Origin of the sequence: Albirhodobacter sp. R86504 (assembly GCF_042466415.1) — a bacterium.
Taxonomy (GTDB): domain Bacteria; phylum Pseudomonadota; class Alphaproteobacteria; order Rhodobacterales; family Rhodobacteraceae; genus Albirhodobacter.
In genome coordinates this window covers 230,687-287,099 of sequence record NZ_JAXHCH010000002.1, presented here as the reverse complement: position 1 = coordinate 287,099, position 56,413 = coordinate 230,687, and the positions used below count along the sequence as shown (strand labels likewise).

The following is a 56,413-nucleotide window of genomic DNA, read 5'->3' as shown; positions in this document are numbered from 1 at the left end:
GGTGACATGACAGGTCACCCCCTTGACCTTGGGATCTTCAAATGCCTCGACGATAATATCGTTGCCCAACCAATCGACATCAACCTTGCCGATCACCTCCGCCTGCGCGCGCGCAAAAGTCAGGGTGGTGAATATCGCGCCCAGCGCCACAGTCGCGATGAGATGCCGGACACCTGATAGGGTTTTGGCGCGCGCGGTTGCCGATGCGGCCGGATTATGGATCGGGTGGTGACGGGTCATTCAAGCATCCTTTTCACAACACAAAGTCAGATCACCTGCCGGCGCCCGACCAACTTACGCCGCCATCCGGCTCGGGGGGTGAGCCAAATGGCGGGCCAGCTGCGCGCTGAAGTTACCCTCCTCAGGCAGGCGGTATTTCCGTCAGGCCCGAGAGCGGCGCGCAGAGATCAAAGGTTAAACCCCCAACCGGATAGGCAAGTTCCGCCGTCCCCGAGAAATAAGCAGGCAGAGCTTGTTCGATCATCATGCTGCCAAAGCCGTTGCGCGAGGGTTTGCGCACCGCAGGCCCGCCCGTCTCGCGCCACGTCAGCGTAAACACCTCGTCTACCACGTTCCAGCGAATGCAGATCAAGCCCTCAGCCTGCGAAAGCGATCCGTATTTGATCGCATTTGTCGCAAGCTCATGCAGCGCCATCGTCAAGGCCAAGGCCTGTTTTGCCGAAATTGGCAAATCCGGCCCCTCAATAACGAACCGCCCCTCGCCCGTGCGATGCGGCGCGAGGGCGCTGTCAACGACGATGCGGATGCGGGTGTCCGTCCAAGTCGCGCTCACCAACCGATCATGCGCGCGCGCCATCATCGAGATCCGAGATTGCAACAACTCGCGGGCATCCGCCATAGTTTCTGCCTGCCGGAGCGTCTGCATCACGGTTGCGTTCACCATCGACAGGATGTTTTTCACACGGTGGTTCATTTCGCCCAGCATCAACTGGCGTTGTTCCGCGACAAGCTTGAGTTCCTGAATATCGGTGCATGTGCCAAGCCAGCGCACGATCTCCCCGCGCGGGTTTCGCACCGGTTGCGCGCGCCCTAGAACCCACCGGTACTGCCCCGAGTGATGCCGCAAGCGATATTCGATTTCGTAAAGTTCGCCGGTTTCCAATGAATGGCGCCAACGCTCCCACGCGCGGTCTTGATCATCGGGGTGGAAGATATCGCTCCACCCCTCGCCATCGGTCGAGCCCTCCGGCACACCGGTAAATTCGTACCAGCGCGCGTTGTAAAAATCGTGATACCCGTCGGGCAAGGTCGCCCAAACGATTTGTGGCATTGCTTCGGTGATGGTGCGGAACTCGGCCTCGCTTTTGCGCAGCGCGTCTTGCGTGCGCTTTTCGGCCGTCACATCGCGGAAGATCACAGCGAAACGCCCCCGCGGCAAAACGGGGGTTGCAAACACATCAAACCAGCGCCCCATCGCCTCCGAGCCGTCCTCGAACCGCACCGTTTCGCCCTCGAGGGCGACGCGGCCGTAGATTTTCGCCCATTTGTCTTCGAGGTTTGGAACGAGATCCAACATCCGGCGGCCGGTGGCGCTTTGCAGGCCTGTCATCTGCTCGAACTTCGGATTGACGTCGATGAATTCGTAATCGACCGGCTCGCCCGCCTCGTTACAGATGATTTCAGCCACGCAATACCCTTGATCGAGCGCCGCAACCACCGACTGCAGGCGCTCCTCGCTCTCGCGCAAGGACTCGCGATCACGATGCTGCTTTGTGATGTCGATCACAACGCCGAGAAAATGATCGGGCTGTCCATCGGCGTCGGGCAAACACCGCCCCCGCGCGAGAACATGACGCTGCGCGGTGTTGGGCGATGCGATGCGGAACTCTTCCCAATACTCGCCCCCGGTTTCGACGGCGTGTTGCACCGCCTGCGCCACTCTTGGGCGATCCTCGGGATGGATCGCTTCAAGGAACGTGCCAAGCGGCAAGCGATCACGGGGCTGCGAGGGATCGATCCCGAACGCCTGCATGAAGGTCTCATCGACGGCAATTGTATCGATCCGCGTGTCCCAATCGAAGATGCCAATGCCATCACTGATTTCGAGCGCGAAGGCCAATTGACGGGCGGTGGACTCGGCTTGCGAACGCGCCTGAACCTGCAGCGTGACATCAATTGCAAAGCTCATCACGCCTGCGATCACGCCCGAATGATCGCGCCATGGTTGTAGCGAAAAACGATAGAGAAGGCGCTGTCCGTTGTGCACGATCAACACCTCGGGGATCTCGACATGCGCCCCTGTGGTGAACACGGCGTCAAAGGTTTTCACCACCCCTTGCCCCTCAAATAAGGGGAACACATCAAGGAGCTTACGCCCCGTGGCGGGCCCTGCGATCAAGTCATGCGCAGGGTTTGAATAGCTGCACAGGTGGTCGCGCCCCTGGAACACTGCGACCAGCGCAGGCATCGCATCGAACATCTGTTGAAAAGGTGCCTGCCCTACCAAGGGCGGCGCGCTTTCAACGGTAGCACTGTGGGACTCCGTAGCGATCATGCTTTTTGCTTTCGAGATGTCGGACAACGCGTCACTTACCACACGACCCCGTGTAATCTACCCTAATGGATAGGGTAATGCGGTGCGTGTCCACAAAAATCCGCGCGCGGCGCTGATCCACGCCCGTCACCTGCATCCTCCGGCCACGTGACGTTGCGCAATGCGAGCACGCCCGCCCGCATGGCCCCGTCCTGCCCCGTCCTGCGCGGTCCTGCCCCGTCCTGCGCCGCGCTCGCCTGCGGATAAAGAACGCGCCCATGCCCAAATCGGACAGGCTGCGTAAGCCGCGGCCCGCGCGCAGACGACAGCTCTGCGCCGATCCGATCTGAGATTTTTTAGATTGCGGGTGCCCTTGAACGGAAGCCTTGAAAACAAGCGGGTAAATGCGGGGTGAGAGGTATTATCTTTGTTTTCAAAGCCTAAAATTTGAATATTTAAGATGTTTATTATGGAACACTCGCCAAACAAGCGCGTTGTCTCCCCGAACCTGCAGCGCAGCGATACCGCACCGCGCTGCATCCGAAACAGACGAGGAGGATACCATGAAACGCTTTTTGACCACGACAGCAATTGCCCTCACCCTTTCCGGCGCGGCGATGGCACAATCTGGCATGACAGGCTTTGGCGACGTGCAGATGCAAGAAGGCGACTTCTACGCCTCCGACCTCATTGGGATGCGCATTTACAATGCTGAAACACCCGTTGAGGCGGGGATGCAAATCGCCGATGGTGGCGAGGCAGAATGGGATGATATCGGGGAAATCAACGACATCATCCTTTCCCAAGATGGCCAAGTGAGCGCCGTGATCTTGGGCGTCGGCGGCGTGATGGGCGCGGGTGAGCGCGACGTGGCGGTATCGATGGATGCGATCACTGTCGTGAATGAAGAGGGCGACAGTGATGATCGCTTCCTCGTCGTCTCGACATCGCAAGAGGTCCTAGAGGCCGCCCCTGAATATGAGCGTGCAGCCGAAGGCACCGTCTACGGTGATCCGAACGCCGAGACCGCAGCGCCAGCAACTGATCCGGCGATGCAGGCAGAAAACCCCGCCAATGGCGCCCCGCAAGAGGGTGGGATGGTCGATGAAACCATGAACGAGGGCGCGCATTCGAGCGCCGATATGGCAACGAACGACCCCGCAACGCGAGACATGCTGACACGCCCTATGGTTGAACGCGAAGGGTACACGGAAGCCGATATGGCCACCGTTTCCCAGATGACGGCCGACGGGCTTGAAGGTGTCACAGTCTACGGTCCGCAAGACGAGAGCGTCGGCGACATCAACTCGCTGGTGCTGAGCGATGATGGCAAGATTGAAACCGTCGTTGTGAATGTTGGAGGGTTCCTGGGGATGGGTGAAAAATCCGTTGGCGTGACCTTCGACGAATTGCAGATCCTGACGCAGGATGATGGTGATGATTACCGCATCTACATTGATAGCACGGTCGAAGCGCTGAAAGCGCAGCCGGAATTTGACGTGAAATAATCGATTTTGCTGCACTTACGCGGGCCTGCCTCACCAGAGGCGGGCCCGTCTCACTTTACGGCTCTCACTGTGCGGCTCTCACTTTGGCGCTTTCACTTTGGCAATCTAGCTGCCTCTCTCAACTTTCTTCCCCCGCGCGTGATCTCGCAACCGCCCCGCCAGCACCGCTTGCCTGTGAGGGCGCATTGCGATTTTATCTTTACGAACGGCCGCCGCGCCCGTTGACCGGACAGCAGACTGATCTTCCGCGCGGCTCTTATATTCAAGGATCAGATATGAACGCCCTCTCCGACGCCCTCCTCCTCGCCCAAACATCGGGCCAGCGTATTCCTGCCGATGGTGCCATTTCCGCGCCTCACACTCTCGCGGAGGCCTACGCGATACAGGGCCGCGTCATTGAGGGGATGGATGCAGATATTTCGGGCTTCAAGACCGCGCGCAAGCCAGACCAGCCTTCGATCTGGGCGCCCATTGTGGCGCACCGCACGTGGGACAGCGGCGCGACCGTGCCGATGGGCGCACAAATGGGGCTTGAGTTGGAAATTGGCTGGCGGATCATGGCCCCCCTTCCCGCGCCCGAGGACGTTGATTTTGATGCGGCCCTGCTGCGCTGCATCCTTCCCGTTCCGGTGATCGAACTCGTCGAGACGCGGCTGAACGGAGCTATCGCCCAAGATCCCCTCGCCAAGCTGGCCGATTTCCAAATAAACCACGGCCTTATTCTTGGCACGCCGCTCACAACTTGGGACGGACGCGATTTTGGCATTGTCAACGCACGGATGACGATCCCAACAGGTACGATCTTGGACGGCGAAACCTCAGTGCCTGACGGCTCGGCTCTCACCACACTGAAAGCTCTGATCCGTTCGATTGGCAACCATTGCGGCGGGCTTAAACCTGGCCAAACCGTGATCACGGGGTCAATTCACCCCCTCACCTACACGCCGACTGCGGGCGACGTGTTCGGCCGCATCGATGGGCTGGGCGAGGTGAGCTGTCACCTCACCTGATCGGTCTCGCCACCACGAAACGGAGACCTCGCGCCAGAGGAAACACCGCCCTGCGCGCGAGGGCCCAAGGCTAAACGTATAAAATTGCGCTTCTTACGCATGTGAGTGTTAAGCACGCTTTAAGCTCTTGCGGGGTATCACGGTCCAAATGGGAGAGACCGATGCTACCTGAAACCCTCGCAATTAGCCTTGCCGTGCTGGCAGGCCCGATCGTGCTCCTCACGCGGGAGCCTTCGGCCGATGGTCCCTACATTGTGCTGACCGCTCCGTGGACTGATCCGGATGACATGCTGGCGAAGGCCGAAGCATGGGAAGTCGGGACAACCCCGCCCGCGATCGGCACGATGGCATGGGGAGAAGGACAGGACCTCTCCTACCGATTGGCGCAGGCAGGGGCCCTTTTCGTCCTCAGCGGCTCCCCCGTGAACTGGCTATGTGGTGGTGACCTATGAAGAGTGCAAATATGGACTTTAATCGCGGGGCGATTTTACGCTGGATGACCGGGGGCACCGTCATGATGGCGGGCCTGATCATTATTGTTGCGTTTCAAATTGGTAACGCCCCCCTCGCCGCGAGCATCATTGCCGTCGGCTTTGCCAGCATCGGCCTCATCGGGCTGCGCCTGTCGAATGGGCCGCGCGGAAGAAGCCTCGTCGCGCAAGGGCTTGTCGGGCAAGCGATCGCGGGCACTGCCGCTCTCACAGGTCATCCGTGGCAACTCGATTCCCATATGATATATTTCGCATTTCTCGCCGTACTGGTGGCTCTCGTCGATGTAAGGGCGATTATTCTCGCCTCGGTGACGATCGTTTTGCATCATGTGTCATTGTCGATCGTCCTTCCGAGCATGATCTATCCGTCGAGCGAGCTATGGCCGAATATTGAGCGCAGCCTGATACACGGGGCGATCGTCGCGATCGAGAGCACGGTCCTTGTCTATGCGGTTAGAAACAGGGTGAGCATGGCGTCCGCAATGGCCGAGCAGCTTGCGCAATTGCGCGTTGCATCCGAAGCGGCTGACGTGACCCGCGCCGAGGCAGAGCAGCGCGCCGTCGAGGCTTTAGCGCTCCGTGAGACTGCGGAACAATCAGCAAGCGCGGCAGAAGCGATGCGCCTTGCCGCCGAGAACACGGCACAAGAAATTGTGCGGGCTCAGACAGATGCCGCCAAGGCGCAAGAACAGCTGATGGAGGTGCGCGCTCAAACAGAACGCGAACAGGCCGAGGTCGTTGAAGCGCTGCAAGTCGCGCTGGGTGCGCTGGCGGAGGGGGATATTGGCGTACGCCTGAAACACTTCCCGCAACCCCATTACCAAGCCCTGACACGCGACTTCAATCTCGCCCTCGAACAACTTGCCGTCGCAGTCACCTCCGCAACAGGATGCTCCTTCGATATCCGGAGCCAGATCAGCGAGATCAACACCACCGCTGGCAATCTCCTGACTCGCACCGAAGCACAGGCGCACACTTTGGCGCAAGCGGCAGCCGCCATCAACGAACTGACAGTCTCCGTGCATTCCGCCGCGCAGGTCGCCTCCGAGGCCTCGAAAGCCTCACATGATGCCGAGACCGTGGCCCGCGAAAGCTCTACTCTGGCCGAGGAGTCGATCCACGCCATGATCCGCATCGAGGAGAGTTCAGACCAAATCGCGCGCATCACATCCGTCATCGACGACATAGCGTTCCAAACCAACTTGCTTGCCTTGAACGCAGGGGTCGAGGCCGCGCGCGCGGGCGAAGCAGGGCGCGGTTTTGCGGTTGTCGCATCCGAGGTGCGGGAACTGGCGCGGCGATCCTCCGCATCCGCGCGCGAAATCCGCGACTTGATCAGCGCCTCCGGTGTCCAAGTAAAATCCGGCGTCGATCTGGTGAAACGAACGGTCAGCTCTCTCGACATGATCGTCTCCTCTGTCGAAGAGATCTCGCGCCGCGTGGGAGAAATCGCGCGATCCTCGCAAGAGCAATCCACAGCCTTGAAGGAGATCAACGGATCTGTCGAACAGCTCGATCACGCAACTCAACACAACGTCGCAATGTTTGAAGAAACGACTGCGGCAACGCGCTCGCTGGACGAAATGGCAGAGGAGCTGCGTCGTTCGATGATGATCTTCCGCACGGACAGCGAAGAAAATAGCCTCATGACAGGGACATAACGCTGCGCGCCAAGGCATTGCAGGCTATGATATCTCTGGGAGGTGGCTCCCGGAGATATGGTTAGAACGGGCCACTTTTCGGGCAACATTTTCTGAGTAACAAACATCGCGTGACTGCGAGCGTTCGTTAGCCGTTCAAGAGAGCCAATGCCTGCGCGTAAATCTCGGCATTCGCAGCGGCCAGAATTTGGCCCCCCATATGCGCAGGCTGACCCTGCCAATTGGTCACCACTCCACCCGCCGCCTCAATCACCGCGATAGGCCCTTGCACGTCGTAAGGGTGCAAACCAGCCTCGACGACGAGATCGATCTGTCCGAGCGCGATCAACGCATAGGCATAGCAATCGGTGCCGTAGCGCGTAAGGCGAGCCTTCGCCGACACCGCAGAGAAAGCAGACCGCTCGGCCTGTGTGCCAACTTCGGGGAAGGTGGTGAACAGGATCGCATCCGTGAGCGCCCGCGCGGGTCTTGTTTTCAAGGCGCGCCGCCCTTGCGGGCCATGCATCTCACTCACGCCCAGCCCGCCCGCGAACCGCTCGCCGATATAGGGCTGATCAATAATGCCAAGGATCGGGCCGTTTGAATCAGAAACCGCGATCAAAACACCCCAAGTCGGAGTTCCCGATAAGTATCCGCGCGTTCCATCAATCGGGTCGAGAACCCAGGTTAAACCAGAGCTGCCCTCAGTGCTCCCGAATTCTTCGCCCAAGATACCGTCATCGGGTCGCAACTTGGCGAGGATGTCGCGCATTGCGATCTCCGCTCCGCGATCGGCCACGGTAACAGGGTCAAACCCGACATCGTATTTGTTCTCCGCACCCAATTCATCCGACCGGAAATGCCGCAGCGTTTCAATCCGTGCTGCATCCGCGAGCGCATGCGCTGTTTGCCAAAGATGTTCGGCGGTTTGCGCGGAAACATGTGTGTTCGGGGTAAGGGGCATCACTGTCTCCGGAAGCGCATGAGGCGAGAGATAAATTGGGATCGAGAAGACTGATCACTGACTCGGTAGCCCTCGCATGTAAAAGGGTCAACCCCTTGAACAGCCCTCGCGAAACTACCTCACGCCCGGCTTTCACCTGAGGCTAAAAAGGCCCCGCGCCAGAAATACGAAAGGCGGCGCCTTAAAAATGCGCCGCCTTTCGCAATACCAGAACCAAACAAGGCGTTTCGCCATCCGATCGCGCCTCCGGCGCGATCTTTTCGAGAAGCCGGAAATTACCGGATACGCCGAGACACCGATTAAGTCGTTGCTGTTATGCGTCGCTCAAAGCGCGTCACACCAGCTATCCACACGTTAAGCCGCTTCGGAAAGCACCTTCGCCAACTCCAACAAACGGCGGCGTTGCGCTTCGGGAATTGCGTAGAACGAGCGAACCAAATCGAGCGCCTCTTTATCCGCAAGCAGATCCCCGCGAACATCGCCCTCTGTCGCGACGCCTTCAGAGATCCCCGCGAAGAAGAAGGAGATCGGGAGCTCCATCGCTTCCGCGATATCCCACAGACGCGATGCCGACACGCGGTTCATACCGGTTTCATATTTCTGAATTTGCTGGAACTTGATGCCAACCTTGTCAGCCAGCTGTTGTTGCGTCATGCCGATCATCCAACGACGATGGCGGATGCGCTTGCCGACATGCACGTCCACAGGGTGTTTCATTCGTTTTTCCTCGAACCAATTGATTACAGAAAATGCGTAATTAACGTGATAGCAGGCTCAATTTTTTAAAACACCTGTCGAAATAGACATGCGTACAACACGCATAGCGGTAGTTTGCGCGCGTAAATGCACACTTAAACGCCTCAACTCCACACCGAAACACAGCATGCGTCATTCTGCCTAGGCGTGTTTTGCATTTTGCAAAATATTTTGCGACGACCCGATGCAATTCGACAGTCAAAGTGACGAATCGCGCCGCATCCGACCTGTGCCCGCCCAGTTAAATGCGGCGGCGAAAGCGAGCAGCCTATCCGATTTAAGCAAAAATCCGCCGAGCTTGTCGACTTTCCGCTCAAATCTCACGATTGCGTAATTTTATTGCCAATGCGGGCTAAATATAGTTCAAATATGTCGGACAAGACCACAGATGGACGATGCGTGACGATGAAAGCCTTTATGGTAACGGAGCATAATAGCCCGCCCGAGTTTATGGAAATCGAGATCACCCCACCCGACGCCGGTGAAGTCCAGATCGCGGTGCGAGCCTGCGCGCTCAATTTCGCGGATTTACTCATGATAAAGGGCACCTACCAAGCAACGCCCCCCCTTCCCTTCGTTTTGGGGATGGAGGTTGCCGGAGAAATCCTTGCCCCTGATGCAGATGCGCCGCTCCCCCTTGGGTGGCAGGCCGGCGACCGCGTTGCCGCGGTGATCGGGCACGGCGGTCTCGCGCAGCGCGCCAATATTCCGGCGGCTCTCGCCGTGAAAATCCCTGAGTCGATGAGTTACGAGCAGGCCAGCGCATTCCAGATCGCCTACGGAACATCGCACCTTGCGCTGGATCATCGCGCGGGCCTCAAGGCAGGCGAGACACTTGTTGTGTTGGGCGCTGCGGGCGGCGTCGGTTTGACGGCGGTGGAGATTGGCAAACGGATGGGCGCGCGGGTGATCGCTTGCGCGCGCGGCGCGCAGAAGCTGGCGATCGCGAAGGCAGCCGGCGCGGATGAGGTGCTCGATGTTACCCTTCCCGATCTGCGCGATCAGCTCAAATCGCTCGGCGGTGCCGATGTCATCTACGATGCGATCGGCGGTGATGCAGGCACGCAGGCGGCGCGGGCCCTGAATCGCGGCGGGCGATATCTGGTGATCGGGTTCGCGGCAGGCGGGCATCCTGACATTGCGTTAAACCATGCGCTGGTCAAAAACATCACGATCCACGGCGTCTACTGGGGCGGGTATAGCGAGCTTGCCCCACAGGTGTTGCGGCACTCACTCGCGCAACTATTCGACTGGTTTTGCGCAGGCGATTTGCGCCCCCACATCTCGGAGGTTTTCCCGCTCGATCAAGCGCATGAGGCACTGGACTATCTGCGGACGCGCAAATCGACGGGCAAAATCGTGCTGCGGGTTTAATCAGCGTATGCGGCGCGCAACGAATCCTTCAAGGCCGCAACGGCCGCGCCCGTCAGTTTGCCTTGATCATAGAGGCAGATTTTCGATTGAGGCAAATCGGGGAGACTGCCCTCGATCCAAGCGCATCCCTCGGGCAAGGCGGGATCCATCCGCACGGTGACCCCGAGATCAGCCGAAACATTTGCCTCAACGACGCTCTCACTATCACCGTCGAAGGTCATCTCCCATCCGATACCGGCCTCTGTCAGCGCGCCCAGCGCCAGCGGACGAAACAGGCAGGTTTCCTTGAACGCGACACGGAGCGGGCGATCAAACTGCGCGGTGCCGGCTGGTGCCCCGACCCAGCGCAATGCCCGCTCGGCCAGCACATCTGCCGCCCTGTCCGGTGTTTGCTCTGTGGTGATGATCAGGTCAAACGCGCCCTCCGCGAACCGGTTTTTCAAGATCCGCGTATAAGAGGACACAAGGTTGATGCGACTGTCCGGAAATCGCGCCGCCATCTCACGCAGCACGCGCGGGATCTGCGGGCTCACGATATCATAGGGAACGCCGAGCCTGATCTCGGTTTGAACGGGCGTTGCCGTCAAGCGCTCCACAGCCTCATCGTTGATCGCGCAGATCCTCCGCGCATATTGCGCTAAGGCCTCGCCGTCGCGTGTGAGGGTCATCCCGCCCGGCATGCGATCAAACAAGGCCGCCCCCAAGCCCTCTTCCAACCGCCGCACTTGCATCGAGACGGCGGATTGCGTGAGGTTCAATAGTCCGGCCGCCCGCGTCACAGATCCTGTCTCGGCCACGGTGATCAAAGCGCGCAGCGCCGCCATATCAAGATTTCGCGCCATATGGCCCCTCGTTTGGAACATCGGTCAAAGCGGTTTCGCATCGCCGCTTCCGGTTTCGCGCGGGTTCAATTGTAAAGCACACCCCGTATGATGCAAATGCTGTCAGGGTCTGAAAGCCCAAAATATCGACGTGAAATCGGGTTAAAAATCGCAAATATCGACAGCCTGCGTCTTGAAATCCCTGCCCTGCCTGCCAATATCGAGGTCACCGCTCGGCCCTGTTGCCGCGCCAGTGATTTTGGAGGCACACATGCTTAATTATGACACGACGCAGCGCACGGCCGGCATCCGCACAGCCGCGATTGACGAGGGCCTGCGCACGCACATGAATAAGGTCTACGGCTTGATGTCCGTCGGTCTCGCGCTCACGGGGATCGTCGCCTATCTGGTCGGCTCGAACCCTGTCTTGCTCGCGCAAATCTTCGGCACGCCGTTGAAATGGGTTGTGATGTTCGCGCCCCTCGCCGTTGTTTTCGCCTTCGGCGCGATGATCCACAAAATGTCCGAGGGCACGGCACGCGCTGTCTTCTTCGGTTACGCGGCCCTGATGGGTCTGTCGATCTCGTTCATCTTCGCCGTGTACACAGGTGTGTCGATCGCTCAAACGTTCTTCGTTACCGCGATCGCGTTCTCCAGCCTCTCGATCTACGGCTACACGACGAAGCGTGACCTCTCGCCAATCGGCACCTTCCTGATCATGGGCGTTGTCGGCCTGATCATCGCGTCGATTGTGAACATCTTCTTGCAATCGGGCGGCTTGTCCTTCGCGATCTCGGCGCTCGGCGTTCTGATCTTCGCGGGCCTCACCGCCTATGACACGCAAAAGATCAAGAACGAGTATCTTGAGATGGTTCATTCGGGCAGTGACTTCACAGGTAAAGCCGCCATCCTCGGCGCTCTCACGCTCTACCTCGATTTCATCAACCTGTTCATGTTCCTCTTGCGCTTCATGGGCAACCGCGAATGATCTGAGGCTAGCAGCCGCAGAATACAGAAACCCCGCTCAGCCGAGCGGGGTTTTTCTTTTGCCTAGCGCCGTCTCAACGCATCCGGAGCGCCATATCCAGCATCCGGTTGGAGAAGCCCCATTCGTTATCATACCACCCAAATACGCGAACCATCCCGCCCTGTGTGACCCGCGTCTCGGGCAATGCCATGACGATACTCTCGGGGCGGGCGCGCAGATCAGACGACACGAGCGGCAAATCCGTTACCCCGATGATCCCCCCAAGCGTGCCGCCCCGCGCGAGCGCGGCATTCACCGCGGCCGCATCCGCAGGTGTCCGGAGGATCACCGCCAGATCAACCGCCGAGACAGAGGCCACGGGCACCCGCACCGCCGACCCCTCAATCCGGCCCGCGAGATCGGGCAGAACCTGATCCACCAGTCGTTGCGCCGAGGTTGTCGTCGGCACCATTGACAAAGCCGCCGCCCGCGAGCGTGTAAAATCGTCAACGCCGCCCTTGCCACGCGGCGCGTCCACGGCCGGCTGACTTCCAGTATAGCAATGGATCGTCGTCATCGTGCCCGTCACAACGCCGAACGCCTCGTCCAGCAATCGCACCAACGGAGCAAGCGCGTTCGTGGTGCAAGAGGCGTTGGAAACGATCGGTTGGCCGGCGAGATCCCCCTCATTCGCGCCCAAGACAACGGTTACATCCGCCGAAGCCGACGGCCCCGATATCAGCACCCGCCCTGCCCCTGCCCGCAATCCGGCCTCCGCGATGTCGCGGCGCTCGGCGCGGCCAGTGCATTCCATCACGATATCCACATGCCCCAAATCCATCGCGCCCAAATCCGCCTCGCGTGTGAGGGGAATGCGGCGCCCGTCAATGACCAACGCGCCGTCCTGCGCCGCGACAGCCCCGCGCCAAGGCCCAAAAACACTATCATATCCAAACAGATACGCGCACATCTCGGGGGCCGCGATATCGTTGATGCCTACGATTTCCAAATCAGGCCAGCGCGCGGGATCTTGCAGCCATGCGCGCAAAACAGATCGTCCGATCCGACCGAAGCCGTTGATAAAAACACGCATATTTCGCCTCTCGTGCCAAACGCGGGGGCCGCCCGCGCAGATTGCCCCAGTTGTGCGCCAATCGCGCCGCCTGTGAAACCCCGAGATTGCGATGATTACAAAACCGGTCATTAGACCGCGAAAAGGCGCACCCCCTGCGAGGCGCGCCTTTTCCCGGTAGAGAAATACCGGAGCCGATAATTGTCAGCTGCTCTCACAGCTCACGAAATAACTCTTCAAAAACTGTCGCGACACAGCGCCGGATTACATCGCCGGCAAGATCGTGATGTCGCGAATTTCGCCGTCAACGCCCTCAATCATGCCGGACGCCGTCGCTTTACCGCTCTCCAGATCGACCGCGTACAATGTGTTGCCGTTCACCAGCCACGCCATGTTCTCCATCTCGGCGGTGGTTTGGACGTCAAACGCATAGGTATCGGCCGGCGTCTCAATGCCCAGCTTGCCAATCGCGCCGAGCGTGCCGTCATTTGGCGACGTCTGCTGGATCACCGCAACGATGGTGCTGTCGATATCGAACATCTTGGTGGCCTCGGGCTTGCCGTAGCTGTTGATGTAAGCAGCAGCGACAATCGCTGTTTCCTCACCAACATGCATATCGCCCTCTTGCCAGTTCAGGCTTCCATCAACCGTCACCGCACCTGTGTCCACGTCAACGCGGTGATTGGTTGTGCCCGTCATAAAACGTAGCTTGTCTGCGGCAGGGTTAAAATCGACGATCACCGGCATGTCGCCCAACGGCAAAGCGGTATCCATCTTGGACATTTCGGTCGCGGCACCTGTTGCCGGATCAATGCTGACGACCGTCATATCAGGCGTCACGCCGACCAAAGTGCCGTTCGAGGGGCGCAGGTCGATGCCCAGCAGGCTTTCCACGCCCGTGACATCCATCATGCCAGAGACTTCGAGGGTTTCGGTGTCAAACATCACCAATGTCTTGTCGCCAACTAGGCCCAGCGCTGGCGCGGCATGCGCCGCCGAAAGCGAAAGGGTCAATGCGGTGGTCGCGAATGCGGTCATACGAAGCATGGGAAAATTCCTTTGCATGGGTTTCAACCGGCACGGCTTTCTTGCCGTCCTTAAACCGAAGACACGCGGAACCGGAATTTGGATGCAGAGTTTTTTAAAAAAATCCAAAAAAAAATTGCATCCATCCGTGTGAGCGCCGTGTCCTCTCTTTTGAATGGAGAGAAAATGATGCATCACTCACCTAAGACCTTTGATCGCCGCAGCCGCGTTTTTTCCCACGCTTTAAGGGGCCACATGATTGACCCGAACGCGCAAATGCGCGCCTCCTCACCCGCCGGTGATAAAAAAGCCAAGGCGGATGCCCCCTCGGATGTTTTGCGCGCAGCGCTCTTTGACTGCGCAGCAGGGCGCGAGGCGGGGCTGGATGTGATTGTCCAATCCGAGGGCCGCCAGTTGCTCGGCGTGGCGCACAGGATGCTGCGGCGACACGATCTGGCCGAGGAGGCTCTGCAAGATGCGATGGTGCAGATCTGGCGCAAGGCGGGGCAGTTCCGGCCTGAAACGGGGTCGGCGCGGGGCTGGATCTATGCGATTTTGCGTAACCGATGCCTCAACATCTTGCGCGACGGCAAGCGGCTGAGCCTCCTGTCGCCGGCGGATCTTGCCGCCGTGCAAGAGGCGCGCCAACAGATCGTGCCCGTGGAGGGCTGGGAAATTCTCGCAGGTCCGACAAAGCTCCGCGATTGCTTGGAAGGCTTGGATTCACCAAGCCGCCAGACCATTCTCCTCGCTCATGTTGCGGGCTACAGCCATGGCGAGATTGCGGCCCAGCAAGATGTCCCGCTCGGTACGGTGAAATCGCTGATCCGTCGCGGATTGATCGCCTTGAAGGAGTGCTTGTCATGACGTCTTCGACCACACCGGCGATCTCCGATGCGCTTGCGGCTTTGTCGGATGAGTATGTTTTGGGCCTACTCTCGTCGACGGAGGCCCATCTGATCGAGGAGCTTGCCGCGCGAGACCCCGCATTGGCAGCGCGCATCGGCGCCTTGCGTGATCAATTCTTGCCGCTTGATCTATCGGCCACGCCGCGCGATGTCGCGGAGAGCTTCCGTGCGGGCCTGACGGAAAAACTGGCGTCATTGCCCCAAGACGACGATATCCTTTTGACGCGGGCGCCTAAAGTGCCCGTTGCCGCGAACCTGCCGCGCCGCCCTCTGCGGCTGGCATCCGGCCTTGTTGCGGCGTGCGCTCTTGGCATCGCGGTCGGATTGGGCGGCGGGTTGCTGCGCCCCGTGCCCGATCCGCTCGTCGTCGCCGTCTTGCTTGATGCTGACGGCGTGCCGCAGGCGGTGGTTGAGGATTACGGGAATGACAGCGCCACCGTGCGGTTTGTTGCGGATGTTGCCGTGCCTGCGGATCGCGCATTACAAGTTTGGACTTTGCCGTCGCAAGATATGGGTCCGGTCTCGCTAGGAGTGTTGGAGCGCGGTGCTGCGCAGCGACTGACGTTCGACGATCTGCCCCGTCCCGCCGCGCAACAGCTCTATGAAGTCACGCTAGAGCCCTTAGGTGGCTCGCCGACCGGGCGGCCAACCGGGCCGATCATCGGCAAGGGCTTTGCGGCGGCGCAGATCTGATACCCTCAGAATAATGGGGGGGCTAACCCCTCCCCGCTCATCTCAAGAGCATGACGCCCGCGAGCACCAAAGCCGCGAGGAAGCCTGTTTGTGCGACGATAATCACAATCGCGGTGCCGCCGACATCTTTGAGTTCCTTGAGCGAGGTTTTCATCCCAACTGCGGCGACCGCGGCCACCAGCATCGCACGTGAGAGCGTATCAATCGGCCCGATGACCGCCTGCGGGATAAGATGGAAGGAATTGGCCGCCGCCAAGGCGAGAAACGCCAAAACAAAGGCCGGCACCAAGGGCGGACGTTTCGCGCCCGCAGGCACCGATTTGCGCAACATCAGCGCGCCGATAAACACCACCGGCGCCAGCAAGGTCACCCGAAACAACTTAACCAGCGTCGAGATATCGCCAACCTCATCGGATACGGAATAGCCCGCGCCCACGACCTGCGCGACATCGTGAATGGTGCCCCCCAAAAACACGCCCGCAAGCTTCGGACCAAGTCCGAGCTGTTCGGTCAGGACGGGATAGACGATCATCGCAAGCGTAGACATCAGCGTGACAGAGATCACGGTGAACGACAGATCGCGCTCGCTTTCGGCGCGGTTGGGAAGCAGCGAGCTGATCGCCATGGCTGCCGATGCGCCACAAATTGCGACTGCCCCCCCTGTCAAAAAACCAAACAGACGGTTTTTGCCCACCAAAGGCGCGAGCGCGACGGACATCAGGATCGTCGCCGCGACTGCGACCAGCACAAGGCCCACATTTTGCGCGCCGATCTGTACGAGCATCTCCGCGCTGACCCTGACCCCCAAAAGCGCGACGCCAATCCGCAAAATCGCCCGCGAGGCAAAGTAAATGCCAGCCTTCGCGCGCGGATCTTCGGATAAAAATTGCAGGGGCATTCCCAGCAAGATCGCCATCAGCATCACCGGCGCGCCGTAGTGATCGGACAGAAATTGCGCCGCCATCGCCACCATCGCGACGATCAAAAGACCCGGCCCGAGCGCGCGCGCCGTCTGCATGCGCGTCACCTCTGCGGGCGTAGCACCCTGCGAGGGTTCGAGCGTTTGCGAGTGTATCTGGGGGGATTGCGCCATCTCTCTGAGCCTTTCAACGCGGCCATGCTCATGGATGGCAAATCGTGATCGTGTCATGTGGCGCGGGGTCTCCGCCGCGCCACATGGGGTTTTCGGTTTACTTCAGATCGCGCTCATATTGCGCCGCGAACTCTGCCTCGACTTCAGCGACAGAGGCTTTCAGCGCGCCCAGGATTTCTTCCCCGCCGTCGACATTGGCGATAAACCAATCCTGAACAGGGGCCGCTGCTTCTGCGAAGGCTGCTTTCTCCTCCGGTGTCGGCACATAGAGATCGCCGCCGCCTGCAACGAAGGCCTTATACGCCTCGATCGACTTGCGCTTGGGCGAGGCGAAGGTCGCTTGCTGAAGCTCGGCAAAGCCGTCAACCACAACACGGCGCATATCTTCAGGCATGCCGAGGAAGGCTTCGTTGTTCATCCACCAAAGCGCGCCCATATAGGCATGGCCGTCGAGGGTCAGGTATTGCAGGCCCGCATCGGGGAATTTCATCCCCATGATGTCTGTGATGCCATTTTTAGTGCCTTCGACCACGCCGGTTTGCAGCGACGTGAACAGCTCCGGCCACGGAATCGGCGTGGGCGATGCGCCCAAGGTGCGGGTGAGCTCTTGCGGCAGATCCGCCTCTACGGTGCGGATTTTGAGGCCTTCGAGATCGGCAGGCTTGGTGACACGGCGCTGCGTGTTGGCAAAATTGCGCCAGCCGCCAGTGTTCCCGATGGTCATCAGACGCACGGTCCCGTCGGAGGTTTCCAACGCCATGTCGCGCATCTTCCGCGTGAAATCGCCCGTCAAAACGGCCTCCGCCACACGGTCATCCGCCATCAGATACGGCAAATCAAGCACCTGCACGTAAGGGAAAATCCCCGCGGCGCCGCCAGATGTCGAGATATAGACGTCGATTGAGCCTTCAGCCACGCCCTCCAAGCATTCCGCCCCCGTGGCGCAAAGCTGCGTACCGATGAACAACTCCACCGCGATTTTCCCGTTGGACGCGGATTCAACGTAGTTTTTGAAGACGACAAGCCCGTCGTAATCTTCATCCGTCTCGTTGGAATTTGCCGTCGCGCGGATTGTAAAATCCGCCGCCCAAGCCGCCATCGGCGCGGTCAGAACCGTTGCCCCAAGCGCCGCAGCGATTGCCGTTTTTGTGAACTTATTAAACATCTTATCCTCCCATTGGATGAGTTTGGCGCAGAACGCCTCTTGCCTCCCGTTCCCCGGTCACGGGGTCGGGCTTATGCAAGCCGAGAAACCGATCGCAGGGTCACACCCCAAGAAACCGGCCAGATATGGCACCGTCATCGAAATGGCGGGCACATAAGTAATCAGGAAAATCACGACAACTTCTACCGCCAAGAACGGCAGGATCGCGCGGGAAATTGTCTCGACCCGCTCGCCCGAAACCGTCGAGGCGACGAACAACACCAAGCCCATTGGCGGCGTGGCAAGGCCCACGGTCAGGTTCACCGACATGATGATCGCGAAATGCACAGGGTGCACACCAAGATCAACAAAGATCGGCCCCAAAATTGGCCCCAGAATAATGATCGCAGGGCCGGCATCCAGAAACATGCCGACGATAAACAACAGCACATTGATCAAGAACAGCAGAACCAGCGGGTTCTCCGAAAGCGACAGAATATAGGCCGAAAGCATCTCCGGTGCGTGCGACAGGGACACGACCGTTTTGAACGACACGGCCGCCCCGACAAGGAACAACACCGCCGCAGTCGACAAAGCTGACCGCGTCAAAACATCCATCAGATCGCGCCCGTTCATGGATCTGAGCACGAAGAAACTCACGATCAGCGCATAGGCAACCGCCACAGCAGAGGCCTCGGTCGGGGTGAACACACCGATCAAGATCCCGCCCAGAATGATAATTGGCGTCTGCAACGGCGCGACCGCTTTTTTACAGATGAGCCGGAAATCCTCAGAGGCGCGCGCCTTGATCGATTGAACAATCACATGCGCAAGAGGCAAGGCGATAACAAACACCAACCATCCGTTCGGCGCCTGCCCCAAGATCCGCGTGCTCAGGCCCGAGGCAAGGCTCGCGAGCCCTGCAATCAGCCCCGCAATATTGATGCGGATCAGGATATAACTCACCACCGCTTCGGTGCGGGTGATCGTCTGGCCTTTGCGCACGATGCGCTCTGCCTTTGGCAAATCATAACGATCCGCCATCAAGCGCACCATCACCATCAAGCCAACCCCGACCAAGAGCCCGGGAACGATGCCGGCGAGGAACAAGGCCGCGACGCTTTCGCCCATCACATAGGCGTAGATAATCATAATCCCCGACGGCGGAATGATCGGACCGATTACCGAGCTTGCCGCAGTGATCGCGGCGGCGAATTTACGGGTGTAGCCGTTTTTCTCCATCGCCGGGATGAGGGTTGAGCCAAGCGCCGAAGTATCGGCCACCGCCGAGCCAGACAGCCCCGCGAAAAGGATCGAGGAAAGGATGTTCACATGCGCCAACCCGCCGCGCAGATGCCCCATGAAGGCCTGCGAAAACTCGACGAGCCGCATTGTGATCCCGCCGCGATTCATCACCTCCCCCGCGAGCATGAAGAACGGCAAAGCCATAAGCGGGAAGCTATCCATCCCGTTATACAGATTTCGATAAAGGCCGGCGACGACGTTCCGACTATCGCCCTCCATCATGATCAACGCGATCGGGGATATGAGGAGCGCAAAGACAACAGGCAGCCCGATCAGGATAAGCGCGATAAACGCGGGCATAAACCATAACAGCATCAATCGGCCCCTCCGACAGCGACTGCATCTATCCGCGGCAGACGCAATTCACTGCCCAGCAAGCTCACCACTTGCCGGATCATCAATTCGATATTTACGAGGATTAACAATGACATCCCGACCCACAACGACGCGTATTGATAGTTGTTTGCGAATTTTGCGCCGCATTTGCCGATCTCAATTCCGAACGGCCAGCGCAGCGTCGTCGAACAGCCGCGCCCCGAAAGAGAGTCGACATGGTTATTGAGGCCGCGATCCCAAAGAACGCACAGCACCCAAAGCGAGAGCGCGAGCAGAATAAGCCCCAACACCCCCGCGATCATTTTCGGCAGGGCTTGCCCAACCATCTCGATGGCGACAAAGCCACCCGTCCGGTAAGCCAGCGGCGCCATCAAGCCCGACATCCACAACATGCCAAACCGCGCGCCTTCTTCCGTCCAATTCGGGGCGTCGTTCAGCACATAGCGGAAGAATACCTGACCGAGGATCAAACACACCATAATGGCCAAGGCCGTCACGCCGATCCAACGACCAACGGCCAAAATCGTGCCATTGACACGGTGAAGCAGTTTTGAGGCTGCTAATAAAACAGATAGACTAACCCGCAGAAAACTCTGCATTTGACCTCCCCCTGAAACCGCCGCAACCTCCCCGTCGCGCACGGTTTCCCCCCGTTTTGTAGTAATCACGCCCCGTTATTGCGGGGCGAATTGCCTCATCTGGCCCTTGAAAAAGGCAAGCGGTTCGCCCGTCTCACGCAAAAATGCGCGCAACACCCGGCCCACCATAATCACATGATCTCCCCCCTCATAAACCGCCTCACGGCTGCACTCGAAGCGCGCCAGACAGTTTTCGATCAGGGGAACGCCCTCTTGATTGCGGGCCAAAATGCCGCCCGTGAGCGCTTCGTCTCCCAATGCAAAGCAGTTCCGCGCCACGCCCCAGCACAGATCGACCTGATCCTCCGCCAGAACGTGAATGGCGAAATGCTGGGCTTGTTCGAAATATTGAAACCGCTTCGCATTCCGGTCGGGTGACCACAAGACCAACGGCGGCGTCAGCGAAACCGACGAAAAGCTGTTGGCGGTGATCGCAGCAATGCCGCCCTGCGCACCCGGCGCGTCTGAAGGCGCTCCGGTTGCAGGATCGATCACCGGCCCGTCGATCGCGGCCGTCACGATCGTCACGCCCGTGGCAAAGCGGCCAAAGGCATCGCGCAATAGCCGCGTGTTGCCCTCGTCAGGGATGAACGAACCGTTAGTCGTACCCTGCGCCATCATCATCAGGCGACCTCCCGCCCCAAAGCGGCCTCATAAAGGCGGAACCAAGTTGGGCGATCGATCTCGACCTTGAGAGCGTCCGAGATTTGCGCGATCCGGCCGAGGTTGTTGGTGCCCAATACCGGTAGGATCGTCGACGGGTGACGCAACAAGAACGCCACCGCAACGGCCGCGCGGTCCACGCCCTGCGCGGCGGCGATCTCGTCGAGAACGGAAGCAACCGCGCCCTCGCCCGTCATCAACGCCCCGCCGCCCAACGGCGACCACGCCATCATCGGCTGGGCGTTGCGCTGGTGGAACGCGATGTCGCCATTCGTGAAAGGCGCGATTTCGGCCAAGGAAATTTCGATCTGGTTGGTCGCGAGCTTGGTGGTCATCCCGGCTTGCAACAGCTCCCAATCATAGGGGCGGAAGTTGGAAACGCCCACCGCACGCACCTTGCCGCTTTGCACCAGATCATCCAGCGCCGCGCCCGTTTCCGCGTGATCCATCAGCGGATCGGGGCGATGGATGAGCAGCAGATCGAGATAATCCGTGCCCATATCGCGCAAGGAGCATTCAACCGAATACTCGATATGCTTGCGCGTGGTGTCGTAATATTTCACCGTCGCATCGGCATAACGGCCCACGGGCGCGACGATATCGCATTTGGAAACAATTTCCATCTTTGCACGCAACGCCGGATTGGCCTTCAACGCGCCGCCCAACACCGCCTCGGCGGTGTAGCCGCCGTAGATATCGGCCTGATCGAACGTGGTGATCCCTTGCGCGAGGCACGCATCGATCTTCGCCTCGACATGCTTGGCGGAGGTATCAGCCTCGTCTGCAACGCGCCACATCCCGTAAACGAGGCGGCTAAAGGAAACATCGGGGGTTATCGAGACGCGATCCATCAGCGGCGCACTCCATTCGCAAGAGGGGTGGCGGGCGGCGTCGTTGGGACGCGCCCGTATTCGTGGGGCAACGAGCACGTCTTCATCTGCGGCAAAACCCGCGATCCGAAATGCTCTGCTTCATCAATATGGGGGTAACCCGACAGGATGAAAGCGCGAATGCCCATTTTCTGATAGGCTTCGAGCTTCGACAGAACCTGATCCGTCGATCCTACGATGGCCGCACCGCACCCTGAACGGGCGCGGCCGACGCCGGTCCACATATGCGGCTCGATATAGCCGTGGTCGTCGGCCAGATCACGGTTTTTCGCCTGATGGCTTACCCCCAAAGACCCGGCATCCAGCGCACGCTCACGGATGCGGCGGCCCTCCTCGTCATCCAGTTTGGAGACGATGTAATCTGCATATTCGCGCGCCTCGGCTTCGGTATCGCGCACGATGACATGCGTGCGCAGACCGTAATCAAGCGTCCGGTTGTGGCGCTCGGCTGCGGCGTGGGCGGCCTTCATCCGGCCTTCCAGATCTTCGACCTTCTCGGGCCACATCAGGTAAACGTCGCAATATTCACCGCAAAGATCCAACGCATCGGGGGAATAACCACCGAAATACAAAAGCGGACCGCCCGATTGATAAGGCCGCACAGGATCAGTCGTCAGGCCTTTAAAATCATAGACCTCGCCGGAGTGATTGATCTCGTCTTGCGTCCAGGCCTGCTTCAGGATCTGCACCACCTCGCGCGAGCGCTGATAGCGGTAGGGGCTTGGCTCTTGCTGTCCCGGGAAATCAGACGAGATGATATTGACCGTCAGGCGGCCTTCCAGCATGTGATCCAATGTGGCCAAGGTCCGCGCCAACATGATCGGCTGCATCTCGCCGCAACGCACCGCCGCGAGCAGGTTGATCTTCTCGGTGATGGGCGCGCAGCCCGCCACAAAACTCAGCGTATCCTGCCCGACCTGATATGAGGATGGGCACAAAATATTGCGAAACCCCTGCGCCTCGGCCGTTTTCACGATCTGCGAGCAATGCGCCCATGACGAGCGCAAATCGCCATCCGGCACGCCCAAAAACTGGAAATCATCCGAACAAAGCGCCGAGAACCACGACACTTCTGCCGCATCCAAATCCGCCGATGTCACCGGAACAACTGTCATCTGATTCCTCCCCGAACCAAAGCAATCTCGTCGCAATTTCATCTTGCGTAACGCCGTCTTTGATGTAGATCAATGGGGTATCAATTTTGTTTTAACGTTTCGGTTCGGGGAGGGACCGTCAATGTTCGAACGCCATGAGGGCCCTGCTGCCCTGCCCGTCTACATCCAACTCAGCGAACTTCTGATCCGCGAAATCGCTGCGGGGCGGCTGGGCGATGGCATGCGAATGCCCCCCGAGCGCCAGATGGCGCAGACCTATAGCGTGACCGTCCGGACTTTGCGCAAAGGTCTGAAAATACTGGAAGAAAAGGGGCTGCTAGAGCGCCGGCAGGGATCGGGAAATTATATCCGCGCCGATGCGGGCGTCGTCAGTGTGTATTCGATGTTTCGGTTGGAACTTCTGGAAGGCGGGGGCCTGCCGACGGCGCGATTTTTGGATATCCAACTTCGCGACAAGCCCGCCGATTTGCCCGATTTCGGCACCTCGCCACAAGCAACCCGAATCCGTCGCCTGCGGTTTTTGAACAAGCGTCCGATGGCTGTTGAGGAAATCTGGCTCGACGCCGGCAGCGGTATCGTCGATCCGCGAAAAGTCTCCGATTCACTCTACCGATATTACCAAGTCCACCTCGGCTTCTGGATCGCCCGCGCCGAGGATTACGTGACGATTGGCACCACGCCGGATTGGGCCCCGCCCGAATTTGGCAAACCCGCAGGCGCCGCGCTTGGCTTTATCCAGCGCCTGAGTTGGGAGCAAAAACCACATGCGGTCGAATATTCGCGCACCTGGTTTGACACAGATATCGCCCATTACGTCCAACGTCTGAAATAGGATAACTCTATGGCTCGCCTCATAAATTACGGTCTCATCGGTTGTGGAATGATGGGACAGGAACACCTTCGCAATATCGCGCTTTTACCAGACACCCGCGTTGCGGCCATTTTCGAGCCTGACGCCGCGATGGCGGCCGCCGCCGCCGAATTCGCGCCTGATGCCAAGTTCGTCGACAGTGTCGAGGCGCTTTTGGCGGTCGAGACGCTTGATTGTATCGTCATCGTCAGCCCGAATTTCCGCCATGTCGAACAGCTAGAAGCCTTGGCGCACACCCGCCCCCTTCCGGTTTTGGTGGAAAAACCCCTGTTCACCGACCCCACCCATATCGCGCGGATCGAAGCGTTTCGCGCGCGCTATCCCGCCCCTGTGTGGGTCGCGATGGAATACCGCTACATGCCGCCGATTGCTGCTTTCGTGCAAGAAGCCGCCGCCGCAACAGGCGGGATCAAGATGCTCACGATCCGCGAGCACCGTTTCCCCTTCCTTGAAAAAGTGGGCGATTGGAACCGTTTCAACCGCAACACGGGCGGCACATTCGTCGAGAAATGCTGCCATTTCTTCGACCTCATGCGTTTGGTGATGCAATCGGAACCCGTACGAATCATGGCGTCAGGTGGACAGGACGTGAACCATCTTGATGAAAGCTACGCAGGCGAGACGCCGGATATTCTCGATAATGGTTACGTGATCGTTGATTTCGCCTCGGGTGCGCGCGCAATTCTCGAGCTTTGCATGTTTGCCGAAGGTGCGCGCTACCAAGAGGAGGTCTCCGCGGTGGGGCCGAAGGGCAAGATTGGGGCGCTCGTCCCGGGGCCGGGGCGTTTTTGGCCCGAGCATTTGGGCGATGCCCCAATTCCGCAACTCATCATCAGCCCGCGCGACCCGAAAGGCCCGTTCGTTCGCGAAATCCCGGTGGACCCGACCATTTTGGAAGCCGGCGATCACAACGGGTCGACCTTCTACCAACACCAAGGCTTCGCCGCGCTCGTGCGTGGCGAGCGCGAAAATGCCGCCGTTAACCTGCAAGACGGGATTATGTCGGTAATTATGGGCATGGCCGCACAAACCTCGATGGCCGAACACCGCATGGTTCGGATCGACGAATTTACGTCGTAATCGACCGCCCGCACATCTGCGACGGCCTGCGCCCTGCGCGCGGGCCGTTTTTTTATGCGGTGCTGAGGTGTCATTTGGCAGGTTGAACTCTACAATAGTTATAATATAACAATAGTGATATTATAACGCAAATTGAGGCCGACATGCTCGACACCACTCACCCGAAACTGCCCGTCACCGTCCTCTCCGGCTTTTTGGGGGCTGGCAAAACCACATTGCTCAACAGAGTGCTCAACAACCGCGAAGGGCTCAATGTCGCTGTCATCGTCAATGATATGTCCGAGGTGAACATCGACGCCGATCTCGTGCGCGCGCAGGGCAATTTGAACCACACCGAAGAAACATTGGTCGAGATGTCAAACGGGTGCATTTGCTGCACGTTGCGGGAAGATCTGTTGTTAGAAGTCAGGCGGTTGGCGGAGACGGGGCGGTTTGATTACCTGTTGATCGAGAGCACGGGCATCTCGGAACCTCTCCCCGTCGCCACGACCTTCGAGTTTCGGGATGAAGACGGGCAATCTCTGGCTGATATTGTGCGGCTCGATACGATGGTGACGGTGGTCGATGCGGCTAACCTGCTGCGTAACTATTCAAGCCACGATTTTCTGAGTGATCGCGGGCAAGCGGATGAAGAGGCGGGCGATCGCAGCCTCGTCACCCTGCTGGTCGAGCAAATTGAATTTGCTGATGTGCTGATCCTGAACAAAGTTTCGGATGCCGCGCCGCAAGATCTCGCAGCGGCGCGCGCGATTTTGCGTGCCCTGAATGCTGATGCGCAGATCATTGAAACCGATCGTTCGGAAGTACCGCTCTCGAAGGTGCTGAACACCAAATTGTTCGATTTCGACAAGGCGCATCAGCATCCGATGTGGGCGAAAGAACTCTACGGCTTTGCAGATCATACGCCGGAAACCGAGGAATATGGTGTTTCCTCTTATGTTTACCGCGCCCGCGCGCCATTTGACCCGTCCAGAATTCACGATGTCCTGAACGGGCCGCTAGACGGCGTCATCCGCGCAAAAGGTCACTTTTGGATTGCTACACGTCCGGACTGGGTGGCGGAATTTTCGCTGGCGGGCGCGCTTTCCTCTGTCTCGCCCTTGGGGACATGGTGGGCGAGTGTGCCGCGTGACAAATGGCCGGACGCCGAACAGGCGCGCAGCTATCTCGACGCGCATTGGCAAGAGCCGTGGGGGGATCGCCGGCAAGAAATCGTCTTCATCGGGGCGGGGATTGACTGGCCCGATCTTCACAACCGCCTCGATCAAGCGCTTCTGAACGGTCCGGCAGACATCGCCGATCTGAGCGCGCCCGAGGTGGCAGGGCTGGCCGACCCCTTCCCGCTTTGGCGCCATGGCGCGGCGTGACGCGCATGAAGGGGACCAGTCCCGCTCCGCGCGCGGCGATGCGGCGCAACCAGAATGCCGGCGCGACGCCCTTGCCACGCCGCAGCCGTGCCGGCGACCCGATGCAGGACTTCGACGCCCTGCCCGCATCCTTGCGCCATTGGCTGACGCAAGCGGCGCGGCCGTGGTCGGCGCGATCGTGTCGCAAGATATGGATCGATGGCCGGTCACGCGGTGAAAGTGAGGCGGACGTACTTGAGCGGCTGCGCCGGTCCGAGGTTAAAACCTTACAAAAAGAGGCGCAGCTCGAAGCTCAGCGTTTGCGGAAAAATTTGGAGCGCGCGTAAAGCGCCTCCAGCTTCTCCATCCGCGTGGAGGTTTCATCCCAAGTCAAACGCTGCACGGACGCCATCAGGGTTTCGACCAGAACCTGCAAGGCGACCGTGCTATCCCATGCAGAGGGCACCTCAACCTGCGCCGAAAACCGGTAACGCGCATGGTTCGCGGCGGGAGACACCCACGGATCGGTGATAACCACCACCTCTGCCCCCTGCTCCGCCGCCATTTCAACAAGCTGCAGGACATTATTCTCATACCGGCGGATATCGAAGGCCAGCAGAACATCGCCCTTCTTCAAATCAAGCATCCGCGGGGGCCAAGCGTTCGACACCGCCGACATAAGGGACACATTGGGCCGGATCACTTTCATATGCGTCACAAAATAATCCGCCATCGCGACGGTAATGCGCCCCCCTGTCGCGAAAATATGACGGTCAGGATCGGCCATCAGCGCGGCGACCGCGTCGAAATCCGCGTGATCAATCTGGTTCAGCGTCGCTTGCAGATTGCCCAAAACCGCATCCGCAAAACTGTTCAGAATATGCGTTTCAGGCACCCCGCCCGCCCAACGATCATGCTTTGCAAGCGGCGAGATCAGGCGTTCCTCGACCTCTGCGCGCACCGCGGTTTGAAAATCGGGATAGCCTTTAAACCCCATCTTCTGCACCAGTCGGATGACCGTGGGTGAGGAAACCTCCGCCGCTTTTGCCAATTGCGTCACCGATCCAAGTGCCGCGACGGGGTAATTGCGCATCAAATGGCTCGCCACCTGCCGCTCCGTCTTTGTCATCGCGTCAAAGCTGGCGCGGATCTGATCTTCAATGGTTTTGCGCCTTGCCATCAAAACGGGCACTCCTTCGTCCATCCCGCAAGAATAGATTGTAACAGTTTTCACGCAACTGAAATATTCTTGACAGAACGCCCTCACACAGACCAGCCTGACACAAAGCGGTCAGATCAGAATCGCTGCGGGCCGCATGTTGGCGCGCGTCAGGGAGAGCCGATGCCGACTTCGGATGACATGATTGAGATAACGCCGCGTGACGGATCGCTCGTGTTGATCTGCGAGCATGCCTCCAACGCCTTCCCGCCCGACTGGGGCGATTTTGGGCTAACGGAGGCGGAAAGATCTGCGCATATCGCGTATGATCCGGGCGCTTTGGCCTTGGCAGAACACCTCGCGATCTTGCTCGATGCGACGTTGATTTCGGCAAAAGTGTCGCGCCTGATCTACGATCTCAATCGCCCGCCACACTCGTCCGGCGCGATGCCTGAGACCTCCGAGAGGCACGCCATCGCAGGCAACCGCGCCCTGCCGGACGCGGCGCGCATTGCGCGGACGACTGCGATCTATGTGCCCTTCCACAATGCCGTGCGGGCCCACATCGCCGAGCGCTTGGCCGCGCGGCGCGTGACACAGATCGTGACGGTGCATTCCTTCACCCCCGTCTATTTCGGCGCCCAGCGCGAGACCGAATTTGGTGTGATCCACGATCTCGACACCGACCTTGCCCACGCGATTATCGAGATTGCGCAGACAACGACTTCGCTGAAAACAGAATTGAATCAACCCTATAGCGCAGCCGACGAGGTGACACACACACTCGCCCTGCATGCGACAGCGATGCGCATTCCCAATGCGATGCTGGAGATCCGCAACGATCTGATCGCAACATCTGAAACCCAAGCGGCGATGGCGCAGACGCTCGCGCCGGTGTTGCGCGCTGCGCTTGCGCGATTGGAGACCTGATGCCCCCTTGGACCGTAAGCTATGTTCGGCGCGTTGAGGCGTTCAATTATCGCGTCGGGCGGTTTGCGATGTATTTGCTATTCGTCATCATGGCGATTTTGCTGTACTCATCCTTCACAAAAATTGTCCATCTTCCTGCGCTTTGGACGCTAGAGATGGCACAATTCACGCTCGTGGCGTATTACCTGCTTGGCGCCCCCTATACGTTCCAGCTTGGTACGAATGTGCGGATGGATTTGCTCTACGCCCGGTTTTCGCCGCGCAGTCAGGCGATGTGGGATGTGGTGACCATTTTCTGCCTGATCTTTTATCTCGGCGTGATGCTCTATGGCGCGGTCGAAAGCACGGCCTATTCCTTTGAATACGGCGAGCGCAACCCCTCCGCATGGCGGCCGTATCTTTGGCCCATCAAGCTTATCATTTCGTTCAGCTTCCTGCTGATGCTGTTGCAAGCCACCGTGCATTTGATCCGCGATATCGCGGTGCTGCGCGGGGAGGAGATCTGAATGGAATATGAAACAATCGCCATTTTGATGTTCTCAACGATGCTTTTGATGATGATCACGGGCCAACGCGTGTTCGGCGCGATCGGTTTTGTGGCGGTGGTCGCGGCGATCTCGCTTTGGGGCACTGGCGGGTCGGATATGGGCTTCTCGGCGGTGATGAAGTTGATGAAATGGACGCCCCTTCTCACTCTGCCGATGTTCGTCTTCATGGGCTATGTGATGTCCGAAAGCCGATTGGCGGAAGACCTCTACAAGATGTTCCACGTCTGGTTCGGACCGTTGCCGGGGGGGCTTGCGATCGGCACGATCCTGTTGATGGTGATGATCTCCGCGATGAACGGCCTATCGGTGGCGGGGATGGCGATTGGGGCGACGATTGCCCTGCCCGAGTTGGTGAAGCGCAACTACGACAAGCTGATGATTTCGGGGGTCATTCAGGCCGGATCGAGCCTTGGCATTCTCATTCCCCCTTCGGTGGTTTTGGTGCTCTACGCGCTGATCGCGCGCCAGCCGGTGTCGCATCTTTGGCTTGCGGGGTTGCTACCGGGCTTGTTGATGGCGGCGTTCTTCATTCTCTACATCGTGATCCGGTGCAAAATGAACCCCGCCTTGGCTCCTGCGATGTCGCGCGAGGAAGTCGCAGCGATTCCGCGTCAGGAAAAACTCAAGCTCCTGCGGGCGGGACTTTTACCGCTGTTCATCTTTGCCGCTATGATGATCCCGTTCGTGAACGGTTGGACATCACTGACGGAAGCCTCGGTCGTTGGGGCGCTGTCGGCTGTTGTTGCCGCCGTCATCAAAGGCCGGTTCACGCGCGATGTCTTCGAGATCGCGACCCGATCGACCCTCGCGATCACGGTGATGTTCATGCTGATCATCACGGCGGCGTTGTCGTTTGGCGCGGTGTTTGACGGTTTGGGCGCAAGCAATGCAATCAAGGATTTCTTCCTTGAGGATCTCGGCCTCGGGCCTTGGCAGGTGCTGATCTTGATGCAGCTCAGCTTCATCGTGATGGGGATGTTTTTGGATGATACGGCCATGCTCGTCATCGTCGCGCCAGTGTATGTTTTGCTGGCCAAAGAGTTGGATTTCGACCTGATCTGGTACGGCATCCTCTACACGATCACCTGCCAGATCGCCTATCTCACGCCCCCCTTCGGGTACAACCTGTTCTTGATGAAGGCGATGGCGCCTGCGGAATTCACCTTGCCCGTGATCTACCGCTCCGTGCTGCCTTTCGTGCTTGTCATGCTGGGAACACTGATCACCGTGATGATCTTCCCACAGATCGCGCTTTGGCTGCCTGAGACAGTTTATGGCCGATGAAAGGCGAGGAGACACACCAATAAAACCAGAGGCCAAAGGCCCGTCCCCCCAACAAGGAGAAAACAAATGACGACCAGACGTAAGTTTCTCACATCCGGCGCTCTCGCCGCCGGTGCCGCAACCCTCGCCGCGCCAACGATTGCGCAATCCTCCCCGATCAAATGGCGGATGCAGACCTATGCCGGCTCGGCGCTCGGCGCGGAGGTTGTGAAGCCCGCGATTGATGCGTTCAACACGATCGCCGACGGTCAGATGGAGATCGAGCTCTTTTACGCCGATCAGCTTGTGCCCACGGCCGAGCTGTTCCGCGCGATGCAAAAGGGCACGATTGATGCGGTGCAATCCGATGACGACTCGATGGCCTCGCCCACAGAAGTCACGGTCTTTGGCGGCTATTTCCCGATGGCTCTGCGCTACTCGCTGGACGTCCCCGCGCTGTTTAACTCCTACGGCCTGAAAGAGATCTGGGACGAGGAATATACCAAGGTCGGCATCAAACATATCTCGGCAGGCTCTTGGGATCCGTGCCACTTCTCGATGAAAGATCCGATCAATTCGCTCGCGGATCTGCAAGGTAAGCGCGTCTTTACCTTCCCCACCGCGGGCCGTTTCCTTGCCCGCTTCGGCGTCGTGCCGGTCACCGTGCCTTGGGAGGATGTCGAGGTCGCGCTGCAAACTGGCGAGCTGGACGGCGTCGCATGGTCTGGCATCACGGAGGTGTATACCGCGGGCTGGCAGAAATCGGCCCCCTATTTCCTGACGAACAATATCTCCGGCGCGTGGATCGGCCATTTCTTCGCCAATATGGAACGTTGGAACGAGGTGCCTGAAACCATGCGTAGCCTGATGCAAATGTGCTTCGACAGCTCGCACCTCTACCGCCAGCATTGGTATTGGTCGGGCGAGGCCAAGCTGCGGGTTGAGGGCGCCGATACGACGCTGACGACAATTCCGGATGCGGAATGGGCCACCGTCGAGGCGGAAGCGCAAAAATTCTGGGACGAAATCGCATCCGAGAGCGAAACCAAGGCAAAAGTTGTCAATATCATTAAGACTTACAACGATACGATGACCAAAGCAGGGAGACCCTACCGCTACAGCTAAGCCATTGCATCCGTGCAAGCGCGCTGCGGGAGGGAGGAGAGGACTCCCGCAGCGCATCACACCACCATCTGCTATCGGGAGAGAGAGACTATGCCTGCCAATCTGACGTTCGACGCGCTTAAAGCGGAGGTCGCCTCCGGCGATATCGATACTGTCATCGTTTGCCTCGTCGATATGCAAGGCAGGATGCAAGGCAAGCGGTTCCACGCCGCGCATTTCATTGAAAACGCGGATGAGACGCATTGCTGCAACTACCTGCTCGCCACTGATATGGAGATGGCGACCGTACAGGGCTACAAGGCGACCTCATGGGAACAGGGCTACGGCGACTATGTGATGCGGCCGGACATGACGACGCTGCGGCGGCTCGCGTGGCTGGAGGGCACGGCGATGGTGATGTGCGATGTGCTCGATCACCACACCCACCAGCCGATCCCCCATGCGCCACGTTCGATCCTCAAAGCGCAGATCGAGCGCGCGCGCGCGATGGGCTTCGAGCCGATGATGGCCACCGAGTTGGAATTCTATCTCTTTGAGGAAAGTTTCCCCGAGCTGTTTGATGCAGGCTACCCCGACCCGACACCGATTGCGCGCTACAATGTCGATTACGGCCTCTTTGGCACCGCGCGCGACGAGCCGATATTGCGGGCCATTCGCAACGACCTTTACGCCTCCGGCATCCCGATCGAATGCTCGAAGGGCGAGGCAGACGCGGGCCAGCAGGAAGTGAATGCGAAATATTCCGATGCGATGGACACCGCCGATATGCATTGCATCATAAAACATGGCACCAAGGAAATCGCCCAAGCGCACGGGGCCTCCGCGACGTTCATGGCGAAATACGATCACCGCCGCGCGGGATCGTCGTCGCACATTCATCAATCGCTTTGGTCCGACGGAAAAAACGCATTCTACGACCCTTCCGCCCCTCATGGTATGTCGGGCGTGATGCGGCACTTCCTCGGGGGGCAACTCGCGTTTGCACGCGAGATCACCGCCTTCCTTGCGCCCAATATCAACAGTTACAAACGGTTTTGTGTCGGGATGTTTGCGCCCACCAAAGCAGTCTGGTCGCGCGACAACCGCACCGCCGGTTTCCGGATTTGCGCAGAGGGCACGCAAGCGGTGCGCGTTGAATGCCGGATTGGCGGCGCGGATCTGAACCCCTATCTCGCCTGCGCGGCCTTGCTTGCGGCGGGGCTCGAGGGGATTGAACAGATGTCCGATGCGGGCGCCGAATTCAGCGGCGATCTCTACGCACAAACCGAGGCGGCCAGCGTGCCACCCACATTGGAGGAGGCGGCCGAGGCGATGAAAGATAGCGAGATGCTGAACGCTGCCTTCGGCGCTGAGGTGATCGAGCATTACTACCGCGCCGCGCGCCACGAAATCGAACAAAGCCGAGCTGTCGTAACCGATTGGGAACGCCAGCGAGGCTTTGAACGCGCCTAACACCTGCCTACCGCGCTCCGATGAAAAAGGGGCGCGTCCTTCGAAAACCGCGCTGAACCGGCGCAAGGATGGATTTGATGACAAAGACACTTCAATGCATTTCGCCCGTAGACGGCAGCGTCTTCGCCGAACGCAAAACCCTCGAGCCCGCCGAGGCGTTGGCCTGCGCAGCCCGCGCGCGCGCCGCGCAACCGGCCTGGGCTGCGCGCCCGCTGAGCGAGCGGATCGCCCTTGTCAGAGCAGGTGTGGCCCAACTTGACGCGAAAAAAGATCAGCTCGTCGAAGAACTGGCCTGGCAAATGGGCCGCCCGACCCGCTACGGCGGTGAATTTGGCGGCGTTCATGATCGCACAAATTATATGTCCGATATCGCCGCCCAGACCCTCGCGCCGCAGATCGTCGAGGATAGCGCAGGGTTCAAACGCCAAATCGCGCGCGAGCCGGTCGGCGTGGTGTTCATCGTCGCGCCTTGGAATTATCCCTATCTGACAACGATCAACACGCTTGCGCCGGCCCTGATTGCGGGCAACACGGTCGTGCTTAAACATGCGACGCAAACGATGCTTGTGGGCGAACGACTGGCAGAGGCCTTCCACGCCGCGGGCATCCCGCAAGACGTGTTCCAAAACGTGGTGTTAAGCCACGAGGGCACGGAGGAGTTGATTCAGTCACGCGCGTTCAACTTCGTCAATTTCACTGGATCGGTCGGCGGCGGCGCCGCGATGGAGCGCGCCGCGGCGGGAACATTCACCGGCCTCGGGCTAGAGCTTGGCGGCAAAGATCCTGCCTATGTGATGGCCGATGCCGATCTCGATGCGGCGGTGGACGGGCTCATGGATGGCGCGATGTTCAATGCCGGTCAGTGCTGCTGCGGGATCGAGCGGATCTATGTGCACGAGAGCCTCTACGACGCCTTCGTTGAGAAGGCTGTTGCTTGGGTCAAGGCCCTCACGCTTGGCAACCCGTTTGATGCCGCGACGACCATCGGCCCGATGGCCAACAAGCGCTTTGCGGCGACCGTGCGCGAGCAAATTGCCGAAGCCATCACCGATGGCGCGACGGCATTGATTGACCCCGCCTTGTTCCCTGCGGATGACGGCGGCGCCTATCTCGCCCCGCAGATCTTGATCAATGTCCACCACGAAATGCGCGTCATGCGCGAGGAAAGCTTCGGACCTGTCGTGGGCATCATGAAGGTCTCGTCCGATGCGGAGGCCGTGGCCGCGATGAACGATAGCCCCTACGGGCTGACGTGCTCAATCTGGACAAACGACCCCGAGGCCGCAGAAGCGATCGGCGCGCAGATCGAGACCGGCACCGTTTTCATGAACCGCTGCGATTATCTTGACCCCGCACTGTGCTGGACAGGCTGCAAAGATACGGGCCGTGGCGGATCGCTCTCCGCCTTGGGATATTACGCCGTGACCCGCCCCAAATCCTACCATCTGAAAAAGGTGACGAAATGACTTCGCTAACTGCCAATTGGTCCTATCCGACGGCTGTGAAATTTGGCGCGGGCCGGATTTCGGAACTGGCCGAACATTGTAAGTCCACGGGGATAAGCCGCCCGCTTTTGGTCACGGATAAGGCGCTTGCGACCTTGCCGATCACCAAGGCGGCCTTGGATGCGTTGGACGCCGCTGGTTTGGGGCGGGCCGTCTTCTCCGAGGTCGATCCTAACCCCAATGAAATCAACCTCGAGGCTGGTATCGCCGCCTATCTTGCGGGCGGGCATGACGGGGTGGTGTGTTTCGGAGGGGGCTCTGCGCTCGATCTGGGCAAGCTGGTGGCCCTGATGTGCCATCAAACGGTCAGCATCTGGGATCTTGAGGATATCGGGGATTGGTACACCCGCGCCGATGCCGACAAAATAGCCCCGATCATCGCCGTCCCCACGACGGCAGGCACCGGATCGGAGGTCGGGCGCGCGGGCGTTTTGACCAACTCGGTGACCCATAAGAAAAAGATCATCTTCCATCCCAAGCTTTTGCCGACGGTGACGATCTGTGACCCCGAGCTGACCGTCGGGATGCCTGCGTTTATCACGGCGGGCACCGGAATGGATGCGCTGGCACATTGCCTTGAGGCCTATTGCTCGCCCTTCTTCCACCCGATGTCGCAAGGTATTGCGTTGGAGGGAATGCGGCTGGTGTTCGAGAACCTGCCCAAGGCTTATGCGACCCCGACCGATCTCGAGGCCCGTGCGCAGATGATGGCGGCGGCGGCCATGGGGGCGGTCGCGTTCCAAAAAGGTCTGGGCGCGATCCATTCCTTGTCGCATCCGGTGGGGGCCGTTTATGGCACGCATCACGGCACGACAAACGCTTGCGTCATGCCGATGGTTCTCGATTTCAATCGCGCGCTCATCGAGGCACGGATCGAGAAAGCCGCCGCATATCTTGGCATCGCGGGCGGGTTTGACGGGTTCAAGGCGGCGGTGATGGCCCTGCGATCCGAGCTGAAAATTCCTGAAACGCTCTCCGCGATGGGCGTGAAAGCGGAGGATCTCGATATGCTGACGGATATGGCGCTCGAGGATCCATCCTGCGGCGGAAACCCTGTTGAGATGACACGCGAAAACACGCGCGCGCTTTTCCAAGCCTGTCTGTAAGGCACAGGCGCGCGACCTTACCGAGCGCCCCCCCTTCCCCGTCACCGCATCCGCGGCGGGGAAGGGAGAGGTCCCGACCACACAAATTACGGTGACCACGCCAGAAACAGCGTATTTTCGCCCATCCTTCTTGCCGAAACACTCGCACTTCGATCGTTTTGAGGTATAACGACAGAAATGACGGGCAGGGGGCTGCGAAAACGCAGCAGATATATGGCGCAAGCAACATTAAAATCGACGGTATCAGCCTTCATGCAGTCCAAACTGGTGTTTGGCGCGGCGAGCATTTCGGTGCTTTTGATGGCGCCGGCGGCACTGGGTGATCCGATGATCGGCAAAACCCGTGGCACATATGGCACCCCTGGTCTGATCGACATGCCGACGGCAGAAAGCCGCCCTGACGGCGAAATCGGTGCGACCATTTACCGGATGAACGGCACTCTGCGCACGACGTTCACCTTCCAAATCGTGCCGCGCCTGTCCGCCGCATTCCGCTATTCCCGCGTTCCGGGCTTGATGCCGATCGAGGATAGCCCGGGCGATTACGAAGCGCTCTACGACAGGTCCTTCGATATCCACTACCAGTTCCTCGATGAGGCCGGATGGCGCCCCTCCGTCGCGGTCGGGATGCGCGACTTCATCGGCACTGGCGTGTATTCGTCGGAATATCTTGTGGCGAGCAAATCATTGTCACCCGACCTGCGCGTAACCGCAGGGCTTGGTTGGGGGCGTCTGGCTTCCGAGGGCGGATTTAGCGGATACGGCGACCGCCCAAGTTATGACTATAGCTCGACAGGTGGCGAGTTTAACGCCTCGCAATGGTTTAAAGGCGATATCGCCCCCTTCGCTGGCGTCAGCTATGACTATAACGAGCGCCTCACGTTGAAGGCAGAATATAGCTCTGACGCCTATACGAAAGAGGTCGAAGCGGGCGAGTTCGACAATAAAATTCCGTTCAACTTCGGTGTCGATTACCGTTTGGGCAGCAACACGCATCTCGCCGGCTATATCGTGCACGGCTCGCAGGTGGGTCTGCAGTTCACCTTCAACGTCGACCCGCGCAAACCGCCCTTCCCTTCCGGAATCGAGACGGCGCCGCTGCCGGTGCGCCCTCGCCCGAGCCCATCCGCTGATCCTGATGGCTGGTCCGGCGCGTGGACGGCCGATCCGACGGCGCGCCCTGTCATTCAGGATGTCGTCGCACAATCCATGGCCAAGGATGGCCAAATTCTGGAATTGATGGCCCTTACGAAGGACCGCGTCGAAGTGCGGGTGCGCAACGAGACATACGGCGCACAACCACAGGCCATCGGCCATATCGCGCGGATTTTGACCCGTGCGATGCCGTCCTCGGTGGAGACATTCGTCATCACGATGACGCCGCGCGGTGTTCCGGCCTCTTCCGTTACGATCCAACGGTCGGATATTGAAGAACTCGAAAACCGCAATTCGGTCGAGATCCTGAACCGCGTCCAGATCGCAGGCACCCCGCAAGAGCCGCAAGAACCGCTGACGCCGACGCAGGGCATTTTCCCACGCTTCAAATGGGCCGCGACGCCTTATGCGGAGGCCTCTTTGTTCGATCCGGATGATCCGTTCCGTATCGACACCGGCATCGCCCTGCATGGATCGTATGAAATCGCACCGGGCTGGTCGCTTTCGGGCACGATCCGCCAGAAAATCGCGGGCAACCTCGATGAAAGCGAACGCGTCTCAGATTCGGAAATCTACCACGTCCGGTCCGATCTGGTTGAATATCAAAAGCACGGCGATCTCGCGATCCAGCGTTTGACGGGCGATTGGTATGCGCATCCGTCGGAAAATATTTACACCCATGTTCAAGCCGGTCTGTTGGAGCGCATGTACGGCGGGATTGCGGGCGAAGTGCTTTGGAAGCCTGTCGACTCGCGCCTCGCGCTCGGGTTTGAGCTCGCTGCGGTTCAGCAACGCGACTTCGACCAGCACTTCTCGTTCCGCGATTACGAAACCGTGACGGGTCATGCCTCGGCCTATTATGACGTCGGATTGGGCTTCACCGGTCAGGTTGATGTGGGCCGCTACCTCGCGGAAGACATTGGCGCGACGATCGCCGTGGACCGCGAATTCCAGAATGGTTGGAAAGTTGGCGCCTTTGTCACCAAAACCGACCTCTCCGCCGAGGAATTCGGGGAGGGGGCATTCGACAAAGGGATCCGCGTGACGATTCCTGTCGCTTGGACGACCGGCAAGCCGTCGGTCAACACCGTAAAAACCGTGATCCGCCCGCTGACCCGCGATGGTGGCGCACGGCTTGAGCTCGACGGTCGCCTCTACGAAACTGTCCGCGGGGCACAAGTCGGGGATCTCTACGATCGCTGGGGGAGATTCTGGCGATGAAAAACCTGACGACGGGGGTGACCCTCGGTATCGCGCTGGCCTTGGCCGGATGCGGGAATGATGCTGCGAAAACTGAAAACGTCGGGATCGCGCGCACCACGATCAGCGGACTGGTCAGCCTGCTGCCGAGCTTTGGCAAAGACGATGCCGAGGCGACGCCAATCGATCAGGCCGCGCAACAGGCCGCGATTGCGCGTTCGGCGTTAGAGCTGAACGCGGGTCCGGTGATGCTTGTCTCTTTGGAGGCGACCAACACCAACACTGCCGCTGCGATGGTCGGTGAAAACGGATCGATGCGCACTTATAATACGCCCGCCAAGCAAAGCTTGGTCCTGCGCAACGGCCTGCTCGCGGGCACGCGTGGCTTTGGAAATGACGTCATGTCGGCGCGGATTGACGAGATCTCCGCCCTCATTCTGGGCCGTCAAGCGGGCACGGCGGTGCGCACGCCTTACTATCTGGACGGTGAAGGCATCGAGCGCCCCCTGCCCTTTGATTGCACGGTGAGTCTTGGCGCGGAACAAAGCTTCGCGATCGGGGATACGCCCTATACCGCCATGCAAGTCGCCGAGACCTGCACCGCGCCGAACCTCTCGATCACCAATAGCTATCTGGTGACTGCGGATCGTCAGGTGGTTCTGTCGCGGCAATGGATTGCGCCGACACTGGGCTATGTGACGCTGCAAACCTTGCGGCCATAAGGCGCGGCGCTGCCCCATCAGATAGGATTAGAAGGGCTGCTGAGGCGGCCCTTTTTCATTGGGGAAGATAGGCTTCAACGGCGCATGCGAGGTAGGTGCCGCCTCATCATCGGCCATAGAAAAAGGCCGGAAAAGGAAACCCCTTTCCGGCCTAAGAGATCCGAAGGATCAGCTAAAATTAGCTGTCCGACGAAGCTGCTGCGATCACGCCGATCAGCAGGAGTGCCGGCACGATGAGAGCAGCGTTCGACGACGAACCTGCTTCAACTGCGACTGGTGCGGTTTCAACGACCGGAGCCGAGTAGCCGCCAGCGAATGCGGTACCAGCGGTGAGGCCGAGTGCGAGTGCGATAGTTGCGATTTTTTTCATGATATTGCTCCGTCTCTACGAAAGAAAGCCGTCACCTCTGACAGCATCTCGGTGACATTTGCACACTGACTGTTTCTTGCAAAGGGGGATTCGGGATTTAACCCTTCTTCCACGCCAAAACTGTTGCAGCTTTGCCAAGGTGTTGACGCAATTCACCCTTATTTCTTTGATTATTGCGTCCTGAGGCCGTGAGCACGTCAAAAATTGTGCTACTCGCGTGGAACTCAAGCGGAACTCCGCCGTTTCCACACTGGAATTTCTCGTGGTTTTCGACCGTAAAGTCGAGGTATGGACACACCGATGCCGCCGCGACACGTTTGACGGCGAAAGCCGTAGCACCGCCTGAGGGGGAGATTGACCTGACACGGCGACTATGGCCCTTTAAGGGGTAACATGGGCTCTCTGCGCGCCAGAGGTCCGCAGTGAGTTTGAAATAGGGATCATTTTATGAAAATCGCGATGATCGGCACCGGCTACGTTGGCCTCGTGTCGGGGGTATGCTTCTCGGATTTCGGGCATGACGTTGTATGTGTTGATAAAGACCCGCGCAAAATCGCGATGCTTGAAGCTGGCGAGGTTCCGATTTTCGAACCGGGGCTAGATACGCTCATGGCGAAAAACGTTGCAGCTGGCCGCCTGACCTTCACCGGCGATTTGAAATCCGCCGTCGATGGCGCCGATGCGGTGTTCATCGCGGTTGGCACGCCCACACGGCGCGGCGATGGTCATGCGGATCTTACCTATGTTATGGCCGCGGCTGAAGAAATCGCACAGGCGATTACCGGTTACACGGTCGTGGTTACGAAATCGACCGTGCCCGTCGGCACCAACCGTCAAGTCAAACAGGTGATCCGCAAAGCACGGCCGGATGCCGAGTATGACGTGGCCTCCAACCCCGAGTTCTTGCGCGAGGGGGCCGCCATCGATGATTTCATGCGGCCTGACCGTGTGGTGGTTGGCGTCACGTCCGAGCGTGCGCAAGAGGTTATGGGCGAAGTCTACCGGCCTTTGTTCCTGCGCGAATTCCCCGTGCTCTACACAGATCTCGAAACAGCCGAGATGATCAAATACGCGGCCAACGCCTTCCTTGCGACGAAGATCACCTTCATCAACGAAATCGCGCGTCTTTCCGAGAAAGTCGGCGCGGATGTGAAGGAGGTTGCGCGTGGCATGGGTCTTGATGGCCGCATCGGCAACAAATTCTTGCATGCCGGCCCGGGCTACGGCGGATCGTGCTTCCCCAAAGATACACAAGCCCTCGCGCGGATGGGGCAGGATCACGCCTGCCCGATGCAAATCACCGAGGCGGTCATTAAGGTCAATGACGAGGTCAAACGTCGGATGACGGATAAGATCGTGGATCTATGCGACGGATCGGTGAATGGGAAAACCATCACAATTCTCGGCGTCACCTTCAAACCAAATACGGACGATATGCGCGATGCGCCGTCGCTGACCATCGTTCCCGCTTTGGTCGGCGCGGGCGCTAAAATCCGCGTGGTGGACCCGCAAGGCCGCCGCGAAGGCGAGCATCTTCTACCGGGCGTGAATTGGGTCGAGGACGCCTATAAGGCGGCGCAAAATGCGGATTGCGTGGTGATCTTGACGGAGTGGAACGAGTTCCGCGCGCTTGATCTCAAAAAGCTCGCGAAAAAGATGGCCACGCCAAAGATGGCAGATCTTCGCAACATCTATAACGCCAAAGATGCAAAACGTGCCGGCTTTGAGGCCTACACCAGCGTCGGGCGGTAAATCCGGAACGGGGGGGGCGGCTTGCCCCCCGTTTGCCTACCCTGCGCCCCTACCCGAGCCTTGGGCGGACGATTAACGCGGCCGCAAAAAGAACCGCTGCCGCGGCGACGATCGACGGCCCCGCAGGCGTATCAAAGCTCACCGACGCAAACAGGCCCAACGCCACCGCCGCCAAGCTTGCGCAGGTCGCAATCACCGCCATCGCTTCGGGCGTGCGCGCGAACCGCCGCGCACTTGCCGCCGGAATGATCAGCAGGGCCGCGATTAAAAGTGCGCCCACGATCTTGATCGACACAGCCACCGTCATCGCAAGCGCAAGCGTCAGCGCAAGGCGTTCGCGCGCGGGCGATATCCCCGCCGACCGTGCAAGCTCCTCGTTCAGCGTCGCCGTTAGAAGCGCGTTCCACCGCGACACCAGCAAGGCGAGAACGATCAGCGCCCCGCCCCAAACCGCCGCCAAATCGCCGCGCGTGACAAACAAGATATCCCCAAACAGCCATGCCTCCAGATTGATCCGCATTGACCCTAACAAAGACGCTGCCACCAAGCCGAACGCCAAAGCGGAATGGGCAAGCACCCCCAAGACAGTATCGCTGCCCTGCCCCCGCCCAGAGAGCTGTGCGACCGTCACGGCCATCGCCAGCGCGACAATCAAAATGCCCAGATACACCGGCGCGCCCACCGCAAAGGAAAGCGCCACGCCCAAAACCGCCGCATGGGCCGTTGCGTCGCCAAAATAGGCCATGCGCCGCCAAACCACGAAGGACCCCAGCGGCCCCGTCGCCAAAGACAGGCCAAAACCGGCCAGCGCGGCACGAGTCAGAAAATCGTCAAACATGATCGCAGGCGCCCTCATTATGGGTATGTGATGCAGCGTCGCCATGGCTATGGCCGTCATGAGCATGATCATGGGCATGATCGTGATCATGGACGTGTTGATACAGAGCCAAAGCGCCACCTGTCCCAAGGCCAAAGAGCGCCCGATACTCCGGCGCCGCGGACACCACCGATGGCGCGCCCTCGCAGCACACATGCCCATTGAGGCAAATCACACGGTCCGACGAGGACATCACGACATGAAGATCATGGCTAACCATTAAAACCGCAACACCCGTCTCGGAGCGCACCTGTTCGATCAATCGGTAGAACGCCGCCACGCCGGGTTGATCGAGACCCTGCGTCGGCTCGTCCAGAATCAAAATATCGGGTTTGGTCAACAACGCGCGCGCCAACAAGACGCGCTGGAATTGTCCGCCCGAAAGCCCCGCAATCTGTCGCTGTTCCAGCCCTCCGACGCCTGTACGCACCAAAGCCGCCGTCGCCTCCGCATCGCTCGTGCGCTTGGGCAGCGATAAAAACCGCCGGACAGTCATCGGCAACGTCACATCGATATGCAGCTTTTGCGGCACATAGCCGATCGTCAGGCCCTTAGCCTGCACGACCTTCCCCTCCGAGGGGGGCGTCAGGCCAATTAGTGCGCGGACCAAAGATGTCTTACCCGAGCCGTTCGGCCCGACAACGGTGACAATCTCGCCGCGTTCGATCCGGAAATCAACGGCTTGCAACACGGCCTGCCCGCCGTGGCGTACCGTAATCGCATGGGTTTGGATGAGGGCAGTCATGCGGGGATCTCGGTGTTGTCGACAGTTTCGGCGCAAGCGGGGCACTGGCCAAGCGCTTCGATATTTGCGCGCTCAATGACGAACCCATGTGCCGCCGCAGCAATATCCAGTGCCGCGCGAACGGGTTCCGCCGCCGCCTCCATCACCCCGTCACAGACCCCGCAAATCAAAAAGACCGGCGCATGGGCCTCGCCCGGATGCATACACGCGGCAAAGGCATTCAGGCGGCGGATCCGGTGCGCGAATCCGTTCTCGACCAAGAATTCCAACGCCCGATACGCAACAGGCGGCTGCTTGCCAAAGCCGTCCTCCGCGAGACGTTCCAACACCTCGTAGGCGCCCATCGCGCGGTGCGCTTCCAGAAGAATTTCAAGCGCGCGCTTGCGAACAGGCGTCAGACGCGCGCCACGCTCCTCCGCCACGGCCTCCGCGCGCGCAAGCGTGCCGCGCGCGCAATGGCTATGATCGTGATCCTCAAAAGCGGGGTTGGTATTGGGCATGATTCAAGGTCCGATCTCATTGCTGCGTCCACCCAAACAACAGCGTTTGGCGCGGAAAGCCAAGTCAAAACGTTATATTGTAACACGGCGGTTGACTTGTTATGCTATAACATAGACAAGCGCCCCATTCAGTTCAACCGGAGCCCGACCGATGCGCCTCAAATACTTTCACCCTCTCGCCCTCACGTCCACGCTTGCCCTCGCGCCCTGCGCCGCGTTGGCGGAAGTGCCGATGGTGCTGACTGATATCCCAGCCGTTGCATCCTTGACCGCGAAGGTCATGGGCGATCTGGGCACACCTGAGGCGCTTTTGCAGCCCGGCTCCGACGAGCACCATTACCAGCTACGCCCGACACAGGCTCGCGCCCTGCAAGAGGCCGATCTGTTGATCTGGATCGGGCCTGAGTTGACACCTTGGCTCATTCCCGCCGCGGAGGGTAAAGAGTCAACCAGCGTTCTTGGTCTCCTTCAGGCGGAAGGCACGATCCTGCGGGCGTATGACGACGCGCACGACCATGAAGATCATGACGACCACGCCGCGCATGGCGAGCACGAAGGACACGACGATCACGCCGCGCATGACGAGCACGAAGGACATGACGATCACGCAGCGCATGACGACCACGAGGGACATGACGATCACGAGGCGCATGACGACCACGAGGGTCACGTGCATGAAGGCACCGATCCCCATGCGTGGCTCGATCCTGAAAACGCAATCATTTGGGTCGACGTGATCGCGCAGCGCCTCGCGGAACAAGACCCCGAGAATGCCGCAACCTACCGCGCGAATGCCCAAACCGCACAGGCCGAGCTTACCGCGCTCCTCGCCGAACTGCGTGAAACCATTGCGCCGGTGCAGGACCAACCCTTCATCACCGGCCATGACGCCTATGGCTATTTGCAGGCCCGTTTTTCGCTCAATATCCTCGGCTCGATCCTGATGGGCGATGCATCCTCGGGCGGCGCGGGGCATCCGCGCGAACTTTTGGCAATGATGAAAGAGGAAGGCGCGGTTTGCATCTTCCCCGAAACGCAGCAAGACGCGAAGCCCGCGATGCTCTTGGCCGAAGGCAGCGACGTGCGCGTAGGTGAGGCGATTGATCCTGCCGGCAACGCCTTTGACGGCGGGCGGGATCTCTACGAGACGTTGATGCGCGATATCATCGGCAAAATCGCCGCCTGCCTGAAGGGCGCTTGATCCGGCAACCGCATGAAAAAGCGGCGTAAAGCTTTTCATGACGAGAGATAGGGAAGGCGGCGGATGCGATAGGCGACATCCGCCGCCTTCAGTGTTATGAGGAGGCAGAATAGTATATCTGGAACCGTCATGACCTCTGATACAGATAGCGCCATCGCCGCAATTTTCGCGGACCTTGCACAGAAATTCGGTCTCTCGCGCCCTGCAGGCTTTTGCTTCGCAGCGATCTGGCGGGCAGCGATGGCGCCGACAGCAGATGATTTGACCCAGATTTGTGGCCTCTCGCGGTCAGGCGTATCCGTCGCGCTCAAAGAATTGCGCGCATGGGGATTGGTCGACGTCGCACGCAGCCCCGGAAATCGCCGCGATTTCTTCGTCGCGCCCGCCGACCCGTGGGAGGTTGCGCGGAGGATCATCGCCGAGCGCCAGCGCCGCGATCTCGCCCCTGTTTTTGAACGCCTGCAAGACCTTGGCGCGCAACAGGAGGATACGCGCCTGACGGACCTCACAGCGGTATTTGAGGCGGCGAACGCCTTCACAGCCGCCCTCGCCCGACAAGACGCCGCCGACCTCTCGGCGCTCATGGGCGCCGATCTCGCGGATGCGGATGACACCTCAGGGGGCTCAGGTCGCAAGAAAAAGAAGAAAAAGAAAAACGAAGCGCGGTAGGCCCTAGGCAGCCCGCCAAAAGCAAAACGGCGACAGAGTGATCTGCCGCCGTCGAAAATTCGCTAATCGCCGCCGTCACACCTTCATATCGAAGCCGAGATGCTTGGCGACGGTGAAGATATCCTTATCGCCACGCCCGCACATATTCATCACAAGGATATGGTCCTTCGGCAAGGTCGGCGCGAGCTTGATGACATGCGCCAGCGCGTGAGACGGCTCCAGCGCGGGGATAATCCCCTCCAAGCGGCACGAAAGCTGGAACGCTTCCAGCGCCTCGGTATCGGTCGCGTTGACATAGGTCGCGCGGCCCGAGTCGTGCAGCCAGGAATGCTCCGGCCCGATGCCGGGGTAATCCAGTCCGGCCGAGATCGAATGACCTTCGAGGATCTGGCCATCTTCATCTTGCAACAAATAGGTCCGGTTTCCGTGCAGCACGCCCGGACGGCCACCCGTCAATGAGGCGCAATGCTCCATCTTGTCATTGACGCCTTTGCCACCGGCCTCGACGCCGATAATATTCACCGAAGGCTCATCAAGGAACTCATAGAACAAGCCCATCGCATTGGAACCGCCGCCAATCGCCGCAATCAGCGTGTCAGGCAAGCGCCCCTCGCCCTCTTGCTCGGCCAACTGCCAGCGCACTTCCTTGCCGATGATCGACTGGAAATCCCGCACCATCGCAGGATAGGGCGCGGGGCCCGCGACCGTGCCGATGCAATAGAATGTGTCGCGGACATTGGTCACCCAATCGCGCAGCGCATCATTCATCGCGTCTTTCAATGTGCCGCGCCCCGATGTGACAGGCACCACTTCCGCGCCCAAAAGCCGCATACGGAACACGTTCGGCGCTTGGCGTTCCACATCTGTGGCGCCCATATAAACGACGCATTTCAAGCCGAATCGCGCACACACCGTTGCCGTCGCAACACCGTGTTGCCCTGCACCCGTCTCCGCGATGATCCGCGTCTTCCCCATCCGCATCGCGAGTAAAATCTGCCCCAACACGTTATTGATCTTATGCGCGCCCGTGTGGTTCAACTCGTCGCGCTTGAGGTAAATTTTTGCCCCGCCCAAATGTTCGGTCAACCGCGGCGCATAATAGAGCGGCGACGGACGGCCCACGTAATGCTTCCACAGATCATCCATCTGCGCCCAGAAGGTATCGTCCGTTTTCGCGAACTCGTATTGTTCTTCGAGTTCAAGAATGAGCGGCATCAGGGTCTCGGAGACGAAACGCCCGCCGTGAATGCCAAAACGGCCCTGTTCATCGGGCGCATTGAAAAAGCTGTTGGGAAGATCATTAGGCATCGGGCTCTCCTCTGTTCGCTCACGATTAGCGCGAATGGGCGAGAGGGTAAAGCGCCTGAGCGGCAAGGCAAGAGCGTCATGCGAAAAGACTGTTCATGAACGGCGGCAGACTGCGGTTCGTGCCGCCCCTACCCTGCGGCGTGAACGAAGGCGCGGATCAGATCATGGTCCTTGACGCCCGCGCTGCTTTCGACGCCCGAGGACACATCGACCTGCAACGCCCCGGTGAGGCGCACGGCTTGCGCCACATTTTCCGGGGTCAACCCGCCTGCCAGCATCCAAGGCTTGGTGAAGCTATAGCCTTTCACGAGCTGCCAATCGAAGGCTAACCCGTTACCGCCCGGCAAGACCGCGCCTTTGGGGGCTTTCGCATCGAGGAGAAGCTGGTCAGCGACGGCCTCATAGGCCGGAACCCGCGCCAGATCCGCCGCGTCGGCAACGCCAAGCGCCTTCATCACCGGAAGCCCGAACCGCGCGCGGATTTCCGCCACGCGCTCGGGCGTCTCGGCCCCGTGCAGCTGAAGCATGTCGAGCGGGACCGATTGCGTAATCGCTGTCAGCTCGGCATCGCTCGCGTTCACCACAAGCGCCACCTTGGCCACGCCCATCGGAACATCAACGGCCAAATCGCGCGCCTCATCGATGGTGACATTGCGCGGAGATTTCGGAAAGAAAACAAACCCGAGATACCGCGCACCGGCATCAACAGCGGCCCCGACCGAGGCCGCATCGCGCAGCCCGCAGATTTTTACACGTGTCGCCATCTTAAACGGAACGATTGTCCATCAGCGCGAGAACATCATCCTTCGGGCCTTCGGATTTCGCTTTGAGGCGGCGAAGCTCGCGTTCCAGATCATTGACCTTCCGCGAGGCTGTGCTGGCTGTTTTGCGGAGCTTGTATTCCCGCATCCATTCCCAGACGAAGCCTACGAGCAGACCGAGCAAGATCCCTGCGAACACGACAGCAAACAGCGGCACGTCAATCGACCACGTGAAGCCGAGGAAATCCCCCGCTTCGGGCGGCAATGCGCGCAGCGTGACAATATCGCGGTTCGCCAGCGCAAGGCCAATTAACGTGGCCGCAACGACGGCGAGGAATACGAGACGCAGCGCGCGAAACATCATTCTTCTCCGTTCAGACGATCGCGTAGCAGCTTGCCGGTCTTGAAGAACGGCACGTGCTTCTCATCGACTTCTACGGATTTACCAGTGCGCGGATTGCGCCCGGTACGGGCGTCGCGCTGTTTGACAGAGAACGCGCCAAAGCCACGCAGCTCTACCCGATCGCCGCGCGCCATAGCGGTGACGATCTCTTCGAAAATCGTGTTCACGATCCGCTCGACATCCCGCTGAAACAGGTGCGGGTTTTCTTCGGAAATCTTAACAATCAACTCTGATCGGATCATCTGCATCCCCCCTGAAAGTCCGTGTGGCATACCGGACGGGTCTCAATATGTTGAATATAGGCACATAATCCGATCTGACAAACATCAAATACCGGAGAACACGCTTATTTTCGGAAAACACGAGGTCGGAAGGGGGGCGTTTTTGCAAAGGTGACGCGCGCGGCAGCCGCACATCTGCGACGGACGGTGATTTGCGCCTCTTTGCGCGGGAGATGCCTCTCGCAAACAAATCAGCCCCGCGCTTTCGCACGGGGCTGATCCAATTCAAATCCGGTAGGGATTAGTTGTCGCCTTTGAGAGCGGCGCCGAGGATATCACCCAGCGATGCGCCCGAATCCGACGAGCCATACTGCTCAACGGCTTCTTTTTCTTCAGCGATTTCACGTGCTTTGATCGACACGCCGAGACGGCGGGTTTTCGAATCCACGTTGGTGACGCGAACGTCGACCTTATCGCCAACCGAGAAACGCTCAGGGCGCTGGTCAGCACGGTCACGCGACAGATCCGAACGACGGATGAACGACTTCATGCCGTTGTAGTCGCACTCAATGCCGCCTTCTTCGATCGCGGTCACTTCAACCGTGATCACCGAACCGCGCTTCACGCCGTCAACTGCATCGGAGAACGTATCCGCGTCGAGACCTTTGATCGAGAGCGAGATACGCTCTTTCTCAACGTCCACTTCGGTGACAGCGGCCTTAACCATGTCGCCTTTGCGGTAGTTCTGGATGGCGTCTTCGCCGCGCTGATCCCACGAGAGATCGGAGAGGTGAACCATGCCGTCGATGTCGTTGTCGAGGCCGATGAACAGACCGAATTCGGTGATGTTCTTAACTTCGCCTTCGATAACCGTGTTGACCGGGTTCGCTTCTGCGAAGACTTCCCACGGGTTACGCATGGTTTGCTTGAGGCCGAGCGAAACGCGGCGCTTCGAGGTATCGATCTCGAGAACCATGACGTCGACTTCTTGGCTCGTGGAGACGATTTTGCCCGGGTGGACGTTCTTCTTGGTCCAGGACATCTCGGAAACGTGCACGAGACCTTCCACACCAGCTTCCAGCTCCACGAAGGCGCCGTAATCGGTGATGTTGGTAACGCGGCCCTTGTGGATCAACTCCAGCGGGAACTTCAACTCGACCGAATCCCACGGATCGTTCTGGAGCTGCTTCATGCCCAAGGAGATACGGTGGGTGTCTTTGTTGATCTTGACGACTTGAACCTTAACGGTTTCGCCGATCGACAGGATCTCGGACGGGTGGTTGACGCGGCGCCATGCCATGTCGGTCACGTGCAGCAGGCCGTCTACGCCGCCCAAGTCAACGAACGCACCGTATTCGGTGATGTTCTTGACAACGCCGTCGACCACTTGGCCTTCAGTGAGGTTGCCGATGACTTCGGCACGCTGTTCGGCGCGCGATTCTTCAAGGATTGCACGGCGCGAAACAACGATGTTGCCACGACGACGGTCCATCTTGAGGATTTGGAACGGCTGCTTGAGACCCATGAGCGGGCCAGCGTCGCGCACTGGGCGGACGTCGACTTGGCTGCCTGGAAGGAACGCAACTGCGCCGCCGAGATCGACGGTGAAGCCACCTTTGACGCGACCGAAGATTGCGCCATCGACGCGCTCTTCTTTTGCGTAGGCTTGCTCAAGGCGATCCCATGCTTCTTCGCGGCGAGCTTTCTCGCGCGAAATAACAGCTTCACCACGGGCGTTTTCGACGCGGTCGAGATACACTTCTACTTCATCGCCAACAGCGATTTCAGGAGCTTCGCCCGGGTTTGCGAATTCTTTAAGTTCGACGCGGCCTTCCATCTTGTAGCCTACGTCGATGATGGCTTGGCCCGCTTCAATCGCGATAACCTTACCTTTAACAACCGAACCCTCTTGTGGGGTATCGATCTCGAAGCTCTCTGCGAGAAGGGCTTCAAATTCTTCCATAGTCGTTTTAGCGCACATGCGTCCGAGTTTCCTTTACATGGGTTTTCTGGCCATGCGGTTGTCTCCGCCGGTCTTTTGTTGCGAATGCCCCAAAGAGGCCGAGCGAAGCCCGACCCATTGAGACCGCGTCCGTATAGGCCCGATTCCCCAATATCGCAAGGATTATCCCCGCCCGAATGGCAATAGGGCGCGGCATAGGTTTCCCCGCCGCGCCCATCGGTTTTAAATCAGCGCCCGATCAATCGAGATGCGTCACCAGATCGGCCAAAGGACGACGCACTTTCGGCATCGGCGCGAGCCAGTCACCCGAGACATCGCGGTAGCCCAAAGGCAGCAAAATAACCGATCGCAGGCCCTTCTCGCGCAGGCCGAGGATCTCATCCACTGCGTCAGGGTCGAACCCTTCCATCGGGGTGCTATCAACTTCAAGCTCCGCCGCGGCCGCAAGCGCAAACCCGAGCGCGACATAGGCCTGACGGGCGGCGTGCTGGTAGTTCACCTCCGCCTCACGCGGCAAATACATCGCCTTGAGGTTATCGTAATACCCCTTGAGCGTATCGGTCAGGCCGCCGCGCTCCGCCGCCATTTGCGCCACAACAGCATCAATCCGCGCCTCTGTGTAGTTATCCCACGCCGCCAGAACGATAAGGTGCGAGCCTTCGGTGATCTGCGACTGGTTCCAAGACACCGGCTGGATTTTGGCACGGATTTCGTCATTGGTGATGATAAAGACTTCAAACGGCTGCAACCCCGAGGAGGTCGGCGTCAGGCTGATCGCATTCACGATTGCATCGACCTTATCTTGCGGGACGGATTTCGCAGGGTCCATTTTCTTGGTGGCGTAGCGCCAGTTCAACTTGTCGATAAACATCTGATCGGCCTTTTTAAGCTGCGCGGATCGCGCATAACAGGCGCGCTTTATGCCCGTCGCACGGCGCCACACGCAACGCGCTTTCGCGCACAGTCCCTGCGCGTTCCGAGCAGGATGGCCTCAAGCCCGATGCGCCAATATTTCAGCACATGCGGCGTCGATCGCATCATCGATGCTCATGTGCGAGGTGTCGATGATCACGGCATCCGCCGCGGGCTTGAGTGGCGCATCGGCGCGGTTCATATCGCGGTCGTCCCGCTCTTTGACCTCAACAAGCACCTGCGCCTCAACTCCACCAACTTCGAGCCAACGGCGATGCGCGCGCACCTCGGCGCTCGCGGTGACATAGAGCTTCACCTCCGCCTCCGGGCAGATCACCGTGCCGATATCGCGCCCGTCAAGCACAGCCCCGCCCTCACCGCGGGCGAAACCGCGCTGGAACGCGATCAGTGCGGCGCGCACCTCCGAGATGGCTGCAACCTTTGAAGCCGCCTGCCCCGCTTCCATGCTGCGCAGATCATCGCGGCTCAAATCCGCGGCGGTGAGATTTTGCGCCGCTGCAATCGGATCGCCCCCCTTCGCCCCAACCGCGCGATAGAGCAGCCCTGTATCCAGATGCCGAAAACCGAAACGGGCCGCGACCGCGCGCGAAATTGTGCCCTTGCCGGCCGCCGCGGGCCCATCGATTGCAACTGTGAAAATCATGGCAAAGCTCCATCCGGACGCGCACAGGTCATGGGGACCGCCTCGCGGTCGCGTTCTATCTGACCGCAAGGCGGTCGGGCAAAATATCGTCAACCGGCGGCCCGTAAGCCGCCGATCAGGTCACGCTGTGCGCTCAATCTGCGCGCCCAGACCCGTCATCAGATCCTCGAAAATCGGGAAAGATGTCGCAATCGGCGAGCCGTCATCCACCGAGATAGGCTGTTTCGAGATGAGACCCAAAATAAGGAAGGACATGGCGATGCGGTGATCGATATGCGTTTTGCACGTAGCACCCCCCGGAACATTCCCTGCGCCGAGGCCGTGAACGATAAACGTGTCGCTATCTTCCTCGATCGACACGCCGCAAGCCTCAAGCCCACGCGCCATGGCATCGATCCGGTCGGATTCCTTAACGCGCAGCTCGTGCACACCCTTCATCACCGTGGTGCCCGTGGCATTCGCGGCCAGCACCGAGAGAACCGGATACTCGTCAATCATTGACGCCGCGCGCGCAGGAGGCACTTCGATCCCATGAAGGTTCGAGTAGCGCACCCGCAAATCGGCAACCGGCTCCCCGCCTTCCTCGCGCGGATTCTCAAACGTGATATCGGCGCCCATTTCCACAAGCGTCGTAAACAGACCGTTGCGCGTGGGGTTTTGCGAAACGCCCGGCACAAGAATATCCGACCCCGGAACGATCAGCGCCGCGCAGACAGGGAACGCCGCCGAACTCGGGTCACGTGGCACGGATACCGTTTGCCCTTTCAGTTCGGGTTGACCGGTGAGGGTAATGACATATCCCTCATCGGTTTTTTGCGTCGAGATCTCGGCACCAAAGCCGCGCAGCATCCGCTCGGTGTGATCGCGAGTCGCCTCTTTCTCGATCACCACCGTCTGGCCGGGCGCGTTCAGCCCCGCCAGAAGGGCCGCCGATTTCACCTGCGCGGAGGCCATCGGCGTGGTGTAGCGCACCGGCAACGGATTGGCCGCCCCAATCACCGTCATCGGCAAACGCCCCCCCTCGCGCCCGACCGATTTCGCGCCAAACAAGGCAATCGGGTCTGTGACACGGCCCATCGGGCGCTTACGCAGCGACGCATCGCCGGTGAAGGTCGCGGTGATGGGCGAAGTCGCCATACATCCCATGATCAGCCGCACGCCCGTGCCGGAATTACCGCAATCGATGACATCCTCTGGCTCTTTGAACCCGCCGACACCGACACCTTGCACGGTCCACGCGCCCTCGCCCTCACGCGTTACCGTGGCGCCAAACGCACGCATCGCTTTCGCGGTATCAAGAACGTCCTGCCCCTCGAGAAGCCCCGTGATCTTGGTTTCGCCAACCGAGAGCGCCCCCAGAATCAACGCCCGATGCGAGATCGATTTATCGCCCGGCACCTGCGCGACGCCCGTCAAAGCGCCCCCCTTGCGGGACATCATCGGAATCGGTTCGCCGTGGCCAGACATAAGGAGCCTCCCTCAATAAGTTGGCCCCCGTGTTAGCGCATGAAAAAGCGGGCGACAATTACCCCGCCCGCATCATAATCGCTTTATCCCAACACTTGGCCCGAAAAACGACCCTTCAGGGGCGTAGATAGGTCAGGTAATGGGGCTTGCGGCCCTCCCGCAGGGCCTTTTGCTCATAGCGCGTCGAAATCCAGTCCTCGGGCGCGTGATCCCAATCGCCCGAAACCTCTTGCGCATCTTCAAAGTCGAACTCCGCAGGCACGTTAAACTGCGCTTTGAAGCCCGCCTTGGGTACTTCTTGCACCGCCTGCCGCACGTAATCGGCGATATCCGTCGCAATCCGGAACTCCGCGCCAGATTTCATCACGTTGAAAAGCGGCTGGAGATGCTCTTGCGTCACGAAACGGCGGCGGTGGTGGCGTTTTTTCGGCCAGGGATCGGGGTAGTTCAAAAACGCTTTTGCGAAAAAGCCGCCCTCAATCACTTCCATCAAATCCCGCGCATCGCCGGGATAGACCGCAAGGTTGGTCACACCCGCGCGGCGGATTTTGCCAAGCAACATCGCGACGCCGTTCATATAAGGCTCGCAGCCCAAAATGTTTATGTCGCGATATTTGGCCGCCATATGCACCAAATGCTCGCCGCCGCCGAAACCCACTTCCAGCCAAACCGGATTGTCATTGCCGAAATGCGCCCGCAGATCAATCTGCTCGCGGCTGGGGTTATCCTCAAGGCTGATGCCTGTCGGCGTCAGCGGCCCGAGATCCTCGGAGAGATATTCTTTCTGGCTCGCGCGCATGGTCTTGCCCTTCAGGCGACCATAAAAATTGCGCCGCATGGGATGCGGGGCGGCGTCAGAGGAAGTTGGCGCGGCGGGGGTGTGATCTTTATCGCTCATGGGCGCGGCACTAGGGTGCAAAGCGCGCCACGTCAAGTGGGCAGACGCCTTCGCGCCTTCCCCGCGCCGCGCGCAAAGCCCCCGTCAGCCCCGTCCGCGATAGGTCGGCACACCCTGATCTGGCACCCATACATGCGCGGGTTGCGGCCCCGTCTGCCAAAAGACATCGATAGGAATCCCGCCCCGCGGATACCAGTAAGCACCGATGCGCAGCCATTTTGGATCCAGCAGATCGACGATCCGTTTCGCGATCTCGACCGAACATGTCTCGTGGAACGCGCCGTGATTGCGGAAGGACGTCAAAAACAACTTGAGCGATTTGCTCTCCACAAGCCACTGATCAGGAACGTAATCAATCACGATATGGGCGAAGTCAGGCTGGCCCGTCATCGGGCAGAGCGATGTGAATTCAGGGGCGGTAAAGCGCACCATGTAATCCGCCCCTTTGTGCGAAGCGGGCACGCGCTCGAGCACGGCCTCCTCAGGGGATTGCGGTGCGGCCGTTTGAGCGCCGAGCTGCGTCAGGCCGGAGGTATCGGTATGCGCCATGATGGCTCCTCGCGTGAGTCGTATCGGGAACAATGCGAAAAGGGGCGCAACCCGCGCCCCTCTCCAAATCAGGAGCCTTGCGTCAGAACGCTTTTTTGAGCGTCTCGACGAGGTCGGTTTTCTCCCACGAGAAGCCGCCGTCCGCCTCTGGTGCGCGGCCGAAATGACCGTAGGCGGCCGTGCGCGCATAAATCGGCTTGCACAGATCGAGGTGGGTGCGGATGCCCCTGGGCGTCAAATCCATACATTGCGCCACGACCCGCTCAATCTCTTGATCCGGAACCGTCCCCGTGCCGAACGTATCGACATAGATCGACAACGGCTTTGCGACGCCAATCGCGTAGGACACCTGAATGACACAGCGCTTGGCCATGCCGGCAGCCACCACATTTTTCGCCAGATAGCGCGCCGCATAGGCAGCTGAGCGGTCAACCTTGGTTGGATCTTTGCCCGAAAACGCGCCGCCACCATGCGGCGCCGCGCCACCGTAGGTATCCACGATGATCTTGCGTCCCGTCAGCCCTGCATCACCGTCCGGCCCGCCGATCACGAAGGTGCCGGTCGGATTGACCCACCATTCCGTATCTTGTGAAATCCAGCCCTCAGGCAGAACTTCGCGGATATAAGGCTCAACGATGTTGCGGATATCGTCCGAGGTCTGGCTCTCATGCGCATGCTGGGTGGACAGCACGATCGATGTCACGCCCACCGGAACGCCATTCTCGTACCGCACGGAAAGCTGCGATTTGGCATCCGGCCCCAAGGTCGGCTCCGCGCCTGATTTGCGGACCTCCGCCAGTCGACGCAAAATTGCATGGGAATACTGGATCGGCGCAGGCATCAAGGCCTCGGTTTCATCCGTCGCATAGCCGAACATGATGCCTTGATCACCGGCACCGTCCTTATCAACGCCTTGCGAGATATGCGCCGATTGTGGATGCAGGTAATTTGCGAAGTTCAACGTCGCCCAGTGGAATTTGTCTTGCTCGTACCCGATGTCGCGCACGCAATCGCGCACGATGCCATCGATCCGGCCCATGAATTCCGCAAGCCGCGCCTTGTCGGACAAACCGACCTCGCCGCCGACGACAACTTGGTTGGTGGTGGCGAATGTCTCGCAGGCCACGCGCGCATTGGGTTCCTCGGAGAGGAAGGCGTCCAGAATAGAATCCGAAATCCGGTCACAGACCTTATCGGGGTGCCCCTCCGAAACGGATTCAGAGGTGAAGATGTAGTGATCGCGTGTCATTGAGAGTGCTCCAGTATGAGATCCCCGTCACGTCAGGAAGCCGTTGTGACGGTTGAGGGACTTAGTTAGGGCGCATCCCCAGAAGGGTCAATGACTTTGACATGGGTAAATCTCGATCGAATGCCAAGCATTTGTTACAATGGATTTATATCAGGCAGATTGCTGCGGTTGCGGCGCCTGATTGCGGCTTACACGCGCTGGCGCCGCAAGAAAACCACCGCCATGCCAAGGAGAAGCGCGAGGAAGACCGGAAGGTCGCCCCGCTTGGCATATGGCGTGGGAGGCAAAGCGGCGGGCAGATCGGCGTCGATCAGTCCGGCACGATCCATCCCAAGCTGCGCCAAAACCTCGCCCTTCGCATCAATCACCGCAGAGATGCCCGTGTTGGCAACCCGCAGCATCGGCAAGCCTTGCTCGATCGCACGCAGCCTCGCTTGCGCAAGGTGCTGTTGCGGGCCGACAAGCTGCCCGAACCACGCATCATTCGTGATCTGCATCAGCCAATCGGGGCGTTCGGGCGCAGCGCGAAGATCTTGCGGGAAAACGGCCTCATAGCAGATCAAAGGTTGCACCTTGCCCAATGCACGCGCCCCCGCAGCGCCGAGATCCAGAACCTTTGCCCCCTCGCCCGCCGAATACCCATTGCCTTGCTGCGCAGCAAAAGCCGTAATCCCGAAGCGCGCCAGTGCATCACCGTAGGGGACATATTCGCCAAAGGGCACGAGATGGAATTTATCATAAACATCAACAAGTTGCCCCTGCGCCGTCACAACCGCCATCGAATTGAAGAATGTGACGCCCTGCGCGCGTTGAATGCCCAAGGCGGTCATCGTGCCCGTCGCCTGCGCGATGAGATCTAGCCCCGTTCCCGTCTCGTCGAGCCAAAATGGCACAGCCGTTTCGGGCCAAATCACCAAGTCCGGCCGCTTGCCTTGCGCCAAAATGGGCATATCCGTCATGGGCGGTGTCAGTTCGCGCGCGCCGCGCGCGCCGTCAAATGGCGCGGCGGAAAGCGAGAGATGGCGATCGAAAAACATACGCGCGAACCCGTCGCGCCATTTCAGAGCTTGCGGCGCATTGGGTTGCACCAACCGCACCGTCGCGGGGGGCTCGACGCCCGCCTCTACCGGCGCGGCCAGGCGCCCCGCGCCCCACGCCCATGCTCCCGCAAACACCGCCGCCCCGATCAGCGCGGCAACACTGCGCGAGCGGCCAGACGGAACCGCCCCCAAAACGCACAGGCAAAGCATCGCCGCGCTCAATCCCAGGGGACCAATGACGGCGGCGAGTTGCGCGACGGGCGTCCCGACAAAACTATGCCCAATCAACGCCCAAGGCAGCCCTGTGAACAGATAGCTACGCCCGAACTCCGCCGCGAGCAGCCCTAGCGCCATGCCAGCCGCGCGGTTAAGTGGGCGCGCGCCGCCCAACATATGCCCCACACCGACACCGAACGCCCAAAAAGCACCCATGCCCGCGCCGATACCGATGATTGCGAGAGGGGAGAGCCAGCCGTAAATTTCTGGCTCCACGA

Annotated in this window: 55 protein-coding genes and 1 riboswitch (2 of these 56 cut by a window edge); of the genes, 24 read left to right on the top strand and 31 right to left on the bottom strand. The window is 59.6% G+C overall.

Going from position 1 to position 56,413, the window contains the following annotated elements; genetic code table 11:
- Both SJY32_RS03445 and SJY32_RS03440 read right to left on the bottom strand, forming a co-directional pair.
- Window positions 1-240, bottom strand: partial view of a CreA family protein gene (locus SJY32_RS03445; protein WP_376871619.1) — the beginning only. It extends 294 nt beyond the left edge of the window; only the first 240 of its 534 coding nucleotides appear in the window; its start codon is at window positions 238-240; the stop codon falls past the left edge of the window.
- 121 nt (window positions 241-361) lie between these two features.
- A complete protein-coding gene (locus tag SJY32_RS03440) occupies window positions 362-2,515 on the bottom strand; it encodes a PAS domain-containing protein (RefSeq protein ID WP_376871617.1) in 2,154 nt (717 codons plus the stop codon).
- 542 nt (window positions 2,516-3,057) lie between these two features.
- Between SJY32_RS03440 and SJY32_RS03435 the strand changes: the two genes are divergently transcribed.
- The 4 genes from SJY32_RS03435 (at window position 3,058) to SJY32_RS03420 (ending at window position 7,164) form a co-directional block, all read left to right on the top strand.
- Complete coding sequence (locus tag SJY32_RS03435; RefSeq protein WP_376871614.1) at window positions 3,058-4,002, top strand: PRC-barrel domain-containing protein; 945 nt, start codon at window positions 3,058-3,060, stop codon at window positions 4,000-4,002.
- A gap of 275 nt (window positions 4,003-4,277) precedes the next feature.
- Window positions 4,278-5,012, top strand: a complete 735-nt coding sequence (locus SJY32_RS03430) for a hydratase (protein ID WP_376871612.1) — start codon at window positions 4,278-4,280, stop codon at window positions 5,010-5,012.
- 161 nt (window positions 5,013-5,173) lie between these two features.
- Window positions 5,174-5,464, top strand: coding sequence for a hypothetical protein (locus SJY32_RS03425; RefSeq protein ID WP_376871609.1), 291 nt, complete (start codon window positions 5,174-5,176; stop codon window positions 5,462-5,464).
- 11 nt (window positions 5,465-5,475) lie between these two features.
- Window positions 5,476-7,164 (top strand): methyl-accepting chemotaxis protein, encoded by a 1,689-nt coding sequence (locus SJY32_RS03420; RefSeq protein ID WP_376871607.1) that lies wholly within the window; start codon window positions 5,476-5,478, stop codon window positions 7,162-7,164.
- 127 nt (window positions 7,165-7,291) lie between these two features.
- Here the strand turns inward: SJY32_RS03420 and SJY32_RS03415 are convergent, their stop codons facing one another.
- Together SJY32_RS03415 and SJY32_RS03410 are read right to left on the bottom strand one after the other, a co-directional pair.
- Window positions 7,292-8,107 (bottom strand): inositol monophosphatase family protein, encoded by an 816-nt coding sequence (locus tag SJY32_RS03415; RefSeq protein WP_376871605.1) that lies wholly within the window; start codon window positions 8,105-8,107, stop codon window positions 7,292-7,294.
- Window positions 8,108-8,461: 354 nt separating this feature from the next.
- On the bottom strand, window positions 8,462-8,824 hold the full coding sequence (locus SJY32_RS03410) for a helix-turn-helix domain-containing protein (RefSeq protein WP_376871603.1): 363 nt from the start codon (window positions 8,822-8,824) through the stop codon (window positions 8,462-8,464).
- A 408-nt stretch (window positions 8,825-9,232) separates the two neighbouring features.
- Here SJY32_RS03410 and SJY32_RS03405 point away from each other — a divergent pair, with 408 nt between their 5' ends.
- A complete protein-coding gene (locus SJY32_RS03405) occupies window positions 9,233-10,237 on the top strand; it encodes an NADPH:quinone oxidoreductase family protein (RefSeq protein WP_376871600.1) in 1,005 nt (334 codons plus the stop codon).
- On the opposite strand, the gene SJY32_RS03400 is transcribed toward SJY32_RS03405, so the two are convergent.
- Window positions 10,234-11,079: a LysR family transcriptional regulator gene (locus SJY32_RS03400; RefSeq protein WP_376871597.1), complete on the bottom strand. Its 846-nt coding sequence runs from the start codon at window positions 11,077-11,079 to the stop codon at window positions 10,234-10,236. The genes SJY32_RS03405 and SJY32_RS03400 overlap by 4 nt on opposite strands.
- 250 nt (window positions 11,080-11,329) lie before the next feature.
- Here SJY32_RS03400 and SJY32_RS03395 point away from each other — a divergent pair, with 250 nt between their 5' ends.
- Window positions 11,330-12,046: a Bax inhibitor-1 family protein gene (locus tag SJY32_RS03395; protein WP_376871595.1), complete on the top strand. Its 717-nt coding sequence runs from the start codon at window positions 11,330-11,332 to the stop codon at window positions 12,044-12,046.
- A gap of 73 nt (window positions 12,047-12,119) precedes the next feature.
- On the opposite strand, the gene SJY32_RS03390 is transcribed toward SJY32_RS03395, so the two are convergent.
- Together SJY32_RS03390 and SJY32_RS03385 are read right to left on the bottom strand one after the other, a co-directional pair.
- On the bottom strand, window positions 12,120-13,118 hold the full coding sequence (locus tag SJY32_RS03390) for a type I glyceraldehyde-3-phosphate dehydrogenase (protein ID WP_376871593.1): 999 nt from the start codon (window positions 13,116-13,118) through the stop codon (window positions 12,120-12,122).
- 243 nt (window positions 13,119-13,361) lie between these two features.
- Complete coding sequence (locus tag SJY32_RS03385) at window positions 13,362-14,144, bottom strand: DUF4394 domain-containing protein (RefSeq protein WP_376871590.1); 783 nt, start codon at window positions 14,142-14,144, stop codon at window positions 13,362-13,364.
- Window positions 14,145-14,378: 234 nt separating this feature from the next.
- Here SJY32_RS03385 and SJY32_RS03380 point away from each other — a divergent pair, with 234 nt between their 5' ends.
- Window positions 14,379-14,990, top strand: coding sequence for a sigma-70 family RNA polymerase sigma factor (locus tag SJY32_RS03380; RefSeq protein WP_376871588.1), 612 nt, complete (start codon window positions 14,379-14,381; stop codon window positions 14,988-14,990).
- Window positions 14,987-15,724 (top strand): anti-sigma factor domain-containing protein, encoded by a 738-nt coding sequence (locus SJY32_RS03375; protein WP_376871586.1) that lies wholly within the window; start codon window positions 14,987-14,989, stop codon window positions 15,722-15,724. The genes SJY32_RS03380 and SJY32_RS03375 overlap by 4 nt, the downstream gene beginning before the upstream one ends.
- Window positions 15,725-15,761: 37 nt before the next feature.
- Here SJY32_RS03375 and SJY32_RS03370 read toward each other — a convergent pair whose 3' ends face one another.
- The 7 genes from SJY32_RS03370 to SJY32_RS03340 all read right to left on the bottom strand — a co-directional run bounded on the left by SJY32_RS03370 (window position 15,762) and on the right by SJY32_RS03340 (window position 22,908).
- Window positions 15,762-16,817 carry a YeiH family protein gene (locus SJY32_RS03370; RefSeq protein ID WP_376871584.1) on the bottom strand — a complete coding sequence of 352 codons (1,056 nt, stop codon included), beginning with the start codon at window positions 16,815-16,817 and terminating at the stop codon, window positions 15,762-15,764.
- A gap of 97 nt (window positions 16,818-16,914) precedes the next feature.
- On the bottom strand, window positions 16,915-17,982 hold the full coding sequence (gene dctP, locus SJY32_RS03365) for a TRAP transporter substrate-binding protein DctP (protein ID WP_376871582.1): 1,068 nt from the start codon (window positions 17,980-17,982) through the stop codon (window positions 16,915-16,917).
- 57 nt (window positions 17,983-18,039) lie between these two features.
- A complete protein-coding gene (locus SJY32_RS03360; RefSeq protein WP_376871579.1) occupies window positions 18,040-19,581 on the bottom strand; it encodes a TRAP transporter large permease in 1,542 nt (513 codons plus the stop codon).
- Window positions 19,581-20,201 carry a TRAP transporter small permease gene (locus tag SJY32_RS03355; RefSeq protein WP_376871577.1) on the bottom strand — a complete coding sequence of 207 codons (621 nt, stop codon included), beginning with the start codon at window positions 20,199-20,201 and terminating at the stop codon, window positions 19,581-19,583. The genes SJY32_RS03360 and SJY32_RS03355 overlap by 1 nt, the downstream gene beginning before the upstream one ends.
- A 75-nt stretch (window positions 20,202-20,276) precedes the next feature.
- Entirely contained in the window at window positions 20,277-20,861 is a 585-nt protein-coding gene (locus SJY32_RS03350) for a flavin reductase family protein (protein WP_376877551.1), read from the bottom strand.
- A gap of 2 nt (window positions 20,862-20,863) precedes the next feature.
- A complete protein-coding gene (locus SJY32_RS03345; protein WP_376871575.1) occupies window positions 20,864-21,754 on the bottom strand; it encodes an aldo/keto reductase family oxidoreductase in 891 nt (296 codons plus the stop codon).
- Entirely contained in the window at window positions 21,754-22,908 is a 1,155-nt protein-coding gene (locus SJY32_RS03340) for an LLM class flavin-dependent oxidoreductase (RefSeq protein WP_376871573.1), read from the bottom strand. The genes SJY32_RS03345 and SJY32_RS03340 overlap by 1 nt, the downstream gene beginning before the upstream one ends.
- Window positions 22,909-23,029: 121 nt before the next feature.
- On the opposite strand from SJY32_RS03340, the gene SJY32_RS03335 reads away from it, so the two are divergent.
- The 4 genes from SJY32_RS03335 (at window position 23,030) to SJY32_RS03320 (ending at window position 26,552) form a co-directional block, all read left to right on the top strand.
- Entirely contained in the window at window positions 23,030-23,740 is a 711-nt protein-coding gene (locus SJY32_RS03335) for a GntR family transcriptional regulator (protein ID WP_376871570.1), read from the top strand.
- 9 nt (window positions 23,741-23,749) lie between these two features.
- Window positions 23,750-24,859, top strand: coding sequence for a Gfo/Idh/MocA family protein (locus SJY32_RS03330; protein ID WP_376871568.1), 1,110 nt, complete (start codon window positions 23,750-23,752; stop codon window positions 24,857-24,859).
- A 143-nt stretch (window positions 24,860-25,002) separates the two neighbouring features.
- Window positions 25,003-26,226 carry a GTP-binding protein gene (locus SJY32_RS03325; protein ID WP_376871566.1) on the top strand — a complete coding sequence of 408 codons (1,224 nt, stop codon included), beginning with the start codon at window positions 25,003-25,005 and terminating at the stop codon, window positions 26,224-26,226.
- A 5-nt stretch (window positions 26,227-26,231) separates the two neighbouring features.
- Window positions 26,232-26,552 (top strand): DUF6525 family protein, encoded by a 321-nt coding sequence (locus tag SJY32_RS03320; protein ID WP_376871564.1) that lies wholly within the window; start codon window positions 26,232-26,234, stop codon window positions 26,550-26,552.
- On the opposite strand, the gene SJY32_RS03315 is transcribed toward SJY32_RS03320, so the two are convergent.
- Window positions 26,519-27,385 (bottom strand): MurR/RpiR family transcriptional regulator, encoded by an 867-nt coding sequence (locus SJY32_RS03315; protein ID WP_376871562.1) that lies wholly within the window; start codon window positions 27,383-27,385, stop codon window positions 26,519-26,521. The two genes, SJY32_RS03320 and SJY32_RS03315, sit on opposite strands and share 34 nt — an antisense overlap.
- A gap of 162 nt (window positions 27,386-27,547) precedes the next feature.
- Here SJY32_RS03315 and SJY32_RS03310 point away from each other — a divergent pair, with 162 nt between their 5' ends.
- From SJY32_RS03310 to SJY32_RS03270, 9 genes are all read left to right on the top strand, one after another.
- Window positions 27,548-28,294 (top strand): N-formylglutamate amidohydrolase, encoded by a 747-nt coding sequence (locus SJY32_RS03310; protein ID WP_376871560.1) that lies wholly within the window; start codon window positions 27,548-27,550, stop codon window positions 28,292-28,294.
- A complete protein-coding gene (locus tag SJY32_RS03305; RefSeq protein ID WP_376871558.1) occupies window positions 28,294-28,800 on the top strand; it encodes a TRAP transporter small permease subunit in 507 nt (168 codons plus the stop codon). Before SJY32_RS03310 ends, SJY32_RS03305 begins: the two co-directional genes overlap by 1 nt.
- A complete protein-coding gene (locus tag SJY32_RS03300) occupies window positions 28,801-30,126 on the top strand; it encodes a TRAP transporter large permease subunit (protein ID WP_376871555.1) in 1,326 nt (441 codons plus the stop codon).
- A gap of 66 nt (window positions 30,127-30,192) precedes the next feature.
- Window positions 30,193-31,230: a TRAP transporter substrate-binding protein gene (locus tag SJY32_RS03295; protein WP_376871553.1), complete on the top strand. Its 1,038-nt coding sequence runs from the start codon at window positions 30,193-30,195 to the stop codon at window positions 31,228-31,230.
- 90 nt (window positions 31,231-31,320) lie between these two features.
- Window positions 31,321-32,682: a glutamine synthetase family protein gene (locus SJY32_RS03290; RefSeq protein ID WP_376871550.1), complete on the top strand. Its 1,362-nt coding sequence runs from the start codon at window positions 31,321-31,323 to the stop codon at window positions 32,680-32,682.
- A 77-nt stretch (window positions 32,683-32,759) separates the two neighbouring features.
- Window positions 32,760-34,148: an aldehyde dehydrogenase family protein gene (locus tag SJY32_RS03285; protein WP_376871548.1), complete on the top strand. Its 1,389-nt coding sequence runs from the start codon at window positions 32,760-32,762 to the stop codon at window positions 34,146-34,148.
- Window positions 34,145-35,293: an iron-containing alcohol dehydrogenase gene (locus SJY32_RS03280; protein WP_376871545.1), complete on the top strand. Its 1,149-nt coding sequence runs from the start codon at window positions 34,145-34,147 to the stop codon at window positions 35,291-35,293. The genes SJY32_RS03285 and SJY32_RS03280 overlap by 4 nt, the downstream gene beginning before the upstream one ends.
- A gap of 252 nt (window positions 35,294-35,545) precedes the next feature.
- Entirely contained in the window at window positions 35,546-37,669 is a 2,124-nt protein-coding gene (locus tag SJY32_RS03275; RefSeq protein ID WP_376871543.1) for a YjbH domain-containing protein, read from the top strand.
- Complete coding sequence (locus SJY32_RS03270; protein WP_376871541.1) at window positions 37,666-38,370, top strand: YjbF family lipoprotein; 705 nt, start codon at window positions 37,666-37,668, stop codon at window positions 38,368-38,370. Before SJY32_RS03275 ends, SJY32_RS03270 begins: the two co-directional genes overlap by 4 nt.
- Window positions 38,371-38,548: 178 nt before the next feature.
- Here SJY32_RS03270 and SJY32_RS03265 read toward each other — a convergent pair whose 3' ends face one another.
- Window positions 38,549-38,740 (bottom strand): hypothetical protein, encoded by a 192-nt coding sequence (locus SJY32_RS03265; RefSeq protein WP_376871539.1) that lies wholly within the window; start codon window positions 38,738-38,740, stop codon window positions 38,549-38,551.
- 447 nt (window positions 38,741-39,187) lie between these two features.
- Here SJY32_RS03265 and SJY32_RS03260 point away from each other — a divergent pair, with 447 nt between their 5' ends.
- Window positions 39,188-40,492 (top strand): UDP-glucose dehydrogenase family protein, encoded by a 1,305-nt coding sequence (locus tag SJY32_RS03260; protein WP_376871537.1) that lies wholly within the window; start codon window positions 39,188-39,190, stop codon window positions 40,490-40,492.
- Window positions 40,493-40,541: 49 nt separating this feature from the next.
- Here SJY32_RS03260 and SJY32_RS03255 read toward each other — a convergent pair whose 3' ends face one another.
- The 3 genes from SJY32_RS03255 to SJY32_RS03245 are packed head-to-tail and all read right to left on the bottom strand — an operon-like array spanning window position 40,542 to window position 42,614.
- Window positions 40,542-41,330 (bottom strand): metal ABC transporter permease, encoded by a 789-nt coding sequence (locus SJY32_RS03255; protein WP_376871535.1) that lies wholly within the window; start codon window positions 41,328-41,330, stop codon window positions 40,542-40,544.
- The gene (locus SJY32_RS03250) at window positions 41,323-42,114 is read right to left on the bottom strand and encodes a metal ABC transporter ATP-binding protein (RefSeq protein WP_376871533.1); all 792 of its coding nucleotides are present in this window, start codon (window positions 42,112-42,114) and stop codon (window positions 41,323-41,325) included. The genes SJY32_RS03255 and SJY32_RS03250 overlap by 8 nt, the downstream gene beginning before the upstream one ends.
- On the bottom strand, window positions 42,111-42,614 hold the full coding sequence (locus SJY32_RS03245; RefSeq protein ID WP_376871530.1) for a Fur family transcriptional regulator: 504 nt from the start codon (window positions 42,612-42,614) through the stop codon (window positions 42,111-42,113). Before SJY32_RS03245 ends, SJY32_RS03250 begins: the two co-directional genes overlap by 4 nt.
- A 151-nt stretch (window positions 42,615-42,765) precedes the next feature.
- Between SJY32_RS03245 and SJY32_RS03240 the strand changes: the two genes are divergently transcribed.
- Window positions 42,766-43,815 (top strand): zinc ABC transporter substrate-binding protein, encoded by a 1,050-nt coding sequence (locus SJY32_RS03240; RefSeq protein ID WP_376871527.1) that lies wholly within the window; start codon window positions 42,766-42,768, stop codon window positions 43,813-43,815.
- Window positions 43,816-43,944: 129 nt separating this feature from the next.
- Complete coding sequence (locus SJY32_RS03235) at window positions 43,945-44,484, top strand: GbsR/MarR family transcriptional regulator (protein WP_376871525.1); 540 nt, start codon at window positions 43,945-43,947, stop codon at window positions 44,482-44,484.
- A 75-nt stretch (window positions 44,485-44,559) separates the two neighbouring features.
- On the opposite strand, the gene trpB is transcribed toward SJY32_RS03235, so the two are convergent.
- The 12 genes from trpB to lnt form a co-directional block, all read right to left on the bottom strand.
- A complete protein-coding gene (gene trpB, locus SJY32_RS03230) occupies window positions 44,560-45,792 on the bottom strand; it encodes a tryptophan synthase subunit beta (RefSeq protein WP_376871523.1) in 1,233 nt (410 codons plus the stop codon).
- Window positions 45,793-45,920: 128 nt separating this feature from the next.
- On the bottom strand, window positions 45,921-46,556 hold the full coding sequence (locus SJY32_RS03225) for a phosphoribosylanthranilate isomerase (protein WP_376871520.1): 636 nt from the start codon (window positions 46,554-46,556) through the stop codon (window positions 45,921-45,923).
- Window position 46,557: 1 nt separating this feature from the next.
- The gene (locus SJY32_RS03220) at window positions 46,558-46,914 is read right to left on the bottom strand and encodes a lipopolysaccharide assembly protein LapA domain-containing protein (protein ID WP_376871518.1); all 357 of its coding nucleotides are present in this window, start codon (window positions 46,912-46,914) and stop codon (window positions 46,558-46,560) included.
- On the bottom strand, window positions 46,914-47,198 hold the full coding sequence (ihfB, locus tag SJY32_RS03215; protein WP_376871515.1) for an integration host factor subunit beta: 285 nt from the start codon (window positions 47,196-47,198) through the stop codon (window positions 46,914-46,916). Before ihfB ends, SJY32_RS03220 begins: the two co-directional genes overlap by 1 nt.
- Window positions 47,199-47,478: 280 nt before the next feature.
- Window positions 47,479-49,158, bottom strand: a complete 1,680-nt coding sequence (rpsA, locus tag SJY32_RS03210) for a 30S ribosomal protein S1 (protein ID WP_376871513.1) — start codon at window positions 49,156-49,158, stop codon at window positions 47,479-47,481.
- Window positions 49,159-49,378: 220 nt separating this feature from the next.
- The gene (locus SJY32_RS03205) at window positions 49,379-50,011 is read right to left on the bottom strand and encodes an NAD(P)H-dependent oxidoreductase (RefSeq protein ID WP_376871511.1); all 633 of its coding nucleotides are present in this window, start codon (window positions 50,009-50,011) and stop codon (window positions 49,379-49,381) included.
- A gap of 120 nt (window positions 50,012-50,131) precedes the next feature.
- The gene (locus SJY32_RS03200) at window positions 50,132-50,716 is read right to left on the bottom strand and encodes a (d)CMP kinase (RefSeq protein ID WP_376871508.1); all 585 of its coding nucleotides are present in this window, start codon (window positions 50,714-50,716) and stop codon (window positions 50,132-50,134) included.
- A 120-nt stretch (window positions 50,717-50,836) separates the two neighbouring features.
- Window positions 50,837-52,183, bottom strand: coding sequence for a 3-phosphoshikimate 1-carboxyvinyltransferase (gene aroA / locus SJY32_RS03195; protein ID WP_376871506.1), 1,347 nt, complete (start codon window positions 52,181-52,183; stop codon window positions 50,837-50,839).
- Window positions 52,184-52,298: 115 nt separating this feature from the next.
- A complete protein-coding gene (locus tag SJY32_RS03190; protein ID WP_376871503.1) occupies window positions 52,299-53,081 on the bottom strand; it encodes a tRNA (guanine(46)-N(7))-methyltransferase TrmB in 783 nt (260 codons plus the stop codon).
- An 84-nt stretch (window positions 53,082-53,165) separates the two neighbouring features.
- Entirely contained in the window at window positions 53,166-53,630 is a 465-nt protein-coding gene (gene queF, locus SJY32_RS03185) for a preQ(1) synthase (protein WP_376871500.1), read from the bottom strand.
- Between the two features lie 82 nt (window positions 53,631-53,712).
- Entirely contained in the window at window positions 53,713-54,879 is a 1,167-nt protein-coding gene (gene metK / locus SJY32_RS03180; RefSeq protein WP_376871497.1) for a methionine adenosyltransferase, read from the bottom strand.
- A 6-nt stretch (window positions 54,880-54,885) separates the two neighbouring features.
- Window positions 54,886-54,934: riboswitch (SAM-SAH riboswitch) on the bottom strand.
- A 133-nt stretch (window positions 54,935-55,067) separates the two neighbouring features.
- Window positions 55,068-56,413, bottom strand: partial view of an apolipoprotein N-acyltransferase gene (lnt, locus tag SJY32_RS03175; RefSeq protein ID WP_376871494.1) — the 3' portion only. It continues 277 nt past the right edge of the window; only the last 1,346 of its 1,623 coding nucleotides appear in the window; its start codon lies beyond the right edge, outside the window; the stop codon is at window positions 55,068-55,070.

Coding starts and splice junctions, on each gene's coding strand:
- SJY32_RS03440 (WP_376871617.1), bottom strand. CDS start 2,515: ATGATCGCTACGGAGTCCCACAGTGCTACCGTTGAAAGCGCGCCGCCC.
- SJY32_RS03435 (WP_376871614.1), top strand. CDS start 3,058: ATGAAACGCTTTTTGACCACGACAGCAATTGCCCTCACCCTTTCCGGC.
- SJY32_RS03430 (WP_376871612.1), top strand. CDS start 4,278: ATGAACGCCCTCTCCGACGCCCTCCTCCTCGCCCAAACATCGGGCCAG.
- SJY32_RS03425 (WP_376871609.1), top strand. CDS start 5,174: ATGCTACCTGAAACCCTCGCAATTAGCCTTGCCGTGCTGGCAGGCCCG.
- SJY32_RS03420 (WP_376871607.1), top strand. CDS start 5,476: ATGGACTTTAATCGCGGGGCGATTTTACGCTGGATGACCGGGGGCACC.
- SJY32_RS03415 (WP_376871605.1), bottom strand. CDS start 8,107: ATGCCCCTTACCCCGAACACACATGTTTCCGCGCAAACCGCCGAACAT.
- SJY32_RS03410 (WP_376871603.1), bottom strand. CDS start 8,824: ATGAAACACCCTGTGGACGTGCATGTCGGCAAGCGCATCCGCCATCGT.
- SJY32_RS03405 (WP_376871600.1), top strand. CDS start 9,233: ATGTCGGACAAGACCACAGATGGACGATGCGTGACGATGAAAGCCTTT.
- SJY32_RS03400 (WP_376871597.1), bottom strand. CDS start 11,079: ATGGCGCGAAATCTTGATATGGCGGCGCTGCGCGCTTTGATCACCGTG.
- SJY32_RS03395 (WP_376871595.1), top strand. CDS start 11,330: ATGCTTAATTATGACACGACGCAGCGCACGGCCGGCATCCGCACAGCC.
- SJY32_RS03390 (WP_376871593.1), bottom strand. CDS start 13,118: ATGCGTGTTTTTATCAACGGCTTCGGTCGGATCGGACGATCTGTTTTG.
- SJY32_RS03385 (WP_376871590.1), bottom strand. CDS start 14,144: ATGCTTCGTATGACCGCATTCGCGACCACCGCATTGACCCTTTCGCTT.
- SJY32_RS03380 (WP_376871588.1), top strand. CDS start 14,379: ATGATTGACCCGAACGCGCAAATGCGCGCCTCCTCACCCGCCGGTGAT.
- SJY32_RS03375 (WP_376871586.1), top strand. CDS start 14,987: ATGACGTCTTCGACCACACCGGCGATCTCCGATGCGCTTGCGGCTTTG.
- SJY32_RS03370 (WP_376871584.1), bottom strand. CDS start 16,817: ATGGCGCAATCCCCCCAGATACACTCGCAAACGCTCGAACCCTCGCAG.
- dctP (WP_376871582.1), bottom strand. CDS start 17,982: ATGTTTAATAAGTTCACAAAAACGGCAATCGCTGCGGCGCTTGGGGCA.
- SJY32_RS03360 (WP_376871579.1), bottom strand. CDS start 19,581: ATGCTGTTATGGTTTATGCCCGCGTTTATCGCGCTTATCCTGATCGGG.
- SJY32_RS03355 (WP_376871577.1), bottom strand. CDS start 20,201: ATGCAGAGTTTTCTGCGGGTTAGTCTATCTGTTTTATTAGCAGCCTCA.
- SJY32_RS03350 (WP_376877551.1), bottom strand. CDS start 20,861: ATGATGGCGCAGGGTACGACTAACGGTTCGTTCATCCCTGACGAGGGC.
- SJY32_RS03345 (WP_376871575.1), bottom strand. CDS start 21,754: ATGGATCGCGTCTCGATAACCCCCGATGTTTCCTTTAGCCGCCTCGTT.
- SJY32_RS03340 (WP_376871573.1), bottom strand. CDS start 22,908: ATGACAGTTGTTCCGGTGACATCGGCGGATTTGGATGCGGCAGAAGTG.
- SJY32_RS03335 (WP_376871570.1), top strand. CDS start 23,030: ATGTTCGAACGCCATGAGGGCCCTGCTGCCCTGCCCGTCTACATCCAA.
- SJY32_RS03330 (WP_376871568.1), top strand. CDS start 23,750: ATGGCTCGCCTCATAAATTACGGTCTCATCGGTTGTGGAATGATGGGA.
- SJY32_RS03325 (WP_376871566.1), top strand. CDS start 25,003: ATGCTCGACACCACTCACCCGAAACTGCCCGTCACCGTCCTCTCCGGC.
- SJY32_RS03320 (WP_376871564.1), top strand. CDS start 26,232: ATGAAGGGGACCAGTCCCGCTCCGCGCGCGGCGATGCGGCGCAACCAG.
- SJY32_RS03315 (WP_376871562.1), bottom strand. CDS start 27,385: ATGGCAAGGCGCAAAACCATTGAAGATCAGATCCGCGCCAGCTTTGAC.
- SJY32_RS03310 (WP_376871560.1), top strand. CDS start 27,548: ATGCCGACTTCGGATGACATGATTGAGATAACGCCGCGTGACGGATCG.
- SJY32_RS03305 (WP_376871558.1), top strand. CDS start 28,294: ATGCCCCCTTGGACCGTAAGCTATGTTCGGCGCGTTGAGGCGTTCAAT.
- SJY32_RS03300 (WP_376871555.1), top strand. CDS start 28,801: ATGGAATATGAAACAATCGCCATTTTGATGTTCTCAACGATGCTTTTG.
- SJY32_RS03295 (WP_376871553.1), top strand. CDS start 30,193: ATGACGACCAGACGTAAGTTTCTCACATCCGGCGCTCTCGCCGCCGGT.
- SJY32_RS03290 (WP_376871550.1), top strand. CDS start 31,321: ATGCCTGCCAATCTGACGTTCGACGCGCTTAAAGCGGAGGTCGCCTCC.
- SJY32_RS03285 (WP_376871548.1), top strand. CDS start 32,760: ATGACAAAGACACTTCAATGCATTTCGCCCGTAGACGGCAGCGTCTTC.
- SJY32_RS03280 (WP_376871545.1), top strand. CDS start 34,145: ATGACTTCGCTAACTGCCAATTGGTCCTATCCGACGGCTGTGAAATTT.
- SJY32_RS03275 (WP_376871543.1), top strand. CDS start 35,546: ATGCAGTCCAAACTGGTGTTTGGCGCGGCGAGCATTTCGGTGCTTTTG.
- SJY32_RS03270 (WP_376871541.1), top strand. CDS start 37,666: ATGAAAAACCTGACGACGGGGGTGACCCTCGGTATCGCGCTGGCCTTG.
- SJY32_RS03265 (WP_376871539.1), bottom strand. CDS start 38,740: ATGAAAAAAATCGCAACTATCGCACTCGCACTCGGCCTCACCGCTGGT.
- SJY32_RS03260 (WP_376871537.1), top strand. CDS start 39,188: ATGAAAATCGCGATGATCGGCACCGGCTACGTTGGCCTCGTGTCGGGG.
- SJY32_RS03255 (WP_376871535.1), bottom strand. CDS start 41,330: ATGTTTGACGATTTTCTGACTCGTGCCGCGCTGGCCGGTTTTGGCCTG.
- SJY32_RS03250 (WP_376871533.1), bottom strand. CDS start 42,114: ATGACTGCCCTCATCCAAACCCATGCGATTACGGTACGCCACGGCGGG.
- SJY32_RS03245 (WP_376871530.1), bottom strand. CDS start 42,614: ATGCCCAATACCAACCCCGCTTTTGAGGATCACGATCATAGCCATTGC.
- SJY32_RS03240 (WP_376871527.1), top strand. CDS start 42,766: ATGCGCCTCAAATACTTTCACCCTCTCGCCCTCACGTCCACGCTTGCC.
- SJY32_RS03235 (WP_376871525.1), top strand. CDS start 43,945: ATGACCTCTGATACAGATAGCGCCATCGCCGCAATTTTCGCGGACCTT.
- trpB (WP_376871523.1), bottom strand. CDS start 45,792: ATGCCTAATGATCTTCCCAACAGCTTTTTCAATGCGCCCGATGAACAG.
- SJY32_RS03225 (WP_376871520.1), bottom strand. CDS start 46,556: ATGGCGACACGTGTAAAAATCTGCGGGCTGCGCGATGCGGCCTCGGTC.
- SJY32_RS03220 (WP_376871518.1), bottom strand. CDS start 46,914: ATGTTTCGCGCGCTGCGTCTCGTATTCCTCGCCGTCGTTGCGGCCACG.
- ihfB (WP_376871515.1), bottom strand. CDS start 47,198: ATGATCCGATCAGAGTTGATTGTTAAGATTTCCGAAGAAAACCCGCAC.
- rpsA (WP_376871513.1), bottom strand. CDS start 49,158: ATGTGCGCTAAAACGACTATGGAAGAATTTGAAGCCCTTCTCGCAGAG.
- SJY32_RS03205 (WP_376871511.1), bottom strand. CDS start 50,011: ATGTTTATCGACAAGTTGAACTGGCGCTACGCCACCAAGAAAATGGAC.
- SJY32_RS03200 (WP_376871508.1), bottom strand. CDS start 50,716: ATGATTTTCACAGTTGCAATCGATGGGCCCGCGGCGGCCGGCAAGGGC.
- aroA (WP_376871506.1), bottom strand. CDS start 52,183: ATGTCTGGCCACGGCGAACCGATTCCGATGATGTCCCGCAAGGGGGGC.
- SJY32_RS03190 (WP_376871503.1), bottom strand. CDS start 53,081: ATGAGCGATAAAGATCACACCCCCGCCGCGCCAACTTCCTCTGACGCC.
- queF (WP_376871500.1), bottom strand. CDS start 53,630: ATGGCGCATACCGATACCTCCGGCCTGACGCAGCTCGGCGCTCAAACG.
- metK (WP_376871497.1), bottom strand. CDS start 54,879: ATGACACGCGATCACTACATCTTCACCTCTGAATCCGTTTCGGAGGGG.